This window comes from Pantoea sp. VS1, from assembly GCF_002207995.1.
Lineage (GTDB): Bacteria > Pseudomonadota > Gammaproteobacteria > Enterobacterales > Enterobacteriaceae > Pantoea > Pantoea dispersa.
In genome coordinates, this window is record NZ_NHZE01000044.1 from 1 (window position 1) to 57,671 (window position 57,671).

39 protein-coding genes, 1 other RNA gene and 1 pseudogene (1 of these 41 running past the window's edge) are annotated in these 57,671 nt (G+C 60.4%); 29 read left to right on the forward strand and 12 right to left on the reverse strand.

The features are described from left to right. The 5 genes from CBW22_RS16350 to speB form a co-directional block, all read left to right on the forward strand. On the forward strand, positions 1 to 12,544 hold a 12,544-nt coding region (locus CBW22_RS16350; RefSeq protein WP_141097331.1), incomplete at its 5' end, for an Ig-like domain-containing protein. A 71-nt stretch (positions 12,545 to 12,615) separates the two neighbouring features. Continuing rightward, a complete protein-coding gene (locus CBW22_RS16355; RefSeq protein ID WP_031279469.1) occupies positions 12,616 to 14,067 on the forward strand; it encodes a TolC family outer membrane protein in 1,452 nt (483 codons plus the stop codon). Beyond that, the gene (locus CBW22_RS16360; RefSeq protein ID WP_088517200.1) at positions 14,064 to 16,247 is read left to right on the forward strand and encodes a type I secretion system permease/ATPase; all 2,184 of its coding nucleotides are present in this window, start codon (positions 14,064 to 14,066) and stop codon (positions 16,245 to 16,247) included. Before CBW22_RS16355 ends, CBW22_RS16360 begins: the two co-directional genes overlap by 4 nt. Further along, complete coding sequence (locus CBW22_RS16365) at positions 16,247 to 17,470, forward strand: HlyD family type I secretion periplasmic adaptor subunit (protein ID WP_369974314.1); 1,224 nt, start codon at positions 16,247 to 16,249, stop codon at positions 17,468 to 17,470. Before CBW22_RS16360 ends, CBW22_RS16365 begins: the two co-directional genes overlap by 1 nt. A 133-nt stretch (positions 17,471 to 17,603) precedes the next feature. Beyond that, a complete protein-coding gene (gene speB / locus CBW22_RS16370; RefSeq protein ID WP_021506644.1) occupies positions 17,604 to 18,524 on the forward strand; it encodes an agmatinase in 921 nt (306 codons plus the stop codon). Positions 18,525 to 18,873: 349 nt separating this feature from the next. On the opposite strand, the pseudogene CBW22_RS16375 reads toward speB, so the two are convergent. Then, a pseudogene (locus CBW22_RS16375) lies at positions 18,874 to 19,627 on the reverse strand (M48 family metallopeptidase). Between the two features lie 273 nt (positions 19,628 to 19,900). On the opposite strand from CBW22_RS16375, the gene tkt reads away from it, so the two are divergent. The 6 genes from tkt (at position 19,901) to argO (ending at position 27,526) form a co-directional block, all read left to right on the forward strand. Next, positions 19,901 to 21,892 (forward strand): transketolase, encoded by a 1,992-nt coding sequence (tkt, locus tag CBW22_RS16380; RefSeq protein ID WP_058757105.1) that lies wholly within the window; start codon positions 19,901 to 19,903, stop codon positions 21,890 to 21,892. A gap of 398 nt (positions 21,893 to 22,290) precedes the next feature. Continuing rightward, a complete protein-coding gene (gene epd, locus CBW22_RS16385) occupies positions 22,291 to 23,310 on the forward strand; it encodes an erythrose-4-phosphate dehydrogenase (RefSeq protein WP_021506647.1) in 1,020 nt (339 codons plus the stop codon). Between the two features lie 51 nt (positions 23,311 to 23,361). Further along, on the forward strand, positions 23,362 to 24,525 hold the full coding sequence (pgk, locus tag CBW22_RS16390; RefSeq protein ID WP_021506648.1) for a phosphoglycerate kinase: 1,164 nt from the start codon (positions 23,362 to 23,364) through the stop codon (positions 24,523 to 24,525). A gap of 104 nt (positions 24,526 to 24,629) precedes the next feature. Next, the gene (gene fbaA / locus CBW22_RS16395; protein ID WP_058757103.1) at positions 24,630 to 25,709 is read left to right on the forward strand and encodes a class II fructose-bisphosphate aldolase; all 1,080 of its coding nucleotides are present in this window, start codon (positions 24,630 to 24,632) and stop codon (positions 25,707 to 25,709) included. A gap of 188 nt (positions 25,710 to 25,897) precedes the next feature. After that, complete coding sequence (gene mscS / locus CBW22_RS16400; RefSeq protein ID WP_088517201.1) at positions 25,898 to 26,773, forward strand: small-conductance mechanosensitive channel MscS; 876 nt, start codon at positions 25,898 to 25,900, stop codon at positions 26,771 to 26,773. 129 nt (positions 26,774 to 26,902) lie between these two features. Then, entirely contained in the window at positions 26,903 to 27,526 is a 624-nt protein-coding gene (gene argO / locus CBW22_RS16405) for an arginine exporter ArgO (protein ID WP_088517202.1), read from the forward strand. Here the strand turns inward: argO and CBW22_RS16410 are convergent. After that, complete coding sequence (locus CBW22_RS16410) at positions 27,505 to 29,781, reverse strand: FAD-dependent oxidoreductase (protein ID WP_441339117.1); 2,277 nt, start codon at positions 29,779 to 29,781, stop codon at positions 27,505 to 27,507. The genes argO and CBW22_RS16410 overlap by 22 nt on opposite strands. A gap of 61 nt (positions 29,782 to 29,842) precedes the next feature. Between CBW22_RS16410 and CBW22_RS16415 the strand changes: the two genes are divergently transcribed. Beyond that, positions 29,843 to 30,541: an IclR family transcriptional regulator domain-containing protein gene (locus CBW22_RS16415; protein WP_058757102.1), complete on the forward strand. Its 699-nt coding sequence runs from the start codon at positions 29,843 to 29,845 to the stop codon at positions 30,539 to 30,541. Here CBW22_RS16415 and CBW22_RS16420 read toward each other — a convergent pair. Then, positions 30,528 to 31,835, reverse strand: a complete 1,308-nt coding sequence (locus CBW22_RS16420) for an MFS transporter (protein ID WP_059011508.1) — start codon at positions 31,833 to 31,835, stop codon at positions 30,528 to 30,530. The two genes, CBW22_RS16415 and CBW22_RS16420, sit on opposite strands and share 14 nt — an antisense overlap. Before the next feature lie 219 nt (positions 31,836 to 32,054). Between CBW22_RS16420 and CBW22_RS16425 the strand changes: the two genes are divergently transcribed. Continuing rightward, on the forward strand, positions 32,055 to 32,786 hold the full coding sequence (locus tag CBW22_RS16425; protein ID WP_021506655.1) for an oxidative stress defense protein: 732 nt from the start codon (positions 32,055 to 32,057) through the stop codon (positions 32,784 to 32,786). Positions 32,787 to 32,901: 115 nt separating this feature from the next. Here the strand turns inward: CBW22_RS16425 and CBW22_RS16430 are convergent, their stop codons facing one another. Continuing rightward, positions 32,902 to 33,807 (reverse strand): LysR family transcriptional regulator ArgP, encoded by a 906-nt coding sequence (locus CBW22_RS16430; RefSeq protein ID WP_021506656.1) that lies wholly within the window; start codon positions 33,805 to 33,807, stop codon positions 32,902 to 32,904. A gap of 182 nt (positions 33,808 to 33,989) precedes the next feature. Between CBW22_RS16430 and rpiA the strand changes: the two genes are divergently transcribed. Both rpiA and serA read left to right on the forward strand, forming a co-directional pair. After that, the gene (gene rpiA / locus CBW22_RS16435) at positions 33,990 to 34,649 is read left to right on the forward strand and encodes a ribose-5-phosphate isomerase RpiA (protein WP_021506657.1); all 660 of its coding nucleotides are present in this window, start codon (positions 33,990 to 33,992) and stop codon (positions 34,647 to 34,649) included. Between the two features lie 279 nt (positions 34,650 to 34,928). Next, positions 34,929 to 36,167 carry a phosphoglycerate dehydrogenase gene (serA, locus tag CBW22_RS16440; protein ID WP_058757100.1) on the forward strand — a complete coding sequence of 413 codons (1,239 nt, stop codon included), beginning with the start codon at positions 34,929 to 34,931 and terminating at the stop codon, positions 36,165 to 36,167. Between the two features lie 30 nt (positions 36,168 to 36,197). Here serA and CBW22_RS16445 read toward each other — a convergent pair whose 3' ends face one another. The 3 genes from CBW22_RS16445 to zapA all read right to left on the reverse strand — a co-directional run bounded on the left by CBW22_RS16445 (position 36,198) and on the right by zapA (position 37,426). After that, a complete protein-coding gene (locus tag CBW22_RS16445; RefSeq protein WP_088517204.1) occupies positions 36,198 to 36,803 on the reverse strand; it encodes a 5-formyltetrahydrofolate cyclo-ligase in 606 nt (201 codons plus the stop codon). A 70-nt stretch (positions 36,804 to 36,873) separates the two neighbouring features. Then, positions 36,874 to 37,057, reverse strand: a non-coding RNA gene (gene ssrS, locus CBW22_RS16450) — 6S RNA. Positions 37,058 to 37,096: 39 nt separating this feature from the next. Beyond that, positions 37,097 to 37,426, reverse strand: coding sequence for a cell division protein ZapA (gene zapA / locus CBW22_RS16455; protein WP_021506660.1), 330 nt, complete (start codon positions 37,424 to 37,426; stop codon positions 37,097 to 37,099). A 170-nt stretch (positions 37,427 to 37,596) separates the two neighbouring features. Here zapA and CBW22_RS16460 point away from each other — a divergent pair, with 170 nt between their 5' ends. The 8 genes from CBW22_RS16460 to CBW22_RS16495 all read left to right on the forward strand — a co-directional run bounded on the left by CBW22_RS16460 (position 37,597) and on the right by CBW22_RS16495 (position 47,798). Then, positions 37,597 to 38,178 carry a YecA/YgfB family protein gene (locus CBW22_RS16460; RefSeq protein ID WP_058757098.1) on the forward strand — a complete coding sequence of 194 codons (582 nt, stop codon included), beginning with the start codon at positions 37,597 to 37,599 and terminating at the stop codon, positions 38,176 to 38,178. 50 nt (positions 38,179 to 38,228) lie between these two features. After that, positions 38,229 to 39,551, forward strand: a complete 1,323-nt coding sequence (gene pepP, locus CBW22_RS16465; RefSeq protein ID WP_088517205.1) for a Xaa-Pro aminopeptidase — start codon at positions 38,229 to 38,231, stop codon at positions 39,549 to 39,551. Continuing rightward, entirely contained in the window at positions 39,548 to 40,726 is a 1,179-nt protein-coding gene (gene ubiH, locus CBW22_RS16470; protein ID WP_088517206.1) for a 2-octaprenyl-6-methoxyphenyl hydroxylase, read from the forward strand. Before pepP ends, ubiH begins: the two co-directional genes overlap by 4 nt. 20 nt (positions 40,727 to 40,746) lie before the next feature. Beyond that, complete coding sequence (gene ubiI, locus CBW22_RS16475; RefSeq protein ID WP_088517207.1) at positions 40,747 to 41,949, forward strand: FAD-dependent 2-octaprenylphenol hydroxylase; 1,203 nt, start codon at positions 40,747 to 40,749, stop codon at positions 41,947 to 41,949. 554 nt (positions 41,950 to 42,503) lie between these two features. After that, positions 42,504 to 43,601, forward strand: coding sequence for a glycine cleavage system aminomethyltransferase GcvT (gene gcvT, locus CBW22_RS16480; protein WP_088517208.1), 1,098 nt, complete (start codon positions 42,504 to 42,506; stop codon positions 43,599 to 43,601). A 21-nt stretch (positions 43,602 to 43,622) separates the two neighbouring features. After that, positions 43,623 to 44,009, forward strand: a complete 387-nt coding sequence (gene gcvH, locus CBW22_RS16485) for a glycine cleavage system protein GcvH (RefSeq protein ID WP_088517209.1) — start codon at positions 43,623 to 43,625, stop codon at positions 44,007 to 44,009. A 98-nt stretch (positions 44,010 to 44,107) separates the two neighbouring features. Next, positions 44,108 to 46,981 (forward strand): aminomethyl-transferring glycine dehydrogenase, encoded by a 2,874-nt coding sequence (gene gcvP / locus CBW22_RS16490; protein WP_088517210.1) that lies wholly within the window; start codon positions 44,108 to 44,110, stop codon positions 46,979 to 46,981. A 73-nt stretch (positions 46,982 to 47,054) separates the two neighbouring features. Then, entirely contained in the window at positions 47,055 to 47,798 is a 744-nt protein-coding gene (locus tag CBW22_RS16495; protein WP_058781310.1) for an SDR family oxidoreductase, read from the forward strand. Positions 47,799 to 47,858: 60 nt separating this feature from the next. Here CBW22_RS16495 and CBW22_RS16500 read toward each other — a convergent pair whose 3' ends face one another. Both CBW22_RS16500 and CBW22_RS16505 read right to left on the reverse strand, forming a co-directional pair. Continuing rightward, positions 47,859 to 49,298 carry a 6-phospho-beta-glucosidase gene (locus CBW22_RS16500; RefSeq protein ID WP_058757093.1) on the reverse strand — a complete coding sequence of 480 codons (1,440 nt, stop codon included), beginning with the start codon at positions 49,296 to 49,298 and terminating at the stop codon, positions 47,859 to 47,861. Positions 49,299 to 49,422: 124 nt separating this feature from the next. Then, positions 49,423 to 50,154 carry a MurR/RpiR family transcriptional regulator gene (locus CBW22_RS16505; protein ID WP_058757092.1) on the reverse strand — a complete coding sequence of 244 codons (732 nt, stop codon included), beginning with the start codon at positions 50,152 to 50,154 and terminating at the stop codon, positions 49,423 to 49,425. Between the two features lie 176 nt (positions 50,155 to 50,330). Between CBW22_RS16505 and trhA the strand changes: the two genes are divergently transcribed. Beyond that, positions 50,331 to 50,984 (forward strand): PAQR family membrane homeostasis protein TrhA, encoded by a 654-nt coding sequence (gene trhA / locus CBW22_RS16510; RefSeq protein ID WP_088517211.1) that lies wholly within the window; start codon positions 50,331 to 50,333, stop codon positions 50,982 to 50,984. Between the two features lie 52 nt (positions 50,985 to 51,036). Here the strand turns inward: trhA and ygfZ are convergent, their stop codons facing one another. After that, a complete protein-coding gene (gene ygfZ, locus CBW22_RS16515) occupies positions 51,037 to 52,020 on the reverse strand; it encodes a tRNA-modifying protein YgfZ (RefSeq protein WP_058775872.1) in 984 nt (327 codons plus the stop codon). Positions 52,021 to 52,248: 228 nt separating this feature from the next. On the opposite strand from ygfZ, the gene sdhE reads away from it, so the two are divergent. Further along, positions 52,249 to 52,515, forward strand: a complete 267-nt coding sequence (gene sdhE, locus CBW22_RS16520) for an FAD assembly factor SdhE (protein WP_010616925.1) — start codon at positions 52,249 to 52,251, stop codon at positions 52,513 to 52,515. After that, positions 52,490 to 52,909, forward strand: a complete 420-nt coding sequence (locus tag CBW22_RS16525) for a protein YgfX (RefSeq protein ID WP_088517212.1) — start codon at positions 52,490 to 52,492, stop codon at positions 52,907 to 52,909. Before sdhE ends, CBW22_RS16525 begins: the two co-directional genes overlap by 26 nt. Here CBW22_RS16525 and fldB read toward each other — a convergent pair. Continuing rightward, a complete protein-coding gene (fldB, locus tag CBW22_RS16530; protein ID WP_088517213.1) occupies positions 52,906 to 53,424 on the reverse strand; it encodes a flavodoxin FldB in 519 nt (172 codons plus the stop codon). The genes CBW22_RS16525 and fldB overlap by 4 nt on opposite strands. Before the next feature lie 100 nt (positions 53,425 to 53,524). Between fldB and xerD the strand changes: the two genes are divergently transcribed. From xerD to recJ, 3 genes are read left to right on the forward strand one after another with little or no spacing between them, the layout of a single operon-like run. Next, positions 53,525 to 54,418: a site-specific tyrosine recombinase XerD gene (gene xerD, locus CBW22_RS16535; RefSeq protein ID WP_088517214.1), complete on the forward strand. Its 894-nt coding sequence runs from the start codon at positions 53,525 to 53,527 to the stop codon at positions 54,416 to 54,418. Positions 54,419 to 54,440: 22 nt separating this feature from the next. Continuing rightward, entirely contained in the window at positions 54,441 to 55,154 is a 714-nt protein-coding gene (gene dsbC, locus CBW22_RS16540; RefSeq protein WP_088517215.1) for a bifunctional protein-disulfide isomerase/oxidoreductase DsbC, read from the forward strand. 9 nt (positions 55,155 to 55,163) lie between these two features. Continuing rightward, positions 55,164 to 56,891 carry a single-stranded-DNA-specific exonuclease RecJ gene (gene recJ, locus CBW22_RS16545; protein ID WP_021506678.1) on the forward strand — a complete coding sequence of 576 codons (1,728 nt, stop codon included), beginning with the start codon at positions 55,164 to 55,166 and terminating at the stop codon, positions 56,889 to 56,891. Between the two features lie 3 nt (positions 56,892 to 56,894). On the opposite strand, the gene CBW22_RS16550 is transcribed toward recJ, so the two are convergent. After that, positions 56,895 to 57,671, reverse strand: partial view of an autotransporter domain-containing protein gene (locus CBW22_RS16550; protein WP_088517216.1) — the end only. It continues 1,983 nt past the right edge of the window; the window shows 777 of its 2,760 coding nt (coding positions 1,984-2,760); its start codon lies beyond the right edge, outside the window — the gene reads right to left on this strand; it ends in the stop codon at positions 56,895 to 56,897.

Below are 57,671 nucleotides of genomic sequence, written 5' to 3' on the forward strand. Positions count from 1 at the left end.
CGGCGGCGACAATGGCGGCGGCGGTGATACCACGGCTCCGGCGGCAGTCAGCGATCTGCTGATCACGGATAACGCGGGCAGCGTGCAGGGCGCTATCACGGGTGGCACCAGCACCGATGACAACACGCCTACACTGAGCGGCACGGCCGAAGCGGGGACCATTGTCAGTATTTACGACGGTACCACGCTGCTGGGTACGGTCACCGTCGGTGCCGATGGCCGCTGGAGCTTCACGACACCCGCCCTGGGTGAAGGGCAGCACAGCCTGACGGTTACTGTCACCGATGCGGCCGGCAACACCAGTCCGGCCACCAGCCCGGTTGATTTCACTGTCGATACGCAGCCACCGGCAGTGGCCACGGACGTGGCCCTGACCAACAACAGCGGCGGCAGCACCACGCCGGTACCAAACGGATCGAGCAGCGATGACAACACGCCGACCCTGAGCGGTCGCGGTGAAGCGGGCGCTGTGGTCAGCGTTTACGATGGTCAGACGCTGCTCGGCACGGCGCTGGTGGGCGCGAACGGCAACTGGAGTTTTACCACGCCAGCGCTGAGTAATGGCAGCCACAGCCTGACCGTGACGCTGACGGACGCTGCCGGCAACGTCAGCGCTGCGTCCTCGCCGTTTGTGGTGACGATTCAGGCGGGCCTGCCGTCAACCAGCAGTTCGCTGCAAATTACCGACGATAGCGATACCACGCTGCGCACGCTGAGCGATGGTGCCAGCACCAAAGACAGCACGCCGGTGCTGAGCGGCCTGGCGAGCGCTAACGCCGTCATCACGCTGTACAACGGCACCACGCTGCTGGGCAGTACTATTGCCGACGGCAGCGGTCAGTGGCGCTTCACTCCCGCCACGCTGGCAGATGGTACTTACGCGTTCCGCGCGGTTGCCACCGACGCCGCCGGTAACGTCACCACCTCCGTCACCCTGACGGTCACCATTGATACCGTGGCGCCCGGCGCGGCAGGCGATCTGCTGCTGACCGGCGACAGTAATGGCACGGTGACGCCGATTGCCGCCGGCGGCAGCAGCAATGACAACACGCTGGTGCTGAGCGGCACGGCAGAGGCCGGCAGCACCGTTACGGTACGCGATGGCAACGTCGTGCTCGGCACGGCTATCGTCGGCAGTAACGGCAGCTGGAGCTTCACCACGCCAGCGCTCAGCGACGGCAATCACAGCCTGACTACCACGGTAACCGACAGCGCCGGCAACACCGGTCCGGCGTCAGCGGCTATTGTGGTCACCGTCGATACCACCGCACCGGCGGCGATCGGCGATCTGCAGGTGATCGACAACGTGGGTGCCAGCCAGGGCCCGCTGACGTCGGGCGCTACCACCGATGACAACACACCTACCCTGAGCGGCAGCGGCGAAGCCGGTGCGCTGATCAGCATTTACGACGGCAGCACGCTCCTGGGCAATACCCTTGTCGGGGCCAACGGCAGCTGGAGCTTTACCACGCCAGCGCTCAGCAACGGCAGCCACAGCCTGACCGTTACGCAAACTGATGCGGCGGGCAACGTCAGCAGCGCGACCGCGGAATTTGTGGTCAATGTGGACGCTGCGCTGCCACCCGCCAGCGCCAGCATTGAGCTGGTGGGCGACAGCGGCAATACCCTCGTCTCACTGCAAAACGGCGCCGTCACCAATGACGACAGCCCGACCCTTGCCGGCCTGACCCGGGCGGGCAGCCTCGTCCGCATCTTTGACGGCGGCGATCTGCTCGGCAGCACCACCGCCGACGGCAATGGGCAGTGGAGCTTTGCCCTGAGCAACCTGAGTGAGGGCGGCCACGCGTTCAGCGCCACCATTACCGACGTTGACGGCAATGTGATTGACACCGTCACCCTGAACATTACGGTTGATACCACGCCACCGGCGGCAGCCAGCGATCTGGCACTGCTGAACGATGCCGGCAGTACCGCACAGCCGGTGACGGGCGGCAGCGCGATTAACGATGCGACACCGCTGCTGAGCGGCACGGCGGAAGCCGGCAGTATTGTCACGATTCGCGACGGCAACACCGTTCTCGGCAGCGTCAGCGTGGGCAGTAACGGCAGCTGGAGCTTCACCACGCCAGCGCTGGGCGAGGGCAATCACAGCCTGAGCACCACGGTGACCGATGCCGCCGGCAACGTCAGTCCTGCATCAACGCCGATCGCCTTTAGCGTTGACACCACCGCGCCTGCCGCCGTCAGCGGCCTGCAGGTGACGGATAACGCGGGCAGCGTCACCGGCGCGCTGGCTTCCGGCCAGACCACCGACGATCGCACGCCAGCCCTGAGCGGTTCGGCAGAAGCGGGCGCGGTGGTGCGTATCTATGACGGTACCACGCTGCTCGGTAGCGTTACCGCCGGCAGCAACGGCAGCTGGAGCTTTACGCCAGATCCGCTCACCAACGGGCAGCACAGCCTGACCACCACGGTGACTGACGCGGCCGGCAACGTCAGCCCGGCATCGCCGGTGTTCACGGTCAACATTGAGGCGGGCGTGCCGGCCACCAGCAGCCTGCTGATTGTCACCGATGATAACGGCAGCACACTGGTCGAACTGGCCAATAACGACAGCACCACCGACAGCACGCCGATTCTCAGCGGCCAGGCCGGGGCGGGCGATCTCGTCACCCTGTACAACGGCAGCACGGTTTTGGGCAGCGTGGTCGCGGGCAGCAACGGACAGTGGAGCTTCACGCCAGCGGCGCTGGCCGACGGCACCTACGCATTCCGCGCCAGCGCCGATAACGGCAGCGGCACGGTGACGGATTCGCCGGTGATCACCATCACCATCGACACCGTCGCGCCCGCGGCACCGACAGGCATCCAGCTGACCAACGATGACGGCGATCCGCTGGGCACAGGCAGCACTAACGTCTCTGCGCCAACCCTGAGCGGCAGCGGCGAAGCTGGCGGTGTGGTGATTATCTCCGATGGCGGTACGGTGATTGGCAGCACCACGGTGGGCAACGATGGCAACTGGAGTTTCACCACGCCGCCCCTCAGCGATGGCAGCCACAGCCTGACCAGCACCGTCACCGATGCGGCCGGTAACACCGGACCGGCGTCAACAGCGGTAACCGTCACCGTCGATACGCAGGCACCGGCGGCGGCAGGCAATCTGCAGCTCAGCAATGGCGACGGCACACCGGTTGCCGCGGGCGGCAGCACCAATGACACCACGCCAACCCTGAGCGGTACCGCTGAACCCGGTAGCACGGTGACCGTCAGCGACGGCGATACGGTGCTGGGCACGGCGACGGCAGGCAGCGACGGCAGCTGGAGTTTCACCCCGACCGATCCGCTGAGCGAAGGGCAGCATAATCTGACGTCCACCGTTACCGACACGGCGGGCAATACCGGGCCGGGCAGCACGGCGGTGATTGTCATCGTCGATACCAGCGCCCCTGCCGTGGCCAGCGAGCTGCTGCTCAGCAACGACCAGAGCGGTACACCGGTGCCGGTCAGCAATGGCCTCACCAATGACACCACGCCGGTGCTCAGTGGCCGCGCGGAACCGGGCAGCACCGTGACCATTTCCGATGGCGATACGGTACTGGGCACCGCCACCGTCGGCAACGACGGTAGCTGGAGCTTCACTGCACCGGTGCTGGCGGCGGGCGACCATAGCCTGACGGCGACGGTGACCGATACCGCCGGCAATACCAGCGAACCCTCGGCCGCCCTCAGCTTTACCATCGATACCACCACGCCAGCCGCGCCGGGCAATGTGCAGCTCAGTGATGATCAGAGCGGCACGCCGGTGCTGATCACCAGCGGTGCCACTAACGACACCACGCCGGTCCTGAGCGGCAGCGGCACCGCCGGCAGCACCATCACCGTCTCGGATGGCAATACCGTGCTGGGCACTACCACGGTCAACGACGACGGCAGCTGGAGCTTCACGCCAGCCACCGCGCTGGGCGAGGGGCCGCACAGCCTGACGGCGACCGAAACCAGTCCGGCTGGCAATACCAGCGCACCTTCTGCTCCGCTGGAGGTGAACATCGATCTCACCGATCCGGCGCCCGCCGCAGACTTGCTGCTGGTTAACGATCAGGGCGCAACGCCGCTGCCGATCGCGGCGGATGGCGTCACTAATGACACCACGCCGCTGTTCAGCGGTAGCGCGGAGCCGGGCAGCCTCGTCGCGATTTACGACAATGGCAGCGTGATTGGCTCGGCGCAGGCCGATGCAAACGGCAACTGGAGCTTCACGCCGGATCCGGCACTGGAGGCGGGCACGCATAGCCTGACCACCGTTGTCACCGACACGGCGGGCAACAGCGGGCCGGTGTCTGATGCGTTTGATTTCACAATCGATCTTACCACGCCGTCTGCCGCCGTTGATGTCGTGCTGAACAACGATAACGGCGAGACGCTGCAGCCGATCAACAGCGGCACCGCGACCAACGACACCACGCCGCAGCTGAGCGGCACCGCCGATGCCGGCAGCACCGTCACCATCCTCGATGGCAACACGGTGCTGGGCAGCGTGCTGGTGGGTGCCGGTGGCACATGGACCTATGCGGTACCGACGCTGAGCCAGGGCGAACATAGCCTGACCACGACGGTTACCAGCCCGGCGGGCAACGTTAGCGCACCGTCCGCGGCGATTGATTTTACCGTGGATACCACGGCACCGGCCGAGCCGACCGGCCTGCTGCTGGTGAACGATGAGGTTGATCCGGCCGTACCGGTGGCCTCTGGCGGGGCGACCAACGACACCACACCAGTGTTGAGCGGTAGCGCCGAGCCTGACAGCGTAGTGATCGTGCGCGACAACGGCGTGATCATCGGCTCGGCTACCGCCGGCAATGACGGCAGCTGGCGCTTCACGCCAGATACCGCCCTGGAAGCGGGCAGTCACAGCCTGACGGCCAGCGTCACCGATCCGGCAGGCAACGTCGGGCCGGAGTCCGCGCCGTACACCTTCACCGTCGATCTCACGCCACCGGCAGCGCCAGTGGACGTGGTGCTGAGCAATAACGACGGCAGCACGCTGGTGGCGATTGCCACCAATGGCGCGACCAACGACACCACGCCGCAGCTCTCCGGCAGCGCCACGGCGGGCAGTATCATCACGGTCTACGATGGCGACAGCACGACGCCGATCGGTTCTGTGACCGTGGGCGCCGATGGCAGCTGGCAGTTTGTTACCGGTACGCTGGACGAGGGCGATCACAGCCTGACGGTAACGGTGACTGATGCGGCGGGTAACGTCAGCGATCCTTCCGCGCCGATTAGCTTTACCGTGGATACCACGGCGCCGGACGCGGTCGTCGATCTGCTGCTGGTGAACAACAATGTCGATCCGGCCACGCCAATCACCTCAGGCAGTAACACCAATGACAGCACGCCGCTGCTCAGCGGAACGGCAGAGCCGAATAGCACCATCATCGTCTATGACGGACAGACGCCTATCGGCACGGCGACGGCAGGTAACGACGGCGCATGGACCTTCTCACCTGAACTGACCGATGGCTCGCACAGCCTCAGCGTGACGGTCACCGACGCAGCTGGCAATGTCAGCGCACCGAGCGCCAGCGTGGCGATCACCGTTGATACCGTAGCACCGTCGGCGGTCACCCAGCTGAGCGTCGCCAGCGACAATGGCAACGGCGATCCGGTCACCATCCCGAACGGCGGCTTAACCAGTGACAACACGCCGGTGCTGAGCGGCAGCGGCGATCCGGGCAGCCTGATTGTGATTACCTCGCAGGACGGTCCGGTGGGCAGCGTCACTGTCGGCAGCAGCGGCAGCTGGAGCTTCACACCGGCCAGTGCGCTGAGTGACGGCAGCTACACCTTAACCGTTGTGGCGCGCGACGCGGCGGGCAACGTCAGCGCGCCGGTTACGGCACAGCTGGTGATTGACGCCACCGCCCCGGATCAGGTGACGGAGATCAGTCTCTCCAATGACAACGGCAGTGCGCTGGTGGATATTCCGTCGGGATCGACCACCAGCGATACCACGCCGTTGCTGGCGGGGGTTGCTGAGCCGGGCAGCACGGTGAACATTCTGGATAATGGCGCGCCGATTGGTACGGCGATTGCGGGCAGTGACGGCGCGTGGAGTTTCAACGTGCCAACCCTCACCAACGCGTCGCATAGCCTGACGGTGACGGTCACCGATGCGGCCGGTAACACCGGGCCGGCGTCGGCACCGATTACCTTTACCGTGGATAACCAGGCACCGGCCCAGGCCACGCTGGAAGTGAATAACGACAACGGCACCGATCTGGTACTGGTGCCCGATGGCACCTTTACCAATGACAACACGCCACGCCTGAGCGGTACGGCGGAGGCTGACAGCCTGGTGACCATTTACGATGGCAATGTGGTGCTGGGTTCGACCACCGCCAATGCGGACGGCGAATGGGTGTTCCTGTCGCCCGTGCTCACCGATGGTCAGCACACCCTGACGGCCACGGTGACGGACAGCCTCGGCAACGTCAGTGCGCCGTCTTCCAGCTTTACCGTTCAGGTTGATGCTACGCCGCCGCAGCCGGTCAGCGCCGTGCTGCTGCAGAATGACAACGATCCGGATAACCTTGTCACCATCGCCAACGGTGGCGCCACCAACGACAACACGCCGCTGCTGAGCGGCAGCGGTGAGCCGGGTGGTCTCGTCAACGTGTACAACGGCAACGTGCTGGTGGGGTCGGCGACGGTGGACAGCGAAGGCAACTGGAGCCTGAATACGTCGCCGCTGGATAACGGCAGCTACACGCTGACGGTCGTCGTCAGTGACAGCGCGGGTAACGTCAGCGACCCGGTGAGCATTGGCGTGACGGTTAACACCGTCGGGCCGGATCCGGTGCTGTCGTTTGAGGTCAACGCCAATAACGGTCCGACCGCACTGCCGCTGGTGGATGGCAGCTTTACCAACGACACCACGCCGGTGCTGAGCGGAACGGCGCAGGCCGGTGCCATCATCAATCTGCTGCAGGACGATACGGTGATTGGCTCGGTGGTCGCCGATGCCAATGGCGTATGGCGCTTTGAAACCAGCGCGCTGCAGGATGGCAGCTACGCCTTCTCGGTGCAGGTGGTGGATGCCGCTGGCAACGTCAGCGAGCCGGTGGGTCCGGTGAATGTCACCATCGATACGCTGGTGCCAGACGCGGTTCCTGACCTGGTGGTCGCCGATAACGTGGGCGGCACGACGGGCCCGCTGGATGACGGCGCGTCGACCGATGACAACACGCCAACCCTGAGCGGCACGGCAGAAGCCGGCAGCACGGTGAGCATCTACGATGGCACCACGCTGCTGGGCACTGCGCTGGCCGGCTCGGGCGGGGCCTGGAGCTTTACGACCGCAGCGCTCAACAACGGACCTCACAGCTTCACCGTGACCGTGACCGATGCGGCGGGCAACGTCAGTACGGCGACGCCGGCGTTCAGCCTTAACGTGCAGGCCGATCTGCCGCCAGCCACCTCGACGCTGCAAATCACTGACGACACGGGCACGACGCTGGTGACGCTGGCAGACGGCGCGGTAACCCGCGACACCACGCCAACGCTCAGCGGCTCTGCCGAAGCCGGTCAGCTGATTCGTATTTATGACGCTAATACGGATGCGGTAATCACCAGCGTTACGGCGGATGCTAACGGCCAGTGGAGCTATACGCCGACGCTGGCTGAAGGCAGCTACGCCTGGTACATCACCGCGCAAAACCCTGGCGGTGATGAGGGGACGCCATCGGCGACCCTCGGCTTCACCGTGGATATCACCGCGCCGGCGGTGGCCGCTGATGTGGTGATCAGCAACGATCGCAGCGGCACGGCGGTGCCGATTAGCGACGGCAGCGTCATCAATGACAACACGCCGGTACTCAGCGGCAGCGCCGATGCGGGCAGCCTGGTCACGGTGTACGATGGCAGCACCGCTATCGCGTCGGTGGTGGTGGGCGCAGGGGGAAGCTGGACGCTGACCACGCCTGCATTGAGCGAAGGGGCGCACGCGCTGAGCGTGGGCGTCAGCGATGCGGCGGGGAACAGCAGCGACCGCACCCCGGCGCTTAGCTTCACAGTGGACAGCATCGCACCGAACGCTTCGACGCTGGTCATCACCAACGATGATACCGCGCAGCCGGTGCTCAACGGCGGCTACAGCAGCGATGCCACGCCAACCCTGAGCGGCGTAGCGGAAGCGGGCAGCACGGTCACCATCCTCAACAATGGTGATGTGCTGACCACGCTGACCGTGCCGTCCGGCGGCAACTGGAGCTACACGCCAGCGACAGCGCTGAGTGAAGGATCGCACACCCTGAGCGTTTCGGTGACCGATGCGGCGGGCAACGTCAGCACCAGCACCAGCGCGACGGTAATCGTTGATACCCTGGCGCCGGACGATCTGACGCTGACGGCCAGCAACAACAACGGCAGCACGCCGGTGACGATTGCTGACGGCGGTACCACTAATGACAACACGCCACTGTTACGCGGTGTGGCAGAAGCGGGCAGCGTGGTGACCATTCGCCTCGATGGCGATGTGGTGGCCTCGCTGACGGTCGGCAGCAGCGGTAACTGGAGTTACACCTCTGCGGCACTGAGCGACGGCAGCCATACCTTCAGCGTCACGGAAACGGACGCGGCGGGTAACACCGGCGAGGCGCTCAGCGTGACGCTGATCGTTGATGCGACGCCACCGCTGGTGGCCACCAACCTGACCATCACTAACGATGTTACCGGCGTCAGCATACCGGCTGGCGGCGCGACTAACGACACTACGCCAACGCTGAGCGGCAGCGCCGAGGCCAACGCCACGGTTAGCGTTTATGACGGCAACACATTGCTCGGCACGGCGCAGGTGAACGGCAGCGGCGCGTGGAGCTTTGTCTCGCCGACACTGGGTAACGGCGCGCATGCGCTGAGCGTGGCGGTCACCGATGCGGCGGGCAATACCGGCCCGCGCACCACGCCGGTAACTATCACCGTCGATACCGTTGCGCCGGGCGCGGCCACGCTGGTGGTCACCAACGACGTCAGCGGCAGCGTCATCCCGAATGGCGGCGTCACCAGCGATACCACGCCGGTGCTGAGCGGTCGGGCGGAGGCGGGCAGCATCGTCACCGTACTGGATGGCACCACGCTGGTCGGTTCCGCGCTGGTGGGCAGTGACGGTAACTGGACGCTGACGCCAGCCACGGCGCTGAGCGAAACGCTCCATACGCTCAACGTCACGGTCACCGATGCGGCCGGTAACGTCAGTGCCACCACCAGCGCCACGCTGGTGATCGACACCACACCGCCGGTGGCTATCACCGGGCTGGCAGCGGTGAACAACAACGGCAGCACGCCGGTGGCGATTGCGGCGGGTGGCGTCACTAATGACAGCACGCCACGCCTGAGCGGTACGGCGGAAGCCAACAGCATCGTGACCATCCGCGATGGTGATACGGTGCTGGGTTCGGTAACCGCGGCCAGCAACGGCAGCTGGAGCTTCGTCACCGGCACCTTGTCTGACGGTTTACACACCTTCAGCGTGACGGCCACCGATGCGGCAGGCAATATCGGTCCCGCAGCGTCCCTGGCGCTGACCGTCGACACCGCGCCGCCGCTGGCGGCAACCGGGCTGACGCTGACCAACGACGTCACCGGTGTGGCTATCGTTAATAACGGAGTCACCAACGACAGCACGCCGACGCTGCAGGGCACGGCGGAAGCGAACGCCATTGTCACGGTTTACGATGGCAACACGCTGCTCGGAACGGTGCAGGCTAACGCCAGCGGTAACTGGAGCTTCGTCTCGCCGACGCTGAGCAATGCCGCCCACGCGCTGAGCGTGACGGTGACCGACAGCGCGGGCAACGTCAGTCCCCGTTCTGAGGTGATTAACCTCACCGTGGATACGGTGGCGCCAGCGAACACCAGTCTCACCATTATTAATGATGCGACCGGTGCCACCATCGTCAACGGTGGTGCGACCAACGACACCACGCCAACGCTGCGCGGCAGCGTCAGCGCGGCGGAGGCCGGGGCACGCGTCACCATTCTGGACAACGGTCTGGCACTGGGCACGGCGATTGTGCAGGCGGACGGCAGCTGGAGCTTCACGCCACTGGCGGCGCTGAGCGCCGGTCCGCACCCGATCACGGTGACGGTAACGGATGCGGCAGGTAACGTCAGCGGCACCACCGCGGCCACGGTGATCATCGATACCACGGCACCGGCGGCCATCACCAATCTGCTGGCGCTCAACAACAACGGCAGCACGGCGGTGACCATTCCGAATAATGGCGTCACCAACGACAGCACGCCGCTGCTGAGCGGCAACGGCGAGGCGGGCGCGCGCATCACGGTGTACGACGGCACCACATTGCTGGGCACCACCACGGTGGGCAGCAACGGCAGCTGGAGCTTCGTGGTGGGCAACGCGCTGAGCAACGGCAGCCACACGCTGAACGTGACGCAGACCGACCCGGCGGGCAACGTCAGCCCGCAGGTGTCGACCACGCTGATCGTCGACACCGTGGTGCCGGTTGCCAGTACGCTGACCATCATTGATGACATCAGCGGTACGCCGGTGACGCTGGCGAACGGTGCCTTTACGCGCGATACCACGCCAACGCTGCGCGGCACCACGGAAGCGGGTGCCGTGGTCACCATCTACGACGGTGCCAGCGCCATTGGTTCTGTGACCGCGGGGAGTGATGGCAGCTGGAGCTTCACCACCGCCACGCTGGCGAACGGCGCGCACACGCTGAGCACCACGGTGACCGATGCGGCGGGTAACGTCAGCACCGGCAACATCACGGCGACGGTGAACGTCGATACCCTGCCTCCGGCGGCGGTAAGCGGGCTGGCGATCAACAGCGCCGGTACCCTTGTCACCGGTAGCGGTGAAGTCGGGGCTACGGTAACGGTGCGCGATGCCAGCGGCAACGCGCTCGGCACCACCACGGTCGGCAGCGGCGGCAACTGGTCGGTGACGCTCACCACCGCGCAGATCACCGGTGCGCCGCTGTCGGTGATCCAGACGGATCGCGCCGGTAACGTCTCGCCGGGGGCCTCGCTGACCGGTGCGATTCGCATCGTGGCGACCAACGACAGCAACGAGGTGGATTACACCAGCACGCAGGCGACGGTGAACAACGGTACGGTCAACTCGTCGCATACCGCGCTGCTGACCGTGGGGCTGGGTACGGTGCTCAATGCCAGCGTACTGAACAACGGTAATGCTTACCTGTTCAGCGTGGGTAACGATGACAGCCGTACCGTGACGCTCAACGGTTCGGTGACCAGTCTCGGCGTGGCCGCCAACTATTCGTTAAACCTGTACGAACAGCAGGCAAACGGCTCGTGGCAGTTGATCAGTATCAAGACCAACTACATCAGCGCGCTGCTGACGATCGGTACGCTGAAAGGGGCAAACGTCACCTACACCGGACTGGGGACCGGCAACTATGCGGTGGTGGTCGCAGCCACCACCAACATTAGCGTGTTGCCAACCACCACGGTAAGCACGGTGTCGGATTTCACCACGCTGGCGGTCACCACCGCCGCGACGGTCACCGGTAACCTGCTGACCAACGACACCAGCTCCATCGCCGGGACGATTCCGTCCGGCACGGCGGTGGCGTCCGTGGGCAGCAGCGCGGTGGCGTCCAGCGGCAATACGGTGATCAACACCACCTACGGTACGCTGACCATTGATGCGAAGGGTAACTACACCTACACGCTGAAGGCCGGGCTGGATATCGATACCCTGCCATCCGCAGACACCTTCACCTACTCGGTGCGGGATGCCAGCGGTGCAGTGACCTCGGCGACGCTGACGGTGACGTTGCATAACGGTGCGGCCACCGCGCTGTTCGCCACCACCAGTCTGGCGGCGGAAACCACCACCAGCAGCGAGCATGATGCCAGCGGCAGCATCTGGGGAGACAGCAACGTCAGCCACAGCGGCACGCTGAGCATCCTCAATGAGCACGGCGATCTCACCACCGTGAGCAGCGTGGGCAGCACGGCGGTGGCCGGGGACTTTGGTGTGCTGACCATCGCCGCCAACGGTAGCTATACCTATACCCTGAACGCGGATGTGAATATCCAGAACATCACGCATAAGGAGGTGTTTACCTACACCCTGGCGTCGTCCGACGGCACCATCACCAGCAACACCTTTACCATTGAGCTTCACCCGACCATCACGGGCAGCGCCGCGGCTGACAGCCTCACCAGCAGTGCCTACGACGACACCATTACCAGCGGTGCCGGCGCAGATACGCTGGTTTACCACCTGCTGAGCAGCGCAGATGCTACCGGCGGCAACGGTCACGACACCTGGACCGACTTCAGCGTCGCGCAGGGTGACAAGATCGACGTCAGCAGTCTGCTGATCGGCTGGAATGATTCCACCAGTAATATCAATGACTTTGTGAAAGTGGATCATACCGCGGATGGCAATACGGTGTTGTCGATTGACCGTGATGGCAGCGGCACGGGGTACAGCAGTACGCAGCTGATTACCCTGGAAGGCGTAAACGTCTCACTGGAGGAGTTGCTGCAGCAACCGCATCAAAACCACACGGCTTAGTGGGTGTAACGCAGGGAAGCATAACGGGCACAGGGAGGTGCCCCTTTCTCTCTTTTACTGGTGAACAATCGATGGATCTGATGCAATCAGGCGCAACAACTCGCCGTACCTGTAAGCTCAGCGCCCTGTGTGCTGGCATTGTGTTTTTTCACAGTTCTCATCTTATGGCTGCCAGTGATGCCGTGACGCAGGCGGGGCGCATAACCTCAGCCGGTCTGGCGCAGCAGCAGGATCTTCCCTCCTTAACCGGTCAGGTGGCCGAACCCGCGCTGGCTAACGTGCCGGATACCTTAACCCTTAACCAGGCCGTACAGCGCGCCATCCAGTGGCATCCGGACATCGCGCAGGCGATTGGCAAAATGCTGGAGCAGGCCAGCCAGGTCGATGTGGCGCAGGCCAAATACTATCCGCAAATCAGCGCCGGCATGAACAACGGCTACAGCAACGCCTACAGCGAAAAAGGCTTCAGCCCGTCATTTGTGCTGTCGGTATCGCAGATGCTGTATGACTTTGGCAAAGTCAGCAGTTCGGTGCGCTCCGCCGAAGCCGGGGTAGCGCAGGAGCAGGCCAGCGTGCTGGTGAGTATTGATACCGTCGCGCACGACACCGCCGCCGCGCTGGTGCAGGTGCAGGGCTATCAGCAGCTGGTAAAGATCGCCCAGGATCAGCTGACGGCGCTGAGTAAGATTGGCGATCTGGCGCGTCAGCGCAATGAAGAGGGGGCGGCATCGCTCTCGGACGCCACCCAGACCGACGCGCGTATCGAAGGGGCGCGCACCACGCTGACCCAGTATCAGGCCAGCCTCAACCGCTGGCGTGCCACGCTGGCAAGTTATCTCGGCTGGCCACTGGTGAAAAAGGTCAGCGATGCGTTTCCGCCCAGCCTGACGCGCGCCTGCGCGGTGGGCAAAGCCGACGACAAATCCAATCCGGCGGTGCTGGCGGCGTGGGCGCAGGCGCGGCAGGCGCAGGCCAAACTGGATAACGCCAACGCGCAGAATTTACCTACCATTTCGCTGGAACCGCAGGTCACGCATTACCTCAACAATCACTACTCCGGCAGCGAAACGCTCGACCGCACCCAGTATTCCGCGTTCGTCAAAGTTGAGATGCCGCTGTATCAGGGCGGCGGCATTACCGCGGCGCGCGATGCGGCGGCCAGCGCGCTGCAGGCGGCCAATGCGGCGGTGAACTCGGCGCGCCTCAAAGCGCAGCAGCAGCTCAGCGAATCGCAAACCGAAGCGCTGAGCCTGTCGCAGAGCCTGGCGATCATGTCGCGTCAGCAGACGCTGGGCGAGAAGACGCAGCAGCTGTACCAGGATCAGTATCTGCAGCTCGGCACCCGTCCGCTGCTGGACGTGCTCAACGCCGAACAGGAAGTGTTTCAGACGCGCTTCGCCATGCAGCAAACCATCAGTCAGTTACGCTCACTGCAGCTCGACTGCTTATACAGCACCGGGCAGATGCGGTCAGCGTTTGCGCTGAATAACCAGCGCATCCAGTCCGTGGAGATCCAGCCATGACGCAATTACAGATTCCGGACGCACCCAATGGCAATCCCGCCAGCGCCGCCGGTGGCGAGGTGCCGCTACACGGCTGGGCCACCGCCATTATTCTCATCGCGACCCATTATCGCCTGCCGTGCTCGCCGGGCATGATCATGGCTGCCAGCGAATGGCAGGGCAAACAGTCACGTGATAAAGCGCTGCGCCATCTGGCGCGTCAGGCCGGACTGTCGCTGCAGCTGTATGAAGAGCATCAGTGGGAGATCAGCAGCTGGCGCTTGCCGCTGGCGGTGGAACTGAGCGACGGCCAGGTCGGCGTCATCACCAGCTTTGATGGCGATGACACGGTGCGCGTGCACCTGGCCGGCGATGAACAACCGGCGCCGATCGTGCTGAACACGCTGCTGCCGCAGATCCGTTACGCCGCGGCGCTGCGTCCGGTGACGGCCGCCAAAGATAGCCGTGTCGATCGCTATCTCGCCACGGTCAGGCCCGACTGGCTGCGCCGTCTGGTGCTGCACGACATGCGTCCTTACGGCTACGTGATGCTGGGATCGTTCCTGATCAATCTGCTGGCGCTGGTCGGCATCATCTTCTCGATGCAGGTGTACGATCGGGTGATCCCGGCGCAGTCGTACCCCACGCTGTACGTGCTGTATATCGGGGTGATTCTCTCGGTGGTGTTCACCTATATTCTGCGCGTCGGTCGCGATCACGTCACCGATCTGCTCGGCAAGCGCGCCGATATGCGCGTCTCCGATCGCGTGTTCGGCCACGCGCTGCGGCTGCGTAACAGCGCGGTACCGCGATCGACCGGCACCTTTATCTCGCAGCTGCGCGAGCTGGAAGCGGTGCGCGAAATGGTGACGTCGACCACGGTGACGGCGATTGTCGATATGCCGTTCTTCCTGCTGTTTATGCTGGTGATGGCGATCATCGCGCCGCAGCTGGCGTGGATCGCGCCGGTGGCGGTGCTGCTGATGATCCTGCCCGGCGTGCTGAGCCAGAAAAAACTGGCGAAGCTGGCGCAGCAAAACCTGAAAGAGTCGACGCTGCGCAACGCGGTGCTGGTGGAGAGCGTGCAGGGGCTGGAAGATATCAAGCTAATGCAGGCGGAGGACCGCTTTCTGCAGCAGTGGAACAGCTATATCCGCATCACCGCGCAGTCGGGCGTCGAGATGCGCAAAGTGATGCATGCGCTGATCAGCTGGGGCGTCACCATTCAGGGGCTGGTGTACGCCAGCGTGATCGTGGTCGGGGCGCCGATGGTGATCAACGGCGACATCACCACCGGGGCGATTGTCGCCGCGTCGCTGCTGTCTTCGCGCATGATTGCGCCAATGGCGACGCTGTGTGGCGTGCTGGCGCGCTGGCAGCAGGTAAAAGCGGCGAAGAGCAGCCTTGATGCGCTGATGAATCTGCCGGTGGAGAACAGTAAAGACGAAACGCGCATTCACTGTCCGGTACTGTTTGGCCACTACCAGTTCACCGATGCCATGTTTCGCTACTACAGCGATTCGCTGACGGTGGCGCTGCGCATCAAGACGCTGACCATCAAACCGGGTGAGCGCATCGCCGTGCTGGGGCGCAACGGCTCTGGCAAATCCACGCTGCTGCAGGCGATGGCCGGCGGCATGGATCTGGTGGGCGGCGAGCTGCGGCTGGACAACCTCAGCCTGCCGCATATTGATGTCGCGGACGTGAGGCGCAACGTCGGGCTACTGACGCAGAACGCGCGGCTATTCCACGGTACGCTGCGGGAAAACCTCACCATGGGCGCGGCGCACGCCACCGACGAAGCGATTTTTGCCGCGCTGACGGTCAGTGGCGGGGCCGATTTTATTCGCCGTCTGCCGCTCGGGCTCGATCATCCGATAATGGAGGGCGGCGTCGGGCTGTCCGGCGGTCAGCGCCAGTCGCTGCTGCTGGCGCGCATGCTGCTGCGCGATCCTAATATCGTGTTGCTGGATGAGCCGACCGCTTCGCTCGACGATCATACCGAGAAGGATTTTATTGAGCGGCTGGGTGCCTGGCTGAATGGCCGCACGCTGATCGTGGCGACGCACCGCGCGGCGATTCTGTCGCTGGTGGATCGCATACTGGTGCTGAAAGAGGGGCAGCTGGTAATGGACAGCCCGAAAGAGAACGCGCTGCCGGCACCGCGCGCCAGCGGAGCGGCGGGGGAGGGACAGGCATGATGAAACAATTGCCGGCAAAACTGCGGCTGGTGACCGCCGCAGAAGTGGATTCGTCCGACGATCTGCTCGGTGAACTGAAATCGGAAAGCCACTACACCGGCGCAGTGCGGCTGATCGTCATCAGCACCGCGCTGATCGTGGTGGCGCTGGTGTGGGCGTGGTTTGGCATGCTGGATGAGGTCTCAACCGGCACCGGGAAGGTGATCCCCAGTTCGCGCGAGCAGGTGCTGCAGTCGCTGGAGGGTGGCATTCTCACGGAACTGTATGTGCATGAGGGCGATCGCGTGCAGGCCGGGCAGATCGTGGCGAAACTGGATGCCACGCGCTCGCAGTCCAGCGTCGGCGAGAGCGCGGCGCGCTACCGGGCCGCGCTGGCAGCGGCCTCGCGCCTGCGTGCGGAAGTGAACGATGATCCGCTTACGTTTCCCGCCGAGCTGAAGGGCTACCCGGATCTTATCGCGGCGGAAACCCGGCTGTATAACACCAAACGCGCCCAGCTCAATGATGCAACCCGGCAGTTTAAGGAGTCGCTGGCGCTGGCTAATCGCGAACTGGCGATCACTCAGCGACTGGCGAAAACCGGTGCCGCCAGCAGCGTGGAAGTGCTGCGCTTACAGCGCGATAAGTCCGACCTGGAGCTGAAGCTCACCGATATGCGCTCGCAGTATTATGTGCAGGCGCGCGAAGAGCTGGCGAAGGCCAGCGCCGAAGCCGACAGCCTGGCGCAGGTGATTAAAGGACGCGAAGATACCGTAACGCGTCTGACCATCCGCGCGCCGATGCGCGGCATCGTGAAAAACATCAAAGTCTCGACGGTGGGCGGGGTGATTCCGCCCAACGGTGAGTTGATGAACATCGTACCGATGAACGATCGGCTGCTGATTGAAGCGCGCCTGTCGCCGCGCGATATTGCTTTTATCCATCCCGGCCAGCGCGCGGTGGTAAAAATCTCCGCTTACGATTACGCCATCTACGGCGGCCTGAACGGCGTGGTGGAAAGCATTTCGCCGGATACCATCCAGGACGAAGTTAAACCGGAGATTTACTACTACCGCGTGTTTATTCGTACTGATAACGACTATGTGCAGAACAAGGCTGGCCGGCGCTTTGCCATCAGCCCGGGCATGGTGTCCACCGTGGATATCAAAACCGGCGAGAAGAGCATCATGGATTATCTGGTCAAACCGTTTAACAAGGCCAAAGAGGCGATGCGCGAGCGCTAATTGCGATGCGCGGCAAACTCGGCGATAATCACGCCCATCAATCCCTTCCTCGTCGGGCCTAACGACGCGGAGGGGATTTTTTTCATCTATACCTTAACTGGCTAACCGATTTAAGGATTTAAGAGGACTCGTTATGTACAACACGCTGGGCAATCAGTACGACAACTCCCTGGTTTCTAACGCCTTCGGTTTCATGCGCTTTCCGCTGAACTTCCAGCCTTACGACAGCGACGCCGAGTGGGTGATTACCGGTGTGCCGTTTGATGCCGCGACGTCAGGCCGGCCGGGCAGCCGTTTAGGGCCGGGCGCGATCCGTCAGATCTCCACTAATCTGGCGTGGGAAGGCTGCCGCTGGCCGTGGGATTTCGATCTGCGTCAGCGCCTCAACGTGGTGGACTGCGGCGATCTGGTGTACGCCTTCGGCGATTCACAGGATCTGTCCGACAAGCTGCAGGCGCACGCGGAGAAGCTGCTGGCGAACGGTAAGCGCATGCTGACTTTTGGCGGTGATCACTATGTCACACTGCCGCTGCTGCGCGCGCACGCCAAACACTTCGGCAAGATGGCGCTGGTGCACTTCGATGCGCATACCGATACCTACTCCAACGGCCCGACTTTTGACCACGGCACTATGTTCTACACTGCGCCGCAGGAAGGGCTGATCGATCCGCAGCATTCGGTGCAGATTGGTATCCGTACCGAGTTCGATAAGAGCCTGGGCTTCAACGTGCTGGACGCCGCGCAGGTTAATGACCGCAGCGTGGACGACATTCTGGCCGAAGTGAAGCGCACCGTGGGCGATCTGCCGGTGTACCTGACATTTGATATCGACTGCCTCGATCCGGCCCATGCGCCAGGCACCGGTACGCCAGTGATTGGCGGCCTGACCAGCGATAAAGCCACCAAGCTGATTCGCGGCCTGCAGGGTATGAACATTGTGGGGATGGATCTGGTGGAAGTGGCACCGGGCTACGATCACGCCGACCTGACCTCACTGGCTGCTGCGACGCTGGCGCTGGATATGCTGCACGTGCAGGCGGCGAATAAAGGTTAAGCGGCAGTGCGGACGGCTGCCCTCACCCTGACCCTCTCCCCCAGGAGAGGGAACCGATCGAGCGGGCGGTGAGAACAGCACGGACTGCTTCCTCTCCCGCGTGCGGGAGAGGGAAGCGATCGAGCTGGCGGTGAGAACAGCACGGACTGCCCCCTCTCCCGCGAGCGGGAGAGGGCTGGGGTGAGGGGAAGAGCGGCGACTACTTACCATCCGCCGCGGTGCGGACGGCTGCCCTCACCCTGACCCTCTCCCCCAGGAGAGGGAACCGATCGAGCGGGCGGTGAGAACAGCACGGACTGCCCCCTCTCCCGCGAGCGGGAGAGGGCTGGGGTGAGGGGAAGACCGGCGACTACTTCCCATCCGCCGCGATGCGGTCGCGAATATGCTGCGCGCGCGACTCAGAATCCGGATGCGAGTCAAACATCGAACTCTGGCGGCCCTGATCCAGCTTCGCCAGCTTCTCGAAGCTGGTCGCCAGACCAAGCGGATTAATGCCGCGCTTCTTCAGCAGATCGTACGAATAGTCATCCGCCTGCGACTCCTGGGTCTGTGAGAACTGCGCGTTAACCAGCTTCTCGCCCATCTCGCCCAGCTGTGACTGCGACAGCGAACCAATCACGCCGCCCACCGACGCTGCAGCATTGCGTGCCGCCGTGGTAGCGAAAGCTACCTGCATCGCTTTGCGCGTATGGCCGAGCGCGACGTGGCCCATTTCATGGCCGAGCACGCCTTCCACTTCGTTGTCGCTCATCATATCCATCAGACCGCTATAAACGCGGATACAGCCATTGGCCATCGCCCAGGCGTTGACGTCTTTGGTCAGATACACCTTGTAGTTGGCCGGTACGCCGTTGATGTTATCGCCCAGCGCGGCGGCGATTTTGTTCAGCCGCTGCTGATAGCTGCTGTTGGCCGGCGCCAGCTGGTTCTCTTTATCCATCTGAGCACATGATTGATCGCTCAGCTCTTTAACCTGGGCGTCATTCAGTGAGTAAGCCTGAAACGCCTGCGCCAGACTGCAACAGTGCGTTATTATCCATTCCTTCGCAGCCGCTCAGCAGCGAAACCATTCCCAGCGCGACAACCATGGCGCGAATTTTCATATCAGCATCCTTTGAGTAACAAGTAGAGAAAACAAACACCTGAAAAACCACGCAGGTGTTTAAACGCATTGGTTATAGCGTGCCAGGGGCGGATTGGCTAGCAGACAGGCCCCGAAATGCAACCCTGAACCGCAGATTTAGCATCCTGATACATGTACTTTTGCCCCGATTTTCATGTACATTGATGTGCGACTTTTTTCTCGCTTCGCCTTATAACTCATTAATTACAATCAGTTAAGCGTGGCGGAGCATTAATCCGACCTGGAGTAGAAGATGCCCTCTCGTAAAGAGCTTGCCAACGCCATTCGCGCGTTAAGTATGGATGCAGTACAGAAAGCGAAATCGGGACATCCGGGTGCCCCAATGGGCATGGCCGATATCGCTGAAGTGCTGTGGCGTGATTTCCTGAACCACAATCCAACTAACCCGCTGTGGGCAGATCGCGACCGTTTCGTGCTGTCCAACGGCCACGGCTCGATGCTGATTTACAGCCTGCTGCACCTCACCGGCTATGACCTGCCGATGAGCGAGCTGCAGAACTTTCGTCAGCTGCACTCTAAAACCCCAGGCCACCCGGAATACGGCTACACCGCAGGCGTAGAAACCACTACCGGCCCACTGGGTCAGGGCATCGCGAACGCCGTGGGCTTCGCCATTGCTGAGCGCACGCTGGCGGCGCAGTTCAACCGTCCGGGTCATGACATCGTAGACCATCACACTTACGTGTTCATGGGCGACGGCTGCATGATGGAAGGTATCTCACACGAAGTGTGCTCCATCGCCGGTACCCTGAAGCTCGGCAAGCTGGTGGCGTTCTATGACGACAACGGCATTTCTATCGACGGCCACGTGGATGGCTGGTTCACCGACGACACCGCCAAACGCTTCGAAGCGTACGGCTGGCACGTGGTGCGTGGCGTGGACGGTCACGACGCCGACGCGATCAAAAAAGCGGTAGAAGAAGCCAAAGCGGTCACCGACAAGCCATCGCTGCTGATGTGCAAAACCATCATCGGTTTCGGTTCCCCGAACAAAGCCGGTACGCACGATTCGCACGGTGCCCCGCTGGGTGACGACGAAATCGCACTGACCCGCAAACAGCTGGGCTGGAACTACGCGCCATTTGAAATTCCTTCTGAAATCTACGCACAGTGGGATGCCAAAGAAGCCGGCCAGGCGAAAGAGAAAGCCTGGGACGAGAAGTTTGCTGCTTACGCCGCTGCGCATCCGGAACTGGCCACAGAGTTCAAACGCCGCGTGAACAACGAGCTGCCTGCTAACTGGCAGGCGGAATCGCAGAAGTTCATCGAGCAGCTGCAGGCTAATCCGGCAAAAATCGCCAGCCGTAAAGCATCGCAGAATGCCATCGAAGCCTTCGGTAAGCTGCTGCCGGAATATCTGGGCGGCTCGGCTGACCTGGCGCCAAGCAACCTGACCATGTGGTCCGGCTCGAAGCCGATCAATGAAGATGCCGCAGGCAACTACATTCATTACGGCGTGCGTGAGTTTGGTATGACTGCCATCGCCAACGGTATTGCGCTGCACGGTGGCTTCCTGCCGTACACTGCAACCTTCCTGATGTTCGTCGAGTACGCGCGTAACGCGGCACGCATGGCGGCGCTGATGAAAATCCGTCAGGTGATGGTTTATACGCACGACTCTATCGGTCTGGGTGAAGATGGCCCGACGCACCAGCCGGTTGAGCAGATGGCCAGCCTGCGCACCACCCCGAACATGAGCCTGTGGCGTCCGTGTGACCAGGTAGAGTCTGCGGTGGCATGGAAATACGCTATCGAGCGCGTTGACGGCCCATCAGCCCTGATCTTCTCGCGTCAGAACCTGGCGCAGCAGGATCGTAGCGCTGAGCAGCTGGCTAACGTGGCGCGCGGTGGTTACGTGCTGAAAGATTGCGACGGCACGCCGGAGCTGATTCTGATTGCGACCGGTTCTGAAGTTGAGCTGGCGGTCGGCGCTTACGAGCAGCTGAGCGCGGAAGGTCGTAAGGTGCGCGTGGTGTCCATGCCGTCTACCGATGCGTTTGATAAGCAGGATGCGGCTTATCGTGAGTCGGTGCTGCCGAAAGCAGTTGGCGCACGCGTTGCTATCGAAGCCGGTATTGCGGATTACTGGTTCAAATACACCGGCCTGCACGGTGCCATCGTTGGCATGACCACCTTCGGTGAGTCAGCGCCAGCTGAGAAGCTGTTCGAAGAGTTCGGCTTCACCGTGGCCAACGTAGTGAAAACCGCGAAATCGATTCTGTAATTTCGCGTAACCCGTCGCGCCGCTGCGCGTTGTAGCGGCGCGATTCATCGCGCATTTCTGCTGCTATCTTCATGCTTAACCACGCGCAATAAATTGCGCCGCGACACCGATAAGCAGATCGGCGGCCCTGTTATCGCCTGAACCTGAAACGGTTCAATTATTCCTGCAGTAATAATTGTCATTGCCTGAATTTGTGACGCAGATCCAATAATCAGCAGCACAGTTGATCGCAATCATTCCTGTTATTCCTTCCATGCTTTATTCTCGCTGAACCGTTTCAGTTGCAGCCGTGTGCTCTCCGTCAGCAACCGTAACCGGGCAAGAATTCCCTGTACAAAACGCAGCGAAACGCTCAAGGTATTTGGCACGTTTTTTCAGGTGTGGCTGCAGGAAGTGAGATGACCATTCGTATCGCAATAAATGGTTTTGGTCGTATCGGGCGCAACGTGTTGCGTGCGCTGTATGAAACCGGTCGCCGGGCGGAAATCACCGTAGTGGCGATTAACGAACTGGCGGAAGCGGCTGGCATGGCGCATCTGCTGAAGTACGACACCAGCCACGGCCGCTTTGCCTTTGATGTACGCCAGGAGCGCGATCAGCTGTGGGTTGGCGAAGATACCATCCGTATCCTGCATCAGGCGGAGATTGCCGCGCTGCCGTGGCGCGAGCTGAATGTCGATATCGTGCTGGACTGCACCGGCGTGTACGGCAGCCGCGACGATGGTGAAGCGCATCTGCAGGCTGGCGCGAAGAAAGTGTTGTTCTCGCATCCCGGCGGCAACGATTTGGATGCCACCGTAGTGTTCGGCGTTAACGAACAGGCTCTTAAACAAACTGACCGCATTGTCTCCAACGCATCCTGCACCACCAACTGCATTATTCCGGTGATCAAGCTGCTGGATGACGCCTTTGGCATTGAGTCGGGCACCGTGACCACCATCCACTCGGCGATGCACGATCAGCAGGTGATTGACGCTTATCACAGCGACCTGCGCCGTACCCGTGCCGCCAGTCAGTCGATCATTCCGGTCGATACGCGTCTTGCCGCTGGCATTACCCGTATTTTTCCGAAATTTAACGATCGCTTCGAGGCTATCGCGGTGCGCGTGCCGACGATCAACGTGACCGCCATTGATCTGAGCGTTTCGGTGCGCCAGGCGGTGAAGGCGTGTGAGGTCAACGCGTTGCTGCAAAACGCGTCAGAGGGGGCATTTCGTGGTATAGTTGACTATACGGAATTACCGTTAGTCTCAGTAGATTTTAACCACGATCCGCACAGTGCCATAGTGGACGGCACGCAAACGCGGGTCAGCGGTCACCACCTGATCAAAACCCTGGTCTGGTGTGACAACGAATGGGGCTTTGCTAACCGCATGATCGACACCACGTTAGCAATGGCCGCAAGCGGTTTCAGGTAAGACGCGGACTGCGTCTGGCAAAACTTATGAGAATCAACGAGAGGGTTCACCATGTCTGTAATTAAGATGACCGATCTGGATCTTGCTGGTAAACGCGTTCTGATCCGTGCCGATCTCAACGTACCAGTGAAAGAAGGGAAAGTGACGTCAGATGCACGTATTCGTGCTTCTCTGCCTACCATCGAAGCGGCGTTGAAACAGGGCGCGAAAGTGATGGTTACCTCTCACCTGGGTCGCCCGACCGAAGGTGAATACAACGAAGAGTTCTCCCTCCTGCCGGTTGTTAACTACCTGAAAGAAAAACTGAACGGCACTAACGTGACCCTGGCGAAAGACTACCTCGACGGCGTTGAAGTGGGCGCGGGTGAACTGGTGGTGCTGGAAAACGTTCGCTTCAACAAAGGCGAGAAAAAAGACGACGAAACCCTGTCGAAGAAATATGCCGCGCTGTGTGACGTGTTCGTCATGGATGCATTCGGCACCGCGCACCGCGCGCAGGCGTCCACTCACGGCGTGGGCAAATTCGCCCCTATCGCCTGTGCCGGTCCGCTGCTGTCTGCCGAACTGGAAGCGTTGGGCAAAGTGATGAGCAATCCACAGCGTCCGCTGGTCGCCGTGGTGGGTGGTTCTAAAGTGTCGACCAAATTCGACGTGCTGCAGTCGCTGGTGAAAATCGCTGACACCGTGATTGTCGGTGGTGGTATCGCTAACACCTTCGTGGCGATCGACAACAACGTCGGCAAGTCGCTGTACGAGCCAGACTTCGTTGAGGCCGCTAAAGGCCTGCGCGACCAGTACGGCATTCCGGTACCGACCGATTCACGCGTCGGCACGGAATTCTCCGAAACTGCCCCGGCAACCGTGAAAAAGGTTTCCGAAGTAGCGGATAACGAAGAAATTATGGACTTCGGTGACGAAACCGCACAGAACATGGCGAAGCTGCTGAAAGACGCAAAAACCATTCTGTGGAACGGTCCGGTTGGCGTGTTTGAGTTCCCGAACTTCCGTAAGGGCACCGAAATCGTTGCCAACGCTATCGCAGACAGCGACGCGTTCTCTGTTGCCGGCGGCGGTGATACCCTGGCGGCTATCGACCTGTTCGGTATCGAGGACAAAATCTCCTACATCTCTACCGGTGGCGGTGCGTTCCTCGAGTTCGTGGAAGGCAAAAAACTGCCGGCAGTAGCCATGCTGGAAGAGCGCGCGAAGCAGTAATTTTTGGGGGCAGCGCTTCGGCGCTGTCTGAAGGCTTGCCCGCTATGGGCGAACAGATCGCATTCCCATTGGGGAGTGGACGATAAACGAAACAGGACACAACCATGTCTAAAATTTTTGATTTCGTAAAACCCGGCGTTGTCACTGGTGATGACGTTCAGAAAATCTTCAAAGTAGCGAAAGAAAACAAATTCGCTCTGCCAGCCGTTAACTGCGTCGGCACGGATTCCATCAACGCGGTACTGGAAGCTGCGGCTAAAGTTAAAGCGCCGGTCATCGTTCAGTTCTCCAACGGTGGTGCTGCCTTCATCGCCGGTAAAGGTTTCAAAACCGACAAACCACAGGGCGCTGCGATTTTCGGCGCAATCGCTGGTGCACACCATGTGCATCTGATGGCTGAACAGTACGGCGTGCCAGTAATCCTGCACACCGACCACTGTGCGAAGAAACTGCTGCCGTGGATCGACGGCCTGCTGGATGCTGGCGAAGAGCACTTCAAGAAAACCGGTAAGCCTCTGTTCTCTTCACACATGATCGACCTGTCTGAAGAGTCACTGGAAGAGAACATCGAGATTTCTTCTAAATATCTGGCGCGCATGGCGAAACTGGATATGACGCTGGAAATCGAACTGGGCTGCACCGGTGGTGAAGAAGATGGCGTGGACAACAGCCACATGGACGCTTCTGCACTGTACACTCAGCCAGAAGACGTGGATTACGCTTACACCGAGCTGAGCAAAATCAGCCCGCGTTTCACCATCGCTGCGTCCTTCGGTAACGTGCACGGCGTGTACAAGCCAGGCAACGTGAAACTGACCCCAACCATTCTGCGTGATTCGCAGAAATACGTTTCAGAGAAACACGGCCTGCCGCACAACGCGCTGGACTTCGTGTTCCACGGCGGTTCCGGTTCTTCTGCTGCAGAAATCGAAGAGTCTATCAGCTACGGCGTGATCAAGATGAACATCGATACCGATACCCAGTGGGCAACCTGGGACGGCATCCTGCAGTACTACAAAACCAACGAAGCGTACCTGCAGGGTCAGCTTGGCAACCCGAACGGCGCTGACAGCCCGAACAAAAAATACTACGACCCACGCGTCTGGCTGCGTGCGGCACAATCTTCCATGGTTGTGCGCTTAGAGCAGGCTTTCAAAGAGCTGAACGCTGTCGACGTACTGTAATTTTTGCTTACCGTACAAAAAAGGCCCGAAAGGGCCTTTTTTTATGCGTCCCGTCTGGAAATCCCGGTTTATACAGCACATTTTTGGCGCTTCGCCCCATTATTGTTTACCCTTGTACTCGGGAGTGTCGGATTGAATCTGGCAGTTTTTGTACTTTCCTGCGGGAAACTCAACAACAGGGCTAACAAATGGAAGATCTTAACGTCGTTGACGGCATTAACAATGCAGGTGGCTGGCTGGTGCGCAACCAGGCGCTGATCCTCAGCTATGCGGTGAACATCGTGGCGGCTATCGCCATCATTATTGTCGGGATGATTATCGCGCGCGTGGTATCGAACGGCGTCAATCGCCTGCTGGTCGCGCGTCATATTGATGCCACCGTGGCTGATTTCCTCTCGGCGCTGGTGCGCTACGGTATCATTGCCTTCACGATTATTGCCGCGCTGGGCCGCGTCGGCGTGCAGACTGCCTCGGTGATCGCCGTGCTCGGTGCTGCCGGTCTGGCCGTCGGTCTGGCACTGCAGGGTTCGCTCTCCAACCTGGCGGCAGGCGTACTGCTGGTGACCTTCCGTCCATTCCGTACCGGTGAGTTCGTCGATCTCGGTGGCGTAATGGGGACCGTACAGAATGTACAGATCTTCTCAACCACGCTGAAAACCGCTGACGGCAAAATCGTGGTGGTGCCAAACGGCAAAATCATCGCCGGCAACATCGTCAACTTTTCGCGCGAACCTATCCGCCGCAACGAGTTCATTATTGGCGTCGCCTACGATGCGGATGTCGATCAGGTGATCGATCTGCTGCGTAAAGTGGTGGAAGCGGACGAGCGCGTGCTGAAAGATCTGGGTATCCAGATTGGCCTGAACGAACTGGCGGCTTCGTCGCTGAACTTTGTGGTGCGCTGCTGGAGCAAAAGCGGTGATCTGCAAAACGTCTACTGGGATCTGATGAAGAACTTCAAGCGCACCCTGGATGCGCACGGTATCGGTATTCCTTATCCGCAGATGGACGTGCACCTGCATCAGGTGCAGAGCGAGGCGCAGCAGCCTGCGCGCAGCGAGTAAGTTATCAGGGCACCGGCGGGTGCCCTTGTTTTATCAGTTACGCTAATGACCGATTAATTCTTTCCATTTCCGCTAATATCCACGCCTCACTATACTGCACAGCAACACTACTTTATCAGGAACTCTTCTGTGTTATCTGTTTACTTACAAGGGCTTGCCCTTGGTGCTGCGCTGATCCTGCCGTTAGGCCCGCAGAACGCCTTCGTCCTGAACCAGGGCATTAAGCGCCACTACCATTTGATGACCGCGTCGTTGTGCACACTGAGCGATATTGCGCTGATCTGTGGCGGAATATTTGGCGGCAGCGCGCTGTTGCAGCAGTCGCCGGTTCTGCTGATGCTGATCACCTGGGCTGGCGTGGCGTTTCTGCTGTGGTATGGCTGGGGCGCGCTGCGCAGTGCCTGGCAGGGCGATGTCACGCTGGCGTCAGAGGCGGCGCTGAAGCAGGGGCGCTGGCGCATTGTCGCCACTATGCTGGCGGTGACCTGGCTCAATCCGCATGTCTATCTCGACACTTTCGTGGTGCTCGGCAGCCTCGGCAGTCAGCTGCCGTCGGCGGAGGCGCGCCGCTGGTTTGCTTTCGGCACCGCCAGCGCCTCGCTGCTGTGGTTTTTCGGTCTGGCGCTGCTGGCCGCCTGGCTGTCGCCGCGCCTGCGCACCGTGCGCGCGCAGCGCATCATTAATCTGCTGGTGGGCGGCGTAATGTGGTTTATCGCCGTGCAGCTGGCGCGTCAGGGCATCGCCGGCTGGTGATGCACATGCAGGCCGTAAAGCGCGGGCAGGGCGCCTGCGCTGGCCAGCAGCTCCAGCCGAATCTGGCGGAACGTGGTATCCGGGGGCAGCGCATGATGGCACAGCGAGTGATGATTATCGCTGACCTCGGCCAGCAGCCTGTCATCCAGCCACAGGCGATAGTGGGTAGTGCAGTGCGGCGTTACCGCCTGCGCATGGCCCATCTGCACCGTTTCCATCGCATGATCGAAATCGTTATCGAACAGCAGCGTAATCTGGCTGGCGCGCTGCGCGTCCGGCCACTGCCAGCACACCCACGGCTGGCGATCGTCCGCCGCCGGCAGCCAGCCGTTGGTGTGGCTTTCCGGCCGCAGTTTACCGTTGAGCAAATAGTCGCAGTGCCACAGCCGCAGCGGTGTTGTCAGACTAAACGCGATCAGGATCTGATTGGGCGCGCGGCGCGGTAGCCAGAAATCAAACTCATCCACGCCGTAATCGCCGTCGTTTATCTGCCGGGTGCGTTTCGCGACGCGCGGATTGAGACTGTTAAATACCATCATAATGCCCGGCAGGCGCTGGCGGGTGAGCGCCACTTCAACCGCCGGATTTTCTTCAAAGGCGATAAACAGGTAACGATCGCACTCCGCACGGTAGTCAAACGGCAGCGAATACGCCTCTTCACCGCTAATCTGCAGGCTGTGTGTGGCCAGCAGCCGATCGCCGCAGGTATTGGCCGGATTGTCGCTGGTCAGCAGTGAAACCTGCAGCGTCTGCGCGGATGACGCCCGCAGCCGCACCGTCAGCGCGGGCAGGCGTTCTCCGGCTTTAAGCGGCAGCAGCAGGGCGCAGCGTGAGGTGAGGGCGTGCCAGCCGCCATCCGCCGGCAGGGCGTGCAGGGCGAAGGTGCTGCTGGCGCTGACCTGAGCGGCACCGGCCGGATGCGCCAGCTGCTGACGCGGAATGAACGCGCCGTGGCGCAGCAGCTGTTGCTGCAGCTGACCAATATGCTCCGGCTGCGCCAGCTGACGCGGTGTCTGGTTATGCTGCTGACACAGCGCCGCCGCGCGGCCCACCACTTCGCCCAGCACGCCACAGGTGCACATCACGCGCGCGCTGCCAAAGGCAACGTGCGTGGCAGAGATAAGCCGGCCGGTCAGCAGCAGATTATCCAGCGACTGGCTGTACAGCGCCCGAAACGGAATGGTGTAAGTGCCTTTGCTGTGGAACTGGCGGCAGCCGTCGTGAGCGCTGTACACGCCGTCGGCCGGATGCAGGTCAATCGACCAGCCGCCGTAGGCCACCGCATCGTAGTGGTCGCGCTGCGCGATGATATCCTGCTGACACAGCAGGGTGTCGCCGAGAAAGCGTCGGCTCTCGCGCTTGCCGGGAATCAGCCCGACCCATTCAATGGTCAGCGTGTCGGCATCGGCAAACTCGCCGGAATTTTTGATGTAATCCCACACGCCCCAGACAATCTTCCACAGCTCCCACTTGATGGTTTCGCTTTCATGCACGGTATCCAGCCGGCCGCCCCACTCAAGCCACCACAGATCGCAGCCGTTGAGATCGGAGCTCAAACGTTTATAGCGCGGAATGGCGGTGATCTCTTTCAGCGCGAAGGAGGGCGGTACAAAGCGTACCGGCTGCGCGCTGCGTTTGGTATAAAAATAAATTGAGTGGCCGAGCTTGTGGCCAAACTGCTCGCCCGGCGCCATTTTTTCGCCAAACTCCTGCGGTGATTCTGCGCCCACACGGTGCGCTGCCCCGGCCAGATAGCCGAGCACGCCGTCGCCGCTGGCATCAATAAACTGGTCGGCCGTCACGCGATAGCGGGTCTGATTGATGGCGTTGAAAGCCTGAACCGCCTGCAGGCGCTGCGCGGATTTTTCGATGTCGCTGACTATGGTATTGAGCAGCAGCGTCAGACGCGGCTGCGCCTGCACGATGTCCAGCAGCACCATGTCGAACAGTACCGGGTTGCCCTCTTTGTTGCGCCACAGGTTCTCCTCCATGATCTCGCCCATGATGCCGCCTTCACGCGCCCAGCGGTTGTTATTACCCATATGCGACGTCGCGCCGTTGGCCCACAGCCGCACTTCGCTGGAGGCGTTGCCGCCGGGGACCGGGCGATCCTGAATCAGCACTACCTGCTGGCCCGCGCGTGCCGCAGCCAGCGCGGCGCACACGCCAGCCAGACCGCCACCGGCGACCAGCACATCGGCGTGTAACGACTGCAACGGAAAGGCACGCGCGGCCTGAGAAGAGAAAGTTTGCATCATGAGGTTACTCCCGCCTGAAGGCTGCTAAGATTGAATTTTTACCGTCACAAGGTGATTTATGTCTTCGCAACCCAACCAGAGCCTGATTGACGGAATTCGCTGCCTGCAATATCTGGTCTCCAGTGACAAAGCGGTCGGCGGCCGTGAACTGGCGCGCCAGATGGGGATGAACAGCACGCGGGTAAACCGTCTGCTGATGACCATGGCGTCCATCGGCCTGACGATTCAGGATGAACACCGGCGCTATCTGCCGGGCCCGGGCATTCATGCGCTGGCGGCGCAGGCCATTCGTGGATCGTCGCTGTTTGCTTCGGCACTGCCGCAGCTGGAGGCGCACGCGCCGCGCGATATCGTGGTGGCGCTTGGCGTGCTGTGGGAGGACCAGGTCATCTACATCTGGCACTCGGAGCCCGGCGAGCGCACCAGTACCAGCCAGGCGCTGGCCGGATTCCGCATGCTGCCCGCGTGGCAGTCGGTGATTGGCGTCGCGCTGCTGGCGGCGGAGAGTGACGAGGTGCTGCGGCCACGCTTCAGTGACGAACAGTGGGCGCAGATTGCGCCGCTGCTGGCGCGCAAACGCACCGGCGATAATCTGGTGTGGCATCGCGAGGACGGCGAAATCAGTATGGCGCAGCCGATCAATAACAACCGCGCGGCGCTGGCCTTCGCCAAAATCTGGCAGGCCGATGAGGCCCAGTTGGCGCAGCGTCTGCAACAGCTGCACGCGCTGGCGAAACGGCTCATCAGCGCGCGCTGACATGGTCAATTTTTCCTACCACAAACAGATAGCTGCAGATGCCAATAGCGGCCAGCACGGCGATAAAGGCCAGCGCCGGCGCGAAGTTACTGCCGTCAATCAGGGCGCCGATGGCGATGGGCACCACGATCGATGACAGCGCGCCGGTAAAGTTAAACACGCCGCCGGCCAGACCGATCAGATGGCGCGGCGCCAGCGCGGTGACAAACACCCAGGTGATGGTCGCCAGGCCATTACCAAAAAACGCCAGCGACATAAACAGGATGATTAGCCGCGAATCTTCGGTGTAGTTAGCACCCAGAATGAACAGCGTCAGGAACAAGCCGAGGATCACCGGCAGCTTGCGCGCCACGCTGGCTGACACGCCGCGCCGGATCATGCGGTCTGAGGCAAAGCCAGCCAGCAGCACACCACAAAACGCCGCGAAGTAAGGCAGCGACGCCACATAGCCGCTCTTGATAAAGTCCATGTGGCGATACTCCACCAGATAGGTGGGAAACCAGGTGAGGAAAAACCAGAAGGTGGCGGAGATGGTGAACTGGCCAATATAGATGCCGACCAGCTTGCGGCTGCGAAACATCTGCGCCAGATCGGCCCAGCGTGCACGCGGCGGCTGGCTGCCCTGGCGATTTTCCAGCAGTGCGCCGTTGTCACGCAGATAGTTAAGTTCAGCCTCTGATACGCCTTTGTGCTGGTTCGGCTCGCGATACAGCAGATACCACACCAGCGCCCAAATCATGCCCGCCACGCCGGTAATCAGAAACAGCCCGCGCCAGCCAAACGCAGCCTGCACGTGAAACAGCAGCGGCGTCATACAGGCGAGGCCAACAAACTGTGCGGACGAGTAGATGCCAATTGCACTGGCACGCTCCTGCTCGGGGAACCAGCTGGAAATCACCCGATTGTTAGCCGGCATCACCGGCGCCTCGAAGGCACCCACGCCGAGGCGCAGACCGAACAGCGCGCCGAAGCTGCTGGCAAAAGCGTGCAGCGCGGTGATCAGCGACCAGGCAAACAGCCCCGCGCCGTATACCAGCCGCGCGCCGAGACGATCGATCAGGAATCCGCCGGGAATCTGCAGCGCCGCATAGATCCAGCCGAACGCCGAGAAGATCAGCCCCATCTCCAGCGGCGTGAAGCGCAGTTCACCGGCCATCTGCGTGGCGGCCACCGACAGGTTGGTGCGATCCATGTAGTTAATGATGATGTTGATAAACACCAGGGCCAGCATCATAAAGCGTGTGCGTCCGGCTCGCACGCTGACCGCGCTTTGGCTAAGTGGCTGTTCTGTCATAATACAACTCTCCCGAGGGGCAGAAGTGTTTCTTTAATAGAAACGCAGGCGGCGCTTTTCAGCGAATCTGTAGCGATAAATTTGCGATCGCGGATACGTTAAACCTGAGCAAAGCCGAACTTTTTGCTAATTTCAAACTCAGACCATCACGCATAGTAATGTGTTTTGGGTTTCGCCATAGTGGCGACCTGCAAATTGAACCCTTCAAGGAGGACTTTCGTGAAACTGAAAGCACTGGCGCTGGCCGCCGTAATGAGCACGGGCGCACTGTCCGGTCTGGTCCAGGCGGGAGAAGTGCCGAACGGACCGCACGTGGTGACATCAGGACAGGCCAGCGTGGATGCCCGTCCGGATATGGCGACGCTCTCCATCGTGGTGAATGTTTCGTCGAAAGACGCGGCGGATGCAAAAAAACAGGCTGACGACCGCGTGGCGCAATATTTTGATTTCCTGCAAAAGAACGGCATCGAGAAGAAAGATATTGATGCGGCTAATCTCAGCACCCAGCCGGAGTATGACTACACCAAAGAGGGTAAATCGGTGCTGAAAGGCTACCGTGCGGTGCGTCAGGTGGAAGTGACGCTGCGCCAGCTGGATAAGCTGAATGAGCTGCTGGACGGCGCGCTGAAGTCGGGCCTGAATGAGATTCGTTCTGTTGAGCTGGGCGTGGCTAACGCAGACAGCTACAAAGATCAGGCGCGTAAAGCGGCGATTGCCAATGCCACACAGCAAGCGAGCGCCCTGGCGGAAGGCTTCAATGCCAAACTGGGCTCGGTGTACAGCATTCGCTATCACGTGGCTAACTACCAGCCTATGCCGATGGCGCGCATGTACAAAGCGGCCGGTGCCGCAGCGGACACCACCGCGCAGCAGACCTACGAGCAGCAGAGTATCCATTTTGACGATCAGGTGGATGTGGTATTCGAAATCAAACCGAATACGGCGCAGTGAGTTAGCCTGTAAAATTGTAGCGGCGCGATTCATCGCGCTCTCCAGCAGCAGAACCGCTGTTAAAACGCGCGATGAATCGCGCCGCTACGACTGCTGTGCGCTAATCTGAACGGCGCTAAGCCGCAACTTCATCCTGGCGCAATACGCGGTGGCCGTGGGCAATCAGCGCATCGGTCACGCTGCGCATCAGACGGCTTTCCGGCGCGAAACGGTGCCAGTACAGCATCCGGCGCTGATACAGACCCGGTGTCAAATCAACCAGCTCTCCCTGCGCCAGCTCGCGCTCAATCTGCAGGTGCGGAATCATACAGCATACCGATCCCTGCCGCGCCAGCTGCACAAAAGCCTCTGACGAGTTCACGATGTGGCACGGCACGCTGCCCGGCGATAAATCAAAGTTCTGCTGCAAAAAGGCCTGATGCATATCGTCAAGGTGATCAAACGCCACCGCCGGGGCTTTCAGCAGCGCCGAGCGCGTCACGCCATTGGGGAAATAGCGCGCGGCAAACTCCGGCGAGGCGCAGAACAGATAATCCAGCGCACCCAGCTGATCCACCAGGCAACTTGGCAACGGCTGCGGCTGGATACTCACCGCGCCGACCACTTCACCGCGCCGTAAACGCTCCTGCGTGCGGGTTTCATCTTCCACCTGCAGATTCAGGCGCACCGGCGAGTCGGCCAGCACATCTTTCAGCGCCGGCAGCAGCCAGGTAGCAAGACTGTCGGCGTTCACCGCCAGCGACAGCAGCAGCGGCGTGGTGCCACCGTTATCATCCCCCAGCCACTCCTCTTCCAGCAGTTCCACCTGATGCAGCAGCGCCAGCAATTTTTGTCCCTGCTCGGTCGGGCGCGGCGGCACGGTACGCACCAGCAGCGGCTGACCAAATAAATTTTCCAGCTGTTTAATGCGCTGCGACACCGCAGACTGCGTGATGCACAGCTTCTGGGCGGCACGCTCAAAGCCGCGTTCGCGAATCACAGCATCCAGCGCCTGAAGCGTTCGATAATCCGGGCGTTTCATTGTTGTTCTCTCTCGTTCAGGGTGGAAACTACTATGCCATAAAACGGCGAAGCTGTGCGGCCGACGCGTTTTTGCGGGCTGGCTTCCAAAGGCTTACATCCAACGTCGGTCAGCCGCGCTTTTTGACAGCGCCTTGTTTTATACTACGCGCACTTCGATGTCGCACAGGTTTTAAACATACCATGACCCAGGATGAACTGAAAAAAGCGGTAGGTTGGGCAGCGCTGCAGTACGTGCAGCCAGGCACCATTGTTGGCGTAGGCACCGGTTCAACGGCGGCGCACTTTATTGACGCGCTTGGTACCATCAGGGATCAGATCGAGGGCGCGGTTTCCAGTTCGGAAGCCTCAACCGAAAAGCTCAAATCGCTGGGCATTCCGGTGTTCGATCTCAACAACGTGGATGCGCTGTCGGTGTATGTCGACGGGGCTGATGAGATCAATCCACAGATGCAGATGATTAAGGGCGGCGGCGCAGCGCTGACGCGTGAGAAAATTGTCGCGGCGGTGGCGCAGAAATTTATCTGCATCGCTGATGCGTCCAAGCAGGTCGATGTGCTGGGCAACTTCCCGCTTCCGGTGGAGGTGATTCCGATGGCGCGCGCTTATGTGGCGCGGGAGCTGGTGAAGCTGGGCGGCCTGCCGGAGTATCGTCAGCACGTGGTTACGGATAACGGCAACATTATTCTCGACGTACATAATCTGCGCATCCTTGACCCGATTGCGCTGGAAAAAACTATCAATGCGTTGCCGGGCGTCGTCACCGTGGGGCTGTTTGCCGCGCGCGGAGCGGATATCGCGCTGATTGGCACGCCGGACGGCGTGAAAACCATCACCAATTGATCTCACCGGCGCGCCGCCAGCGCCGATTATTTCCATCCGCAAAACATCTTTTCTTGCTGCAGTGAAATTTGGTGACTTATGTCACAAATGATTCATCAACAGCAGGTTCGTACTTTGCGCTCTCGTCATCTCACGATTTTGTGTGGATTTGTGTTGTCTGCACGTGGGCGCGTGCTGGCGTGCAGGCAATCGTTTGTATTGCCGCGCCGGAAAATTTTGATATTTTGACAGAAGGCTACCTTATGGTAGTCCTCGTTGAATTCTGAATAGGGTCGGGAAATGGCAAAGGTATCACTGGAAAAAGACAAGATTAAGTTCCTGCTGGTGGAAGGCGTTCACCAGAGTGCGCTGGATAATCTGCGCGCCGCAGGTTACACCAACATCGAGTTCCACAAAGGCGCACTGGATGCTGAGACGCTGAAGTCCTCCATCCGCGATGCCCACTTCATTGGTATCCGTTCCCGTACCCAACTGACTGAAGAGATCTTCGCGGCGGCTGAAAAGCTGGTGGCGGTGGGCTGCTTCTGTATCGGTACTAACCAGGTTGATCTCAGCGCGGCAGCGAAACGCGGCGTGCCGGTGTTCAACGCCCCGTTCTCCAATACCCGTTCAGTCGCGGAACTGGTGATCGGCGAAATGCTGCTGATGCTGCGCGGCATTCCGGAAGCCAACGCCAAAGCACACCGCGGCATCTGGAATAAAATCGCCACCGGTTCGTACGAAGCGCGTGGTAAGAAGCTGGGGATCATTGGCTACGGCCATATCGGGATGCAGCTCGGCGTGCTGGCGGAAAGCCTCGGCATGCACGTATTTTTCTACGATATCGAAAACAAGCTGCCGCTGGGCAATGCCACCCAGGTGCGCCATCTCTCTGACCTGCTGAACATGAGTGATGTGGTCAGCCTGCACGTGCCGGAAACGCCGTCCACGCAGAACATGATTGGCAGCGAAGAGCTGGCGCTGATGAAGCCCGGCGCGCTGCTGATCAACGCCGCGCGCGGTACCGTGATCGACATCCCGGCGCTGTGTAATGCGCTGGCCAGCAAGCACCTGGCTGGTGCCGCCATCGACGTCTTCCCGGTTGAACCTGCAACCAACAGCGATCCGTTCAACTCGCCGCTGTGCGAATTCGACAACGTGATCCTGACGCCGCACATCGGCGGATCAACGCAGGAAGCGCAGGAGAACATCGGTCTGGAAGTGTCTGGTAAGCTGGCCAAATACTCTGACAACGGCTCGACGCTCTCCGCAGTAAACTTCCCGGAAGTCTCGCTGCCGATGCACGCCGCCAGCGCCAGCCGCCTGCTGCACATCCATGAAAACCGCCCGGGCGTGCTGACCGCCATCAACCAGATCTTTGCCGAGCAGGGCATCAACATTGCCGCTCAGTATCTGCAAACCTCGCCAGTGATGGGTTATGTGGTTATTGATATTGATGCCGAAGAGGATGTGGCGGAGAAAGCGCTGCAGCTGATGAAGGCGATTCCGGGCACCATTCGCGCCCGTCTGCTGTACTGACAGTGCAGGGCGCCGCTGGGCGCCCTGTCTTTATCCCGGCAGCGTTTCCCACTGCCACAGCTTTGATGGCGTCAGAATCGCCGGCAATGGCACATCCCAGGCCGCCACCGGCAGCGCATCGACGCGCTGGCAGTCGTGCGCAATACCCAGCGGTAAAAAACCATGCTGCTGCCAGTGCTGTAGCGTGCGATCGTAAAAACCCCCGCCCATGCCTAAGCGTTGTCCCTGCGCGTCAAATGCCACCAGCGGTACCAGCATCACATCCAGCTGATCGAGTGTCGCCAGCTGCGTAATATCCAGCGGCGGCTCAGGGATGCGCAGCTTGTTAGGTCGCAGCGGGGTTTCTGGCGTGTAGCGCAAAAAAAGCAGGTGACCGGGCGCAAACGGGTGCAGCACCGGCAGAAAGACCTGCTTCTTTTGCTGCCACAGTTTGGCAATCAGCGGTCGGGTATTGATTTCGCCATCGACGGAGAGAAATAGCGCGATGCGTTGTGCGCTGGCCAGCGGGGCAAAATTGATGGCATGTTCAGCCAGCAGATCGGCGGCCTCAACCTGTTGCTCAGGCGTAAGATTGCGGCGCAGATGGCGCACATGCTGACGAATATCCTGACGGTCGAGAAGAGAAGGTGCTGGCATGATGTCCCCGGCTGATAAGGCTGTTGATAGCCACATTATCACACCGGGAATAACAGGGTGGAACTAAGAGGAGATCTCCGAGATGCCGCCGCAGGCTGTAACCCTTGAACCCTTGGTTCAAGGTGAGTATGCCGTCGTAACCATCAGGCTTCTCGGACGGACCGAGCATGCTCACAGGTTACAGAGCGTCACACTCTGTTGGTATGAAATATCGGCTCAGGGGACTGGCCCGCTTGCAAACATCTCAGAGAAAATTGACTTCACCGTTACTCTAACACGAGTACCATGAAGTGTTATTCGAATTTAGGGCCCTGACGTTCAGTTATGCGACCTTGCTCAACTAATGCCTGCTCAATGGTCTGCTGCAGCATACGGATGCGTTGTTCCATATTGGCTGCGTAATCGCGCGTTTTACCTTTCTCTTGTGCCAGCTCGTGGCAAATGTTTAACGCGGCGATGAACACCAGCTGCTCTGTATTTGTGACTCTAGTGCGAACTTTTAAATCTTGCAACCGTTGATTGAGATCCTCTGCGGCCAGATTCAGCGCATCTTGCTGTTCAGGCGGACAATTCACTCTCAATGAACGACCAAAAATCTGAATATCTACCGGTTGTGCAGACATGCCACCATCCTGACTGATTACTTCGTTCGCATCTCCCTTACCTGTCAATGGGTTGGGAGGTGCGCAACTATATAGACCCGCGTGATAAGTTACAACCCCTTTTCTGGAAACCCTGAGGCACCTGGTGGTAGCATAACACGAACTTATTCTGCCAACGACGACCAAAGCTTATGTCTTTACAGAACGCAACACCCACTTACAACGCGCTGGCCGCGGCACTTTCCCAGCAGGGCGTAGGCATGACGCCCGCCGAGATGCACGGCCTGCTGTGTGGCATTCTGTGCGGCGGCAATCAGGACAGCAGCTGGAAAACCCTGGTGCACGACCTGACTAACGAGGGCATGGCGTTCTCGCAAAGCCTGTCGCAGCCGCTGCAGGCGCTGCATGAAAACCTGGCCAACACGCTGGACGAAGAGGGTTTCCTGTTCCAGCTGATGCTGCCGGATGAGGAGGACATCACGGTGTTCGATCGTGCTGACGCGCTGGCCGGCTGGGTCAATCACTTCCTGCTGGGCCTGGGCGTGACGCAGCCGAAGCTGGACAAAGTGACCGGTGAGACCGGCGAAGCGATTGACGATCTGCGCACCATTGCGCAACTTGGCTACGATGAAGATGAAGATCAGGAAGAGCTCGAACAGTCGCTGGAAGAGGTGATTGAGTACGTGCGCGTTGCCGCGCTGCTGTGCCATGACACCTTCACCCGGCCACGCACGCCGACCGCACCGGAAGTGCAAAAACCTACGCTACACTAAGCGCGTCATCGTGGGCAGGTCGCTGCCCGTTTTCTACAGGGAGTGCAAATATGATTACACTGGAAACTTTCCGGCAACGTCGTCAGGCGCTGATCGCCCGCATGGCGCCCGGCAGCGCGGCTTTGATTTTTGCTGCACCTGAAGTGACGCGCAGCAACGACACCGAATATCCCTTTCGCCAGAACAGCGACTTCTGGTACTTCACCGGCTTCAACGAGCCGCAGGCGCTGCTGGTATTAATCAAGAGCGATGACAATCATAACCATAGCGTGCTGTTTAACCGCGTACGCGACCTGACGGCCGAGATCTGGTTCGGGCGTCGGCTTGGTCAGGAAGCCGCACCGGCGAAGCTGGGCGTTGACCGCGCGCTGCCGTGGGATGCGATTGACGAGCAGCTGCACCAGCTGCTCAACGGACTCGACGTGGTGTATCACGCACAGGGTGAATACGCGGAAGCGGATACGCTGGTGTTCAGCGCGCTGGAGAAACTGCGCCGCGGTTTCCGGCAAAACCTCAGCGCACCGGCGACGCTGACCGACTGGCGTCCCTGGGTGCATGAGATGCGCCTGTTTAAAAGCGAAGACGAGATCGCCATTCTGCGCCGCGCAGGAAAAATCAGCGCGCTGGCACATATCCGTGCGATGCAGGCGTGCCGTCCCGGCATGTTTGAGTATCAGCTGGAAGGCGAAATCCATCACGAATTCACCCGCCATGGCGCGCGCTTTCCGTCTTACAACACCATTGTGGGCTCCGGTGAGAACGGCTGCATTTTGCACTACACCGAAAACGAAAGCGAAATGCGCGACGGCGATCTGGTGCTGATTGATGCCGGTTGCGAATTCCATGGCTACGCCGGCGATATCACCCGTACCTTCCCGGTTAACGGTAAATTCAGCCAGCCGCAGCGCGAGATCTACGACATCGTGCTCGCCTCGCTGTATAAGGCGCTGTCGATGTTCCGCCCGGGCATCAGCATCCATGAAGTCAACGACGAAGTGGTGCGCATCATGATCACCGGTCTGGTCGATCTTGGCATTCTGGAAGGCAATATCGATACGCTGTTTGAAGAGCAGGCGCACCGTCCGTTCTTTATGCACGGCCTTGGGCACTGGCTGGGGCTGGACGTGCACGACGTCGGCCACTACGGCACGCCCAGCCGCGACCGCCTGCTTGAACCCGGCATGGTGCTCACCGTTGAACCGGGCCTGTATATCGCGCCGGATGCCAAAGTGCCGGCGCAGTATCGCGGCATTGGTATCCGTATCGAAGACGACATCGTCATCACCGCCGACGGTAATGAAAACCTGACCGACAGCGTGGTAAAAGACGCTGAGGCGATCGAAGCACTGATGGCGGCGGCGCGCGGCGTATGAGTATCCTGATTGCAGGCGGCGGCATGACCGGCGCCACGCTGGCACTGGCGATTTCGCATCTGACGCAGGGCCAGTTGCCGGTGACGCTGATTGAGCGTCACCAGCCGGACAGCCGCGCGCACCCGGGCTTTGACGGGCGCGCCATCGCGCTGGCGGCGGGCACCTGTCAGCAGCTGGCGGAAATTGACCTGTGGCGTTCGCTGGCGGATTGCGCCACGCCCATTACCCACATCCACGTTTCCGATCGCGGGCACAGCGGGTTTGTTCAGCTGCAGGCTGAGGATTATCAGCTGTCGGCGTTGGGCAACGTGGTCGAGCTGTATGACGTGGGACAGCGCCTGTTTAAACGTCTGCGTGAGGCGCCAGGCGTGACGCTGTGCTGCCCGGATCACGTGACCTCAGTAACCCGCAGCGCCGATAGCGTGCAGGCGACGCTCAGCAGCGGCGCAACGTTACAGGGCGCGCTGCTGGTGGCCGCTGACGGCGCACGCTCGCCGCTGGCGGCGTCCTGCGGCATGCGCTGGCAGCGCGACGACTACCAGCAGCTGGCGGTGATTGCCAACGTCGCGACGCAGTTGCCGCATCAGGGCCGCGCGTTTGAGCGCTTCACCCGGCATGGCCCGTTGGCGCTGCTGCCGATGTCCGGCAACCGTCTGTCGCTGGTGTGGTGTCACCCGGCGGCGGCCGAAGCCACGGTTAAGCAGTGGGACGATGCCACCTTCCTGCATGAATTACAGCGCGCCTTTGGCTGGCGGCTGGGGCGCTTTACTCACGCCGGCCAGCGCGAAATCTATCCGCTGGCGCTGCAGACCGCAGAGCGTCAGGTGACGCACCGGCTGGCACTGGTCGGCAATGCGGCGCAAACGCTGCATCCGATCGCCGGGCAGGGCTTTAACCTCGGTCTGCGCGACGTGATGTCGCTGGCGGAAACCCTTGCGACGGCGCATCGTCACCAGCAGGATCCGGGCAGCCACGCGGTGTTGCACCATTTTGCTGCGCGCCGCCAGCCGGATCGCGCGGCGACCATTGGCGTCACCGACGGTCTGGTGCGGCTGTTCGCCAACCGTTATGCCCCGCTGGTGGCAGGACGAAATCTTGGGCTGGTGGCAATGGACCACCTGCCATGGCTGCGAAACCCACTTGCCGTGCGCACGCTCGGCTGGGTTAAGCGTTAAGCATGAATTAAGGGGCAGCAATGCAAACATTTGATGTGGCGATTGCCGGTGGCGGCATGGTCGGTCTGGCGGTGGCCTGTGGCTTACAGGGCAGCGGCCTGCGCGTTGCGGTGCTGGAAAAAGCGCCTGAGCCACAATTTGATGCGGCGGCGCCAGCGTCGGTTCGCGTCTCGGCCATCAACGCCGCCAGCGAGCGTCTGCTGCAAAAACTTGATGTCTGGTCCACCATCCTCGCGCTGCGCGCCAGCGCGTATCACGGCATGGAAGTGTGGGATCAGGACAGCTTTGGCTCGATCAGCTTTGATGACGAGCAGCAGGGGCTGTCGCACCTCGGACATATCATTGAAAACGAGGTGATTCACAGTGCGCTGTGGCAGCGCGCCAGCCAGTGCAACGACGTGACGCTGATTGCACCGGCTCAGCTGCAGCAGGTGGCGTTTGGCGATAATGAAGCCTTTATTACCCTGCAGGACGGCAGCATGATGAGCGCGCGCCTGCTGATTGCTGCGGACGGGGCAAACTCGTGGCTGCGTGACAAAGCGGATATCCCGATTACTTTCTGGGATTACGAACATCACGCGCTGGTGGCCAACGTACGCACCGATATGCCGCACGATGCCATCGCGCGCCAGGTGTTCCACGGCGACGGCATTCTGGCCTTCCTGCCGATGCAGGATCCGCACCTGAGCTCCATCGTCTGGTCGCTGTCACCGCAGGAAGCGGCGCGACTGCAATCCATGCCGGAAGCGCTGTTTAACCAGCAGCTTTCGGTGGCATTCGATATGCGCCTTGGTCTGTGCCAGGTTGAAAGCGAACGGAAAACCTTCCCGCTGACGGCGCGTTACGCCCGCAATTTTGCTGCGCACCGGCTGGCGCTGGTGGGCGATGCGGCGCATACCATCCATCCGCTGGCCGGGCAGGGGGTTAACCTCGGCTTTATGGATGCCGCCGAGCTAATTGGCGAAATCCGCCGTCTGCATCAGCAGGGCAAAGATATCGGCCAGCATCTCTATTTGCGTCGTTATGAACGCAGCCGCAAGCACAGCGCAGCGCTGATGCTGGCCGGCATGCAGGGTTTCCGTGAGCTGTTTGCCGGCCACCATCCGGCAAAAAAACTGCTGCGCGACGTCGGGCTGAAGCTGGCCGACACGCTGCCTGGCGTGAAGCCGTTACTGCTGAAGCAGGCCATGGGCCTCAACGACCTGCCCGGCTGGATCCGCTAACCCTCCTTATTACGGCACCGTTTCAGGTGCCGTTTTTCCTGCACTGACGTTACGTGATCCCCTCAAGGGTGGGCGTGGCAGTCGGCTGCCGCTCATGAATCAACGAACTGCACAGCGTTGTCGCTATTCATCGCGACCCTGTGCGCACCCGGTAACGTCACTGCAAATCCCGCCCTGGCACCATTATTGTGCATCGCTGCACCCAAATTACCCTTCATTTGATTTATTCTAATTTCAGGCCTCAATTCGCATTACTTTAACTAATCCTAAATGCTTTTCGTCCCAGAACCATTTCCCTTGTCTGCGGCACAGCTTCCATTATTCGGCTGAATTACTGCGCATCAGGTGAATTATATGCGCGGTAAATCACATAAATGCAGTGAGATGTGCTGGCATAGCTGCCGGGGCAGCACAAAGGATGATAAGGTTTCACCCTCGTTTTCCTTATGGTTAATTGCCGGATTCGGTGGTAACTTCAGCGTAAAGAGAACGTTTGCGTCGCTCAAAACTGACGACGCAGGCGCGTCACACTCACTTGTCTTCACAGGATGGTTATGACTCAGCAAACGCCTCTATTCGAACAGCATCAGACCTGCGGTGCCCGCATGGTGGACTTCCACGGCTGGATGATGCCGCTGCACTACGGCTCGCAAATGGATGAGCACCATGCGGTGCGCAACGATGCCGGAATGTTTGACGTTTCCCACATGACCATTGTCGATCTGCACGGCGCGCGCACCCGTGAATTTCTGCGTTACCTGCTGGCCAACGACGTCGCCAAACTGACTCAGCCCGGCAAAGCCCTCTATACCGGCATGCTGAATGCTTCAGCTGGCGTCATTGATGATTTAATTGTTTACTTTATGAGCGAAGATTTCTTCCGCCTGGTGGTCAACTCCGCCACGCGCGAGAAGGATCTGGCGTGGATCGCTGAGCATGCGCAGCCGTTTGGGGTTGCGCTCACCGAGCGTGACGATCTGGCGCTGATCGCCGTACAGGGACCGAACGCGCAGCAAAAAGCACAGAGCCTGTTTAGCGCGGCACAGCGTGACGCGGTTGCAGGCATGAAGCCGTTCTTTGGCGTACAGGCCGGCGATCTGTTTATCGCCACGACCGGTTATACCGGTGAAGCCGGTTATGAAATCGCCCTGCCTGCCGCTCAGGCCGCAGATTTCTGGCAGCTGCTGCTGGCCGCGGGCGTGAAACCAGCCGGACTGGGCGCACGCGATACGCTGCGTCTCGAAGCCGGCATGAATCTGTATGGTCAGGAGATGGATGAAGGCGTTTCGCCGCTTGCCGCCAACATGGGCTGGACCATCAGCTGGGAGCTCGCCGACCGTGACTTCATTGGCCGTGAGGCGCTGGAAGCGCAGCGCGAGAACGGCACGGAAAAACTGGTCGGGCTGGTGATGACCGAAAAAGGCGTGCTGCGTAACGGTCTGACGGTGCGCTTTACCGATGCGCAGGGACAGCCGCAGCAGGGCATCATTACCAGCGGCTCCTTCTCGCCAACGCTGGGCTACAGCATTGCGCTGGCGCGCGTGCCGGCCAGTATCGGTGAGCAGGCGATTGTTGAAATCCGCAATCGTGAAATGCCGGTGAAAGTGACTAAACCTATTTTTGTTCGCGCCGGCAAGCCGGTCGCTCAGTAATTTTTTTCAGGAGAAATGGCGATGAACAATGTGCCAAATGAATTGAAGTACCGTGATAGCCACGAGTGGGTGCGTAAAGAAGCTGACGGTACGTTTACCGTGGGCATCACCGAACACGCGCAGGAACTGCTGGGCGACATGGTGTTTGTCGACCTGCCAGACGTGGGCGCCAGCTTTGCCGCCGGTGACGACTGTGCGGTAGCCGAATCCGTGAAAGCGGCATCGGATATCTATGCCCCGCTGAGCGGTGAAATCGTGGCGGTTAACGAAGCGCTGGGCGATGCCCCGGAGCTGGTTAACAGCGAACCGTACGCCGCCGGCTGGCTGTTCCGCATCAAAGCCAGCGACGAGTCCGAGCTCGACGCGATGCTCGATGCCGAGGCCTATAAAAAGTCCATCGACGAGTAACCGGTAGTCTCTGAAGGTGCTGCACTGCGGCGCCTTCTTTTTTATCTGCCTGATTTAATGCCATTTTGTCACCCAGCCCGATTCAGGATGTACTGTAAATGACCCAGACTCTCAGCCAGCTCGAACATAACGGTGCTTTTATTGAGCGCCATATCGGTCCTGATGCCGCGCAGCAGGCCACCATGCTGGAAGCGATTGGTGCCAGCTCGCTGGCTTCGCTGATCGCTTCAATTGTGCCTGCTGATATCCAGCTGCCAGGCCCGCCGGCGGTAGGCGATGCCGCGACTGAACAGCAGGCGCTGGCAGAGCTGAAAGCCATTGCCAGCCAGAATCAGCGTTACAAATCCTGGATTGGAATGGGTTACAGCGCCGTGATCACCCCGCCGGTGATTCTGCGCAACATGCTGGAAAACCCAGGCTGGTACACGGCCTACACGCCGTATCAGCCGGAAGTGTCGCAGGGCCGTCTGGAAGCGCTGCTCAACTTCCAGACCCTGACGCTCGATCTCACCGGGCTGGATATTGCTTCAGCTTCACTGCTGGATGAAGCCACCGCGGCCGCCGAAGCGATGGCGATGGCTAAACGCGTCAGCAAGCTGAAAAACGCGACCAAATTCTTTATCGCCGATGACATCCATCCGCAAACGCTGGATGTGGTGCGCACCCGCGCCGAAACCTTTGGCTTTGAGCTGATTATTGATCGCGCCGAAAAAGCCCGCGAGCACGACGATCTGTTTGGCGTGCTGCTGCAGCAGGTCGGCACCAGCGGAGAGGTGCACGACTACCGTGAACTGATTGCTGAGCTGAAAAGCCGCAAAGTGGTGGTGAGCGTGGCGGCGGATTTCATGGCGCTGGTGCAGCTGGAAGCGCCGGGCAAACAGGGTGCTGATATCGTCTTTGGTTCCGCCCAGCGCTTTGGCGTACCGATGGGCTACGGCGGTCCGCACGCGGCCTTCTTTGCCAGCCGTGATGAGCACAAGCGCTCCATGCCGGGCCGTATCATCGGTGTGTCACGCGATGCCGCCGGTAACACCGCGCTGCGCATGGCGATGCAGACGCGCGAACAGCATATCCGCCGTGAGAAAGCCAACTCCAACATCTGTACCTCACAGGTGCTGCTGGCGAATATCGCCGGCCTGTACGCGGTTTACCATGGCCCGGCCGGACTGAAACGCATTGCCTCGCGCATTCACCGTCTGACCTCGATTCTGGCAGCAGGCCTGCAAAACGGCGGCCTGAATCTGCGCCATCACAGCTGGTTCGATACGCTGACCGTTGAAGTTGCCGATAAAGCGGCGGTGCTGAACCGGGCGCTGAGCTTCGGCGTCAACCTGCGCAGCGATATCCTCAATGCGGTCGGTATCACGCTGGATGAAACCACCACGCGTGAAGACGTGCTGGCGCTGTTTGCCATTCTGCTGGGCGATGCGCACGGCCAGGACATCGAGGCGCTGGACGCCGCGGTGGCGGCGGAAAACAGCGCCATTCCGGCAGGCCAGCAGCGTACCAGCGAATTCCTTACCCATCCGGTGTTCAACCGTCATCACAGCGAAACTGAGATGATGCGCTACATGCACAGCCTGGAGAAAAAGGATCTGGCGCTGAATCAGGCGATGATCCCGCTCGGCTCATGCACCATGAAACTGAATGCCGCCGCCGAAATGATTCCGATCACCTGGCCGGAATTCGCTGAGCTGCACCCGTTCTGCCCGGCAGAGCAGGCGAGCGGTTATCTGCAGATGATCGGCCAGCTGTCCCAGTGGCTGGTCCAGCTCACCGGGTACGATGCGCTGTGCATGCAGCCGAACTCTGGTGCGCAGGGCGAATACGCCGGTCTGCTGGCCATCCGTCGCTATCATGAGAGCCGTAATGAAGGGGGCCGCACGATCTGTCTGATTCCGAGCTCGGCGCACGGTACCAACCCGGCGTCCGCGCAGATGGCGGGCATGGCAGTCGTGGTGGTGGCCTGTGATAAGCAGGGCAACATCGATCTCGGCGATCTGCGTGAAAAAGCAGCGCAGGCCGGTGACGCGCTGTCGTGCATCATGGTGACCTATCCGTCGACGCACGGCGTCTACGAAGAGACCATTCGCGAAGTGTGCCAGATCGTGCATCAGTACGGCGGCCAGGTGTACCTCGACGGCGCAAACATGAACGCGCAGGTCGGGATCACCACGCCTGGCTACATTGGCGCTGACGTGTCGCATCTCAACCTGCACAAAACCTTCTGCATTCCGCACGGCGGTGGCGGTCCGGGCATGGGGCCCATCGGGGTAAAAGCGCATCTGGCGCCATTCGTACCGGGCCATAGCGTGGTGCAGATTGACGGCGTGCTGACCCAGCAGGGCGCGGTTTCTGCGGCGCCGTTCGGCAGCGCATCTATTCTGCCCATTAGCTGGATGTACATTCGCATGATGGGTGCCGAAGGGCTGAAGCAGGCCAGCTCGGTGGCGATTCTCAACGCCAACTACATCGCCAGCCGGCTGCAGTCGGCGTACCCGATTCTGTACGCCGGCCGCGACGGCCGCGTGGCGCATGAGTGCATTCTCGACATTCGTCCGCTGAAAGAGCAGACCGGCATCAGCGAGCTGGATATCGCGAAACGCCTGATCGACTATGGCTTCCATGCGCCGACCATGTCGTTCCCGGTCGCCGGCACGCTGATGGTCGAGCCGACCGAATCTGAGAGCAAAATCGAGCTGGACCGCTTTATTGACGCGATGCTGGCGATCCGCATGGAAATTGATCGCGTGGCCGACGGTGAATGGCCGGCTGACGACAACCCGCTGGTGAATGCACCGCATACCCAGATGGAAATCGTCGGCGACTGGACTCATCCGTACAGCCGCGAGCTGGCGGTCTTCCCGGCCGGCAGCGCCAACAAATACTGGCCGACCGTTAAGCGTCTCGACGATGTGTTTGGCGATCGCAATGTGTTCTGTTCATGCGTTCCGATGAGCGAATACCAGTAATCAGCAGGCATAATCCAAACCCTTCAGTAATACTCAAGGCCGATTTGTCGGCCTTTTTTTATGGGAGAAGCATATGGATCTGGCACTGGTCACCGGCGGTAGCCGCGGAATTGGACGGGCAACATCGCTGCTGCTGGCGCAGGCAGGTTATCGCGTGGCAATCAATTTCCGGCAGCGCGAAGCAGAAGCGTTGCAGGTGGTAGCAGATATCGAAGCGCAGGGCGGCAGCGCGTTTGCCTTACAGGCAGATATTGCCGATGAAGCGCAGGTGGTGCGCATGTTCCGCCAGCTGGATCAGCAGCCGGGCGCGCTGCGCGTGCTGGTGAATAACGCCGGTATTCTCTTCTCCCAGTGCCGGGTTGAGGATCTGGATGCTGCGCGCATTCAGCGGGTGCTGGCAACCAACGTCACCGGCACGTTTATCTGCTGTCGCGAAGCGGTAAAACGCATGAGCACCGCACACGGCGGTCAGGGCGGTGCCATTGTTAACGTCTCGTCAGCGGCCGCGCGTACCGGCTCGCCCAATGAGTATGTCGATTATGCGGCGTCGAAAGGCGCGATGGACACGCTGACCAGAGGATTGTCACTGGAAGTGGCAGCGCAGGGAATTCGCGTCAATAGCGTGCGGCCAGGGCTGATCTACACCGATATGCATGCCGACGGCGGTGAGCCGGGGCGCGTTGATCGTCTCGCGGCATCGCTGCCGATGCAGCGCGGCGGCCAGGCGGAGGAGATCGCTGCCGCCATCGCCTGGCTGGCCAGTGACGCCGCTTCATACGTCACCGGCAGCTTTATTGATGCATCAGGCGGCCGTTGAGCCGCACGTCACAGCCTTTCTGTGCGCGGCGCACATCTATACGTCGCGCGCCATTAGCGGTTACAGCACTTCACCATTGCTGGCAATCACCTGCTGATACCAGGCGAAACTCTTCTTCTTCGAGCGGGCAAAGCTGCCGCTGCCGTCATCGTTTTTATCGACGTGGATAAAGCCGTAGCGCTTGCTGTACTGGCCGGTGGTAAAGGAGACGCAGTCGATGCAGCCCCACGGCGTATAGCCCAGCAGATCGACACCATCCAGCGCCACCGCTTTTTTCATCTCTTCAATGTGCGCGCGCAGATAATCAATGCGGTAGTCATCTTCGATCACGCCCTCAGCATTGGCTTTATCAATGGCACCAAAGCCGTTCTCAACAATAAACAGCGGCTTCTGGTAGCGCTCATACAGCGCATTCAGCACGTAGCGCAGGCCGACCGGATCAATCTGCCAGCCCCAGTCGGACGCTTTCACATGCGGGTTAGGCACTACGCCGTCGAAGCCGGTGATCGGATCGTCGACGCCGCTGGCTTTGGTGTCCACCGCATTGCTCATGTAGTAGCTGAAACCGATGTAGTCGCAGCAGCCCTGACGCAGCGTTTCGGCGTCATCGGCTTCCATCGCAATGTGATAACCCTTGCGCGCCCACTCTTTCAGCGTATAAGCCGGGTACGCACCGCGCATCTGCACGTCGCTGAACACGTAGCGCTGATGCATCGACTCCTGCGCGCGCATCACGTCGTCCGGATGGCAGGAGAACGGATAGACTGGCACCATGGCGATCATGCAGCCAATCTGGAAATCCGGGTTGATTTCGTGGCCGCGCTTCACCACTTTGGCACTGGCGACGAACTGGTGATGCATCACCTGATACATTGTCTGCTCCGGCTTTTCATGCTCTGTGAACACGACGCCGGAGCAGCAGTAGCCGAACAGCGGATACTGCCAGTTGCGCTGGTTATTGATTTCATTGAAGGTCATCCAGTACTTCACCTTGTGGCGATAGCGTGTCATCACCACGTCACTGAAGCGCACAAAGAAATCGACCACTTTGCGATTAGCCCAGCCGCCGTACTCTTTAACCAGATGATAAGGCATCTCAAAGTGCGACAGGGTAATCACCGGTTCGATGCCATATTTCAGCAGCTCATCAAACAGGTCATCGTAAAATTGCAGGCCGGCTTCATTGGGCTGCAGTTCATCGCCGTTGGGGAAAATGCGCGTCCAGGCAATCGAGGTGCGGAAGCATTTGAAACCCATCTCGGCAAACAGCGCCACGTCCTGTTTGTAGTGCGAATAGAATTCCACCGCCTGATGGTTGGGATAGTGCTGGCCGGGCTGGACGCCGGGCGTGATGACGCGATCAACGCCGTGTGCGCCGCCGGTGAGAACATCGGCGATGCTGACGCCTTTGCCGCCCTGATCCCAGCCGCCCTCAACCTGATGGGCTGCCACCGCGCCGCCCCAGAGAAATCCGCTGGGTAATTGCAATCCTTCACTCATTTCAATACCTCGTCACGCTGTTGGCGAAAATAATACTGCCCGCAGTGTAACAACTGAAATAGCAAAGTCACGCTATAACACCGGCGCGGAAATGTGACTTGTTACCGCCGAAAAACAGGCTGTTTTATACCTGCGTGAGGCGGGCAATATAACGGCCCAGCGTCTCCAGAATATAAATGACCGGTACCTGAGTAGTAATATCGTAGCGGTCAGGCAGTTTCTCCTGCGGCACATGATAGGAGAGATTGAAATCCGCCATTTTCGCCAGCGAGCAGTTGTCGTGATTGGTGATGGAGATGATTTTACAGTGATGCAGACTGAACTGGCTGGCAAAGCGCAGGATCTCTTCGGTTTCGCCAGAGACGGATAAAATAATCGCCAGCGCATTTTCCCAGGCGCTCTTACTCACCGGGTAATAAGGGTCGTCAATATGATGGCTGAATTTACCAATATTAGAAAAATAGCGTGCACCATATTTGCCGAGACTGCCTGAAGTACCGGCACCAATAAAGAAAATGTGCTCAGCCTCAATGATCATTTGCGCTGCGGTGGCAATCTGCTGATCAAATTCTGCGTTATTGATGCTTTTAAAAAAGCTCAGCATTTCTCCGACGCCGGAGGGCAGCAGCACCGGCGCGCTTTGCTCCTGCGCCAGGCGAAAACGGATGCGGAATTCTGACCAGCCGTCACAGTGCATTTTGCGGCAGAAGCGCAGCACCGTGGTGGTCGAGACGCCTGCCTGCGCCGCCAGTTCGCGGATGGTCATATAACTGACACTTTCCCGGTGTTTGATGATGAAGTGATAAACCTGCATCTCAAGGTCATTCAAACGGGACAGGTCGCTGTGTGAAAACATTCGGGCGGCGCTCACGGCAAAAAGAAGCCTCAGTGTAACAGATTGGTTTGCCGCTGGGTTGTCACACCTCTTCACAGAATAATTTTAGCGTACATGTGTACTCTGAAATTGTTCTTCGCTACTCTGGTGCACAGAAAAAGCACAACTTTCGTTACGATGTTCAGGAATCCGACGCCATGGTACAGAACCGACTTATTGCCCAGGGCTATTCACTGGCCGAAGAGATCGCCAACAGCATCAGCCACGGCCTGGGCTGCGTGTTTGGCATCGTGGGGCTGGTGTTGCTGTTGACCCAGGCCGTTGAAATGCAGGCGAATATCACCGCCATTACCAGCTATAGCCTGTACGGCGGCAGCATGATTTTGCTGTTCCTCGCCTCGACGCTGTATCACGCCATTCCGCATCAGCGTGCCAAATACTGGCTGAAGAAATTTGACCACTGCGCCATCTATTTGCTGATCGCCGGGACTTACACGCCGTTTCTGCTGGTCGGGCTGCAATCGCCGCTGGCGCAGGGATTGATGGTGGTAATCTGGAGTCTGGCGCTGGCGGGCATCATCTTTAAGCTGACCATTGCGCATCGCTTTAAAGTGCTGTCGCTGGTGACCTATCTCAGTATGGGCTGGCTGTCGCTGGTGGTGATTTATCAGCTGGCAACCAAACTGTCGGCGGGCGGCGTCTGGCTGCTGGCGGCGGGCGGGATTGTCTATTCACTCGGGGTGATTTTCTATGTGTCGCGCCGTATCCCGTACAGTCATGCCATCTGGCACGGTTTCGTGCTGGGCGGCAGCGTGCTGCACTTTTGCGCCATCTATTTTTACGTAATGTAACATGGCAAGGGTCGCCACTGTCGGCGACCCTGCGGCATATCAGCCGTAACCGTTACTCCTCCAGCGAATAGGGCAGTGGCTGGATGGTCAGCTTACCGTTTTCATCGCCTTCAACGCGCAGCACGCTGTCCGGCTCCAGATCGTTGTTCAGCACCGCCTGCACCCACACGCTGCCATCATCCAGCTGTACGCCGCTCAGCACCGTGCCGGTGCGACGCCATTTGTCGCCCATCTGCAACTCCAGCGAACTGGCCGCGTCCGGTACTTTGCTGGCGCTGCCCGCCAGCCAGTAGAGCGCACGTTTGTTGGCGCCGCGGAATTTGGCGCGCGCCACCATCTCCTGGCCGGTATAACAGCCTTTTTTGAAGCTGATGGCATCCAGCGCCTGCAGGTTAGTGGCCTGCGGAATCAGCTGCGCCGTGGTGGCGCTGTCAATCACCGGCACGCCCGCCGCAATATCCAGCGCCAGCCACTGCGTGCTGTCATTCAGTTGCGCTTCCCCGGCCAGCTTCTGCTGCAGCGCTTCGGCCTGCGCCGGCGTGGTGACCAGCAGAAAACGTTCGGCTGGCTCGGCGAACCACAGCAGGGTGGTGTCATCCTGCTGCACCACTGGGGTTGTGGCATCCGGCAGCGTGGCGAAAACGTTAGCCAGCGCGGCGCGCGCCTGAAAACCGGCAACGCCGAGCAGGACCGCGTCATCATCGGCCGCAATGGTCACTTTGGCGAACACCGCATACTTCTTCAGCTCAGTTACCTGCTGCTCGCGCAGATTGCGGCGCACAACATAGGCATAACCTTCTCCGCGATGAAACAGCCGCAGATTGCTCCACATTTTGCCTTTGGCATCGCAGTGCGCCGCCGGGCGATGCTGCGCTGCGTCCAGCGCCGCCACGTCCAGCGTCAGCTGACCCTGCAGATAAGAGGTGCTGTCTTTGCCCTGCACCGACACCAGCGCCCACTCGTCGAGCGACATCAGCGTTAAAGGCAGGCGCGACGCCGCAGCGGGCTGGCGAGGCGGAAGGGTGAAAATCGGCATGAGTCCGTCCTGATCAATAAGGTTTATCCAGTAATATGCTTACCAATGTTAAAAGAGCAGTGCGCCATTGCAACCTGTTTGCGGAATCTGGCGCACAAATCGCGTGATAACCCTGTAACCGGTGGCATTGCTGTGCGTCACCGCGCGCAGCGTCTGGTTGCACGCCTGCAGCGCGGCGAAAAAGCAGGTACACTGAGCGCCACTGTTATCAGCTGTGGAAGAAGACACATGGATATTCATGACAAAGCGCGCGTCCAGTGGGCATGCCGTCGCGGCATGCTGGAGCTGGATGTCTCGATCATGCCGTTCTTTAAATATGAGTATGATTCGCTGAGCGACAGCGACAAGCAGGTGTTTGTCGCGCTGCTGAAGAGCGACGATCCGGACCTGTTTAACTGGATGATGAACCACGGCGAACCGGCCGATCCCGAGTTCAAACGCATGGTGAAACTGATTCAGCAGCGCAACCGTGAACGCGGGCCGGTGGCAATGTAATCTGCACGCGTCACGCAGCGCGCGGGTGCTGAATGTGACGCTGTTCGTGCTGTGTGGCGCGCTGTTGCTGAGCGGTCGCTGGCCGGCGGGCTGGGCCTGGGTTCAGATCGCGGTAGTGATCCTGCTGACCCTGCAGTGCTGGCGTAACGCGCGTCGCCTGCAGCAGCGCTGCGGAGCGCTCATGCTGGATGACAAGGGTGACTGGTACTGGCGCGGTGAGCGCTGGCAGGCGCAACGGCAGCCGGATTGGCTACCGTGGGGCGTGTTGCTGGTGCTGCGTAACCGTCGCGGGCAGCGCTGGCGGCTGTGGCTGCTGCACGACAGCATGCCGCCCGACGCGTGGCGCGCGTTACGCGCCCGCTGTTTTTTGCTGGATGGCGCGACGCCGCATTAAAGCAGCGCGGCGGTTTCGGTCAGAATCTGTTCGCACCACTGCTCGACGCGCGCTTCGCTCAGCTCAAACTGATTAACGTCGTCGAGCGCCAGACCGACAAACTGCTGACCATCGGCGGTCAGCGGTTTTTTACTGGTGAACTGGTAGCCTTCGAGCGGCCAGTAACCGACAAACTGCACGCCCATCGGCAGCAGCAGTTCGTGCAGCATACCCAGCGCATCAAGGAACCATTCGCTGTACTCGACCTGGTCGCCCATGCCGTACAGCGCCACAATTTTGCCCTGCAGATTGAGCGCCGGCAGCTGTTGCCACACCGCTTCCCAGTCCTCCTGCAGTTCGCCGAAATCCCAGGTCGGAATACCGAGAATCAGTAAATCGTACTGCTCCATCAGCGACGGATCGTCATCTTTCAGGTTATGCAGTGTGACTAATTCTTCACCGATAAAGTCGCGGATTTTCTCCGCCGTCATCTCGGTGTAACAGGTACTGGAACCGTAAAACAGACCGATATTCATGCAATTAATGCTCTGACTGAAACTCACTCTGGCGCAATTGTACCAGAAGCAGGCCAGTTTCAGGCATAATGAGCACGATTTCACACGGCGAGGGGCAACAGTGCAGGACAGCGATCTGATAGAACAGTTTCTCGACGCGCTCTGGATTGAGCGCAACCTGGCGCAGAACACGCTGGCGTCCTATCGTCAGGATTTGCAGACGCTCACTGCCTGGCTGCACCACCATGAGCGCACGCTGCTGACGCTGGAAGCCACTGATTTACAGCAGTTTCTGGCTGAGCGGATTGAGGGCGGTTACAAAGCCACCAGCTCAGCGCGTACTCTGAGCGCGATGCGCCGTCTGTTTCAGTATCTGTACCGCGAAAAGCTGCGCAGTGACGATCCCAGCGCGCTGTTATCAGCGCCGAAATTGCCGCAGCGCCTGCCAAAAGACCTGTCAGAAAATCAGGTCGAGCGCCTGTTACAGGCACCAGCAACGGACATACCGCTCGAACTGCGTGACAAAGCGATGCTGGAGCTGCTGTATGCTACCGGGCTGCGCGTCTCTGAGCTGGTCGGTCTGACGTTGAGTGATGTCAGCCTGCGTCAGGGCGTGGTGCGAGTCATCGGTAAAGGCAATAAAGAGCGGCTGGTGCCATTAGGTGAAGAAGCAATTTACTGGCTGGAGCACTATATGGAACACGGGCGGCCGTGGCTGCTGAATGGGCAGACCATTGATGTGCTATTCCCCAGCAACCGCGCGCAGCAGATGACACGCCAGACCTTCTGGCATCGCATCAAACACTATGCCACCCTTGCCGGCATCGACAGCGAAAAGCTGTCACCGCACGTGCTGCGCCACGCATTTGCCACACATTTACTGAACCATGGTGCCGATTTACGCGTCGTACAGATGTTGCTGGGGCACAGCGACCTGTCGACCACCCAGATTTACACGCACGTGGCGACTGAGCGCCTGCGTCAGTTACATCAACAGCATCATCCGCGCGCCTGAGCAGCGGCAACAAGGATTTGAGATGAAAAAAACTATTACGACGCTGGCTCTGCTGGTCAGCGCCTTTTCTGCGCTGGCCTATGCCGATGACAGTGCGATTCAGCAATCACTGAAAAAACTGGGTATGCAGCAGGCGGAAATCCAGCCGTCGCCGCTACCAGGTATCAAAACGGTGATGACCGAAAGCGGTGTGCTGTACGTCACCGAAGACGGCAAGCACATGATTCAGGGCCCGCTGTACGATGTCAGCGGCGCGCAGCCGGTGAACGTCACCAATCAGCTGCTGGAGAAAAAAGTCGCCGCGCTGGCACCGGAAATGATTGTCTATAAAGCGCCGAAAGAGCAGCACGTGATCACCGTGTTCACCGACATCACCTGCGGCTACTGCCGCAAGCTGCACGAACAGATGGCTGACTACAATGCGCTGGGCATCACCGTGCGCTATCTGGCGTTCCCGCGTGAAGGCCTGCACGGCCAGGTGGAGAAAGCCATGACCGCCATCTGGTGTAGCGCCGATCGCAACAAGGCGTTTGATGCCGCAATGAAAGGCGACGCACCGCAAATGGATGCGCCGGCGAGCTGCAAAATTAATCTCGACCAGCACTACAAGCTGGGCATTCTGTTTGGTATTCAGGGCACGCCCGCCATTCTCACCGACAGCGGCATGATGATTCCTGGCTACCAGGGACCGCAGGAGCTGAAGCAGGTGCTGGACGGCCAGAAGCGTGGTGGTTAAGACACAGTGATGCACTCTGTAGAATTGCGTCGGCGTGAAGCCCAGGCCGACGCGCAGTTACCCGATGATTTACCGCCGTTGCTGCGTCGTCTCTACCTGCAACGCGGTGTCAAAGACGCCGCCGAACTGGAACGCGGCGCGAAATTCCTGCTGCCGTGGCAAAGCCTTGGCGGCATTGAGCGCGCCGTGACGCTGCTGCACCAGATGCTGCAGCAGCAACGCCGCATCGTGGTAGTGGGTGATTTCGATGCCGATGGTGCCACCAGCACTGCGCTCACCGTGCTGGCGCTGCGTAGCATGGGCGGCAACGTCGATTATCTGGTGCCGAACCGCTTTGAGGACGGCTATGGCCTGAGCCCGGAAGTGGTGGAGCAGGCACGTGCGCGTGGCGCCGAGCTGATCCTCACCGTGGATAACGGCATTTCGTCGCACGCGGGCGTCGATACCGCGCACCAGCACGGGATACCGGTACTGATCACCGATCACCACCTGCCGGGCGAAACGCTGCCGGCGGCAGAGGCCATCGTTAACCCTAACCTGAGCGACAGTGCATTCCCGTCGCGTTCGCTGGCGGGCGTCGGCGTGGCGTTTTATCTGATGCTGGCGCTGCGTGCCCATCTGCGTCAGCAGAACTGGTTCAGCGACGGGCGCAGTGAACCTAATCTGGCCGAACTGCTGGATCTGGTGGCGCTCGGTACCGTGGCCGACGTGGTGCCGCTGGATGCCAACAACCGCATTCTGGTGTGGCAGGGGCTGAGCCGCATCCGCGCCGGCAAATGCCGTGCCGGCATCCGCGCGCTGCTGGAGATTGCTAACCGCGATGCGCGTCAGCTGGCGGCCAGCGACCTCGGTTTTGCCGTCGGGCCACGCCTCAATGCTGCCGGCCGGCTGGACGATATGTCGGTTGGCGTTGCGCTGCTGCTGACGGAAGATATTGCCCAGGCGCGCATGCTGGCCAGCGAACTTGATGCGCTTAATCAGACGCGCAAAGAGATTGAGCAGGGCATGAAGAGCGAGGCGCTGGCGCTGTGCGATGAGCTGGAGCGCCAGCATCGCGATCTGCCGCTCGGGCTGGCGTTTTATCACCCGGAGTGGCATCAGGGCGTGGTTGGCATCCTCGCGTCACGCCTGAAAGAGCGCTTCCACCGCCCGGTGATCGCCTTCGCGCCCGCCGGTGACGGCACGCTGAAGGGCTCTGGCCGTTCAATTGCCGGGCTGCACCTGCGCGACGCGCTGGAACGCATCGACACGCTCTATCCCGGCCTGATCATCAAATTTGGCGGGCACGCCATGGCGGCGGGGCTGTCGCTGGAAGAGGCGAAGTACGATGAGTTCCGCCAGCGCTTTGCTGCGCTGATCGACGAATGGCTGGAAGGCGAGGCGCTGCAGGGCGTGATGTGGTCCGATGGCGAACTGCATGCGCAGGAGTTTACCCTGCACACTGCGGAAATGTTGCGGGAAGCCGGCCCCTGGGGCCAGGCGTTTCCGGAGCCGGTGTTCGACGGTCAGTTTAAGCTGTTGCAGCAGCGTCTGGTGGGCGAGCGTCACCTTAAGGTGATGGTCGAGCCGCTGGGCGGCGGCCCGTTACTGGATGGTATCGCCTTTAACGTCGACACCAGCCTGTGGCCAGACAGCAGCGTGCGTCAGGTGCAGCTGGCCTACAAGCTGGATATCAACGAATACCGCGGCAATCGCTCGGTACAGCTGATCATCGACCATATCTGGCCGCAGTCGTAACCTTTAGAACGTGACGTCGACACCGCCGCGCAGCACCTTCTCATCGCCGCGATCGGCCACGTGGCGGTCGGCACGCAGAAACAGCCGCGCGCGTGCCGACTGCACCAGATCAACCCGCGCACCAAACCACTGCGAGCGGCGATCGAGCTGCATACCCGGGATGGTGAAGCTCTGCTGACCGCTGCCGAAGCCGCTCCAGCGCGCGCTGACGTCCATCGACGGATTGCTGAACGCGTACTGGTATTCGCCGTACAGGCTCAGCATGCTCCACCAGCCCGCCGACCAGTCCTGGCGCGCGCTGAGATTCAGGCCACAGTAACCGACGCTACGGCGATAGCTGTCGCCGTCGCCCTGCAGACCAAACGCGCTGCCGCTGTCGCTGAAGCTGCCGGTTTGCAGGCCGGTTTCACGCCAGCCGAGATAAGGCTCAATGCGATAATCCTCCTGCAGCGTCCAGCGATAGCCGCTCTGCAGCGCCGCCTGCCAGCTGTCTGTGCGGGCGGAAGAGGAGACCGGTGCAGCTTCATCCAGCAGCACCAGGCGCTGCAGTTTGTCGCGTCCATGCTGATAGCTGAGATTGCCCTGCCAGTACCAGGCTGGCGTCACCGCATAGCGCCCATACAGCATTACGCCCTGCAGGCTGTTCTGGCTGTTGCCGCCGGTGTCGTCATAGGTGGCATCAAGCTGAGTGTGCGTCCAGGCGATGCCGAGGCGCAGGCCGGGCTGGCCAAAATCGCTGTCGGCACCCAGCGCGGTCAGGGTGTTGCGATAGCGGTTGCC

Bases quoted from the DNA above. Each gene is read 5' to 3' on its own strand.
- pgk (WP_021506648.1), top strand. From the start codon at position 23,362: ATGTCTGTAATTAAGATGACCGATCTGGATCTTGCTGGTAAACGCGTT.
- CBW22_RS16360 (WP_088517200.1), top strand. From the start codon at position 14,064: ATGACGCAATTACAGATTCCGGACGCACCCAATGGCAATCCCGCCAGC.
- trhA (WP_088517211.1), top strand. From the start codon at position 50,331: ATGGTACAGAACCGACTTATTGCCCAGGGCTATTCACTGGCCGAAGAG.
- CBW22_RS16365 (WP_369974314.1), top strand. From the start codon at position 16,247: ATGAAACAATTGCCGGCAAAACTGCGGCTGGTGACCGCCGCAGAAGTG.
- speB (WP_021506644.1), top strand. From the start codon at position 17,604: ATGTACAACACGCTGGGCAATCAGTACGACAACTCCCTGGTTTCTAAC.
- CBW22_RS16505 (WP_058757092.1), bottom strand. From the start codon at position 50,154: ATGTTTTCACACAGCGACCTGTCCCGTTTGAATGACCTTGAGATGCAG.
- fldB (WP_088517213.1), bottom strand. From the start codon at position 53,424: ATGAATATCGGTCTGTTTTACGGTTCCAGTACCTGTTACACCGAGATG.
- CBW22_RS16410 (WP_441339117.1), bottom strand. From the start codon at position 29,781: ATGCAAACTTTCTCTTCTCAGGCCGCGCGTGCCTTTCCGTTGCAGTCG.
- epd (WP_021506647.1), top strand. From the start codon at position 22,291: ATGACCATTCGTATCGCAATAAATGGTTTTGGTCGTATCGGGCGCAAC.
- fbaA (WP_058757103.1), top strand. From the start codon at position 24,630: ATGTCTAAAATTTTTGATTTCGTAAAACCCGGCGTTGTCACTGGTGAT.
- recJ (WP_021506678.1), top strand. From the start codon at position 55,164: ATGCACTCTGTAGAATTGCGTCGGCGTGAAGCCCAGGCCGACGCGCAG.
- CBW22_RS16495 (WP_058781310.1), top strand. From the start codon at position 47,055: ATGGATCTGGCACTGGTCACCGGCGGTAGCCGCGGAATTGGACGGGCA.
- CBW22_RS16415 (WP_058757102.1), top strand. From the start codon at position 29,843: ATGTCTTCGCAACCCAACCAGAGCCTGATTGACGGAATTCGCTGCCTG.
- CBW22_RS16430 (WP_021506656.1), bottom strand. From the start codon at position 33,807: ATGAAACGCCCGGATTATCGAACGCTTCAGGCGCTGGATGCTGTGATT.
- tkt (WP_058757105.1), top strand. From the start codon at position 19,901: ATGCCCTCTCGTAAAGAGCTTGCCAACGCCATTCGCGCGTTAAGTATG.
- mscS (WP_088517201.1), top strand. From the start codon at position 25,898: ATGGAAGATCTTAACGTCGTTGACGGCATTAACAATGCAGGTGGCTGG.
- ubiI (WP_088517207.1), top strand. From the start codon at position 40,747: ATGCAAACATTTGATGTGGCGATTGCCGGTGGCGGCATGGTCGGTCTG.
- gcvT (WP_088517208.1), top strand. From the start codon at position 42,504: ATGACTCAGCAAACGCCTCTATTCGAACAGCATCAGACCTGCGGTGCC.
- CBW22_RS16355 (WP_031279469.1), top strand. From the start codon at position 12,616: ATGGATCTGATGCAATCAGGCGCAACAACTCGCCGTACCTGTAAGCTC.
- CBW22_RS16445 (WP_088517204.1), bottom strand. From the start codon at position 36,803: ATGCCAGCACCTTCTCTTCTCGACCGTCAGGATATTCGTCAGCATGTG.
- CBW22_RS16460 (WP_058757098.1), top strand. From the start codon at position 37,597: ATGTCTTTACAGAACGCAACACCCACTTACAACGCGCTGGCCGCGGCA.
- zapA (WP_021506660.1), bottom strand. From the start codon at position 37,426: ATGTCTGCACAACCGGTAGATATTCAGATTTTTGGTCGTTCATTGAGA.
- gcvH (WP_088517209.1), top strand. From the start codon at position 43,623: ATGAACAATGTGCCAAATGAATTGAAGTACCGTGATAGCCACGAGTGG.
- ubiH (WP_088517206.1), top strand. From the start codon at position 39,548: ATGAGTATCCTGATTGCAGGCGGCGGCATGACCGGCGCCACGCTGGCA.
- CBW22_RS16500 (WP_058757093.1), bottom strand. From the start codon at position 49,298: ATGAGTGAAGGATTGCAATTACCCAGCGGATTTCTCTGGGGCGGCGCG.
- CBW22_RS16420 (WP_059011508.1), bottom strand. From the start codon at position 31,835: ATGACAGAACAGCCACTTAGCCAAAGCGCGGTCAGCGTGCGAGCCGGA.
- rpiA (WP_021506657.1), top strand. From the start codon at position 33,990: ATGACCCAGGATGAACTGAAAAAAGCGGTAGGTTGGGCAGCGCTGCAG.
- pepP (WP_088517205.1), top strand. From the start codon at position 38,229: ATGATTACACTGGAAACTTTCCGGCAACGTCGTCAGGCGCTGATCGCC.
- dsbC (WP_088517215.1), top strand. From the start codon at position 54,441: ATGAAAAAAACTATTACGACGCTGGCTCTGCTGGTCAGCGCCTTTTCT.
- gcvP (WP_088517210.1), top strand. From the start codon at position 44,108: ATGACCCAGACTCTCAGCCAGCTCGAACATAACGGTGCTTTTATTGAG.
- serA (WP_058757100.1), top strand. From the start codon at position 34,929: ATGGCAAAGGTATCACTGGAAAAAGACAAGATTAAGTTCCTGCTGGTG.
- sdhE (WP_010616925.1), top strand. From the start codon at position 52,249: ATGGATATTCATGACAAAGCGCGCGTCCAGTGGGCATGCCGTCGCGGC.
- ygfZ (WP_058775872.1), bottom strand. From the start codon at position 52,020: ATGCCGATTTTCACCCTTCCGCCTCGCCAGCCCGCTGCGGCGTCGCGC.